64 protein-coding genes, 1 tRNA gene and 1 pseudogene (1 of these 66 running past the window's edge) are annotated in these 52034 nt (G+C 73.5%); 40 read left to right on the forward strand and 26 right to left on the reverse strand.

All coding sequences use genetic code 11. The features are described 5' to 3' along the window. Positions 1–98: 98 nt before the first annotated feature. Positions 99–1439, reverse strand: coding sequence for an ABC transporter substrate-binding protein (locus ACLQ2U_RS18590; protein WP_425751940.1), 1341 nt, complete (start codon positions 1437–1439; stop codon positions 99–101). 273 nt (positions 1440–1712) lie between these two features. Between ACLQ2U_RS18590 and ACLQ2U_RS18595 the strand changes: the two genes are divergently transcribed. Next, positions 1713–2486, forward strand: a complete 774-nt coding sequence (locus ACLQ2U_RS18595) for a peptidoglycan DD-metalloendopeptidase family protein (RefSeq protein ID WP_425751941.1) — start codon at positions 1713–1715, stop codon at positions 2484–2486. Positions 2487–2675: 189 nt separating this feature from the next. Here the strand turns inward: ACLQ2U_RS18595 and ACLQ2U_RS18600 are convergent, their stop codons facing one another. The 4 genes and pseudogenes from ACLQ2U_RS18600 to ACLQ2U_RS18615 form a co-directional block, all read right to left on the reverse strand. Continuing rightward, complete coding sequence (locus ACLQ2U_RS18600; protein ID WP_425751942.1) at positions 2676–2819, reverse strand: GPGG-motif small membrane protein; 144 nt, start codon at positions 2817–2819, stop codon at positions 2676–2678. Beyond that, positions 2810–3584, reverse strand: a pseudogene (locus ACLQ2U_RS18605) (metallophosphoesterase family protein). The gene ACLQ2U_RS18600 and the pseudogene ACLQ2U_RS18605 overlap by 10 nt, the downstream one beginning before the upstream one ends. A 13-nt stretch (positions 3585–3597) precedes the next feature. Then, on the reverse strand, positions 3598–3867 hold the full coding sequence (locus tag ACLQ2U_RS18610; RefSeq protein ID WP_425751943.1) for a hypothetical protein: 270 nt from the start codon (positions 3865–3867) through the stop codon (positions 3598–3600). Continuing rightward, entirely contained in the window at positions 3864–4469 is a 606-nt protein-coding gene (locus tag ACLQ2U_RS18615) for a nucleotidyltransferase (protein ID WP_425751944.1), read from the reverse strand. The genes ACLQ2U_RS18610 and ACLQ2U_RS18615 overlap by 4 nt, the downstream gene beginning before the upstream one ends. 160 nt (positions 4470–4629) lie before the next feature. On the opposite strand from ACLQ2U_RS18615, the gene ACLQ2U_RS18620 reads away from it, so the two are divergent. After that, complete coding sequence (locus tag ACLQ2U_RS18620) at positions 4630–5355, forward strand: dTMP kinase (protein WP_425751945.1); 726 nt, start codon at positions 4630–4632, stop codon at positions 5353–5355. Here ACLQ2U_RS18620 and ACLQ2U_RS18625 read toward each other — a convergent pair. Beyond that, the gene (locus tag ACLQ2U_RS18625) at positions 5340–6032 is read right to left on the reverse strand and encodes an SDR family NAD(P)-dependent oxidoreductase (protein ID WP_425751946.1); all 693 of its coding nucleotides are present in this window, start codon (positions 6030–6032) and stop codon (positions 5340–5342) included. The two genes, ACLQ2U_RS18620 and ACLQ2U_RS18625, sit on opposite strands and share 16 nt — an antisense overlap. Before the next feature lie 160 nt (positions 6033–6192). Between ACLQ2U_RS18625 and ACLQ2U_RS18630 the strand changes: the two genes are divergently transcribed. The 3 genes from ACLQ2U_RS18630 (at position 6193) to ACLQ2U_RS18640 (ending at position 9485) form a co-directional block, all read left to right on the forward strand. Continuing rightward, positions 6193–7107 carry a MurR/RpiR family transcriptional regulator gene (locus tag ACLQ2U_RS18630; protein ID WP_425751947.1) on the forward strand — a complete coding sequence of 305 codons (915 nt, stop codon included), beginning with the start codon at positions 6193–6195 and terminating at the stop codon, positions 7105–7107. Further along, on the forward strand, positions 7104–8051 hold the full coding sequence (gene murQ / locus ACLQ2U_RS18635) for an N-acetylmuramic acid 6-phosphate etherase (RefSeq protein ID WP_425751948.1): 948 nt from the start codon (positions 7104–7106) through the stop codon (positions 8049–8051). Before ACLQ2U_RS18630 ends, murQ begins: the two co-directional genes overlap by 4 nt. Before the next feature lie 444 nt (positions 8052–8495). Beyond that, positions 8496–9485 (forward strand): sigma-70 family RNA polymerase sigma factor, encoded by a 990-nt coding sequence (locus tag ACLQ2U_RS18640; protein WP_425751949.1) that lies wholly within the window; start codon positions 8496–8498, stop codon positions 9483–9485. A 69-nt stretch (positions 9486–9554) separates the two neighbouring features. On the opposite strand, the gene ACLQ2U_RS18645 is transcribed toward ACLQ2U_RS18640, so the two are convergent. Continuing rightward, entirely contained in the window at positions 9555–10541 is a 987-nt protein-coding gene (locus ACLQ2U_RS18645; protein ID WP_425751950.1) for an NlpC/P60 family protein, read from the reverse strand. Between the two features lie 494 nt (positions 10542–11035). Between ACLQ2U_RS18645 and ACLQ2U_RS18650 the strand changes: the two genes are divergently transcribed. After that, a complete protein-coding gene (locus ACLQ2U_RS18650; RefSeq protein ID WP_425751952.1) occupies positions 11036–11548 on the forward strand; it encodes a DUF6232 family protein in 513 nt (170 codons plus the stop codon). A 4-nt stretch (positions 11549–11552) separates the two neighbouring features. On the opposite strand, the gene ACLQ2U_RS18655 is transcribed toward ACLQ2U_RS18650, so the two are convergent. Then, complete coding sequence (locus ACLQ2U_RS18655) at positions 11553–11879, reverse strand: DUF3817 domain-containing protein (protein WP_425751953.1); 327 nt, start codon at positions 11877–11879, stop codon at positions 11553–11555. A gap of 25 nt (positions 11880–11904) precedes the next feature. Then, complete coding sequence (locus ACLQ2U_RS18660) at positions 11905–12327, reverse strand: hypothetical protein (protein ID WP_425751954.1); 423 nt, start codon at positions 12325–12327, stop codon at positions 11905–11907. A 130-nt stretch (positions 12328–12457) separates the two neighbouring features. On the opposite strand from ACLQ2U_RS18660, the gene ACLQ2U_RS18665 reads away from it, so the two are divergent. The 3 genes from ACLQ2U_RS18665 to ACLQ2U_RS18675 are packed head-to-tail and all read left to right on the forward strand — an operon-like array spanning position 12458 to position 13689. Then, the gene (locus tag ACLQ2U_RS18665) at positions 12458–12778 is read left to right on the forward strand and encodes a DUF6158 family protein (RefSeq protein WP_425751955.1); all 321 of its coding nucleotides are present in this window, start codon (positions 12458–12460) and stop codon (positions 12776–12778) included. Beyond that, positions 12778–13104, forward strand: coding sequence for a hypothetical protein (locus ACLQ2U_RS18670; RefSeq protein ID WP_425751956.1), 327 nt, complete (start codon positions 12778–12780; stop codon positions 13102–13104). Before ACLQ2U_RS18665 ends, ACLQ2U_RS18670 begins: the two co-directional genes overlap by 1 nt. Positions 13105–13146: 42 nt before the next feature. Beyond that, positions 13147–13689 carry a DUF1360 domain-containing protein gene (locus ACLQ2U_RS18675; protein ID WP_425751957.1) on the forward strand — a complete coding sequence of 181 codons (543 nt, stop codon included), beginning with the start codon at positions 13147–13149 and terminating at the stop codon, positions 13687–13689. Between the two features lie 56 nt (positions 13690–13745). Here the strand turns inward: ACLQ2U_RS18675 and ACLQ2U_RS18680 are convergent, their stop codons facing one another. Genes ACLQ2U_RS18680 through ACLQ2U_RS18690 form a run of 3 tightly spaced genes read right to left on the reverse strand, consistent with a single transcriptional unit; the run spans position 13746 to position 15346 of the window. After that, positions 13746–13958, reverse strand: coding sequence for a hypothetical protein (locus ACLQ2U_RS18680; RefSeq protein WP_425751958.1), 213 nt, complete (start codon positions 13956–13958; stop codon positions 13746–13748). Positions 13959–13997: 39 nt separating this feature from the next. Further along, positions 13998–14231: a hypothetical protein gene (locus ACLQ2U_RS18685; RefSeq protein ID WP_425752056.1), complete on the reverse strand. Its 234-nt coding sequence runs from the start codon at positions 14229–14231 to the stop codon at positions 13998–14000. 29 nt (positions 14232–14260) lie between these two features. After that, positions 14261–15346 (reverse strand): 3-deoxy-7-phosphoheptulonate synthase, encoded by a 1086-nt coding sequence (locus ACLQ2U_RS18690; protein WP_425751959.1) that lies wholly within the window; start codon positions 15344–15346, stop codon positions 14261–14263. Positions 15347–15636: 290 nt separating this feature from the next. On the opposite strand from ACLQ2U_RS18690, the gene ACLQ2U_RS18695 reads away from it, so the two are divergent. The 7 genes from ACLQ2U_RS18695 (at position 15637) to ACLQ2U_RS18725 (ending at position 21755) form a co-directional block, all read left to right on the forward strand. After that, on the forward strand, positions 15637–15849 hold the full coding sequence (locus ACLQ2U_RS18695) for a hypothetical protein (RefSeq protein ID WP_425751960.1): 213 nt from the start codon (positions 15637–15639) through the stop codon (positions 15847–15849). A 249-nt stretch (positions 15850–16098) separates the two neighbouring features. Continuing rightward, positions 16099–17391, forward strand: coding sequence for a M16 family metallopeptidase (locus ACLQ2U_RS18700; protein WP_425751961.1), 1293 nt, complete (start codon positions 16099–16101; stop codon positions 17389–17391). Next, positions 17388–18734 carry a M16 family metallopeptidase gene (locus ACLQ2U_RS18705; RefSeq protein WP_425751962.1) on the forward strand — a complete coding sequence of 449 codons (1347 nt, stop codon included), beginning with the start codon at positions 17388–17390 and terminating at the stop codon, positions 18732–18734. The genes ACLQ2U_RS18700 and ACLQ2U_RS18705 overlap by 4 nt, the downstream gene beginning before the upstream one ends. A 72-nt stretch (positions 18735–18806) precedes the next feature. Continuing rightward, positions 18807–19832 (forward strand): aspartate-semialdehyde dehydrogenase, encoded by a 1026-nt coding sequence (locus ACLQ2U_RS18710; RefSeq protein ID WP_425751963.1) that lies wholly within the window; start codon positions 18807–18809, stop codon positions 19830–19832. Positions 19833–19971: 139 nt separating this feature from the next. Beyond that, positions 19972–20412, forward strand: coding sequence for a PPOX class F420-dependent oxidoreductase (locus ACLQ2U_RS18715; RefSeq protein ID WP_425751964.1), 441 nt, complete (start codon positions 19972–19974; stop codon positions 20410–20412). Between the two features lie 162 nt (positions 20413–20574). Beyond that, positions 20575–21264: a TMEM175 family protein gene (locus tag ACLQ2U_RS18720; RefSeq protein WP_425751965.1), complete on the forward strand. Its 690-nt coding sequence runs from the start codon at positions 20575–20577 to the stop codon at positions 21262–21264. A 74-nt stretch (positions 21265–21338) separates the two neighbouring features. Next, complete coding sequence (locus ACLQ2U_RS18725) at positions 21339–21755, forward strand: CBS domain-containing protein (RefSeq protein WP_425751966.1); 417 nt, start codon at positions 21339–21341, stop codon at positions 21753–21755. Between the two features lie 96 nt (positions 21756–21851). Here ACLQ2U_RS18725 and ACLQ2U_RS18730 read toward each other — a convergent pair whose 3' ends face one another. Continuing rightward, positions 21852–22991, reverse strand: coding sequence for a DNA glycosylase AlkZ-like family protein (locus ACLQ2U_RS18730; RefSeq protein ID WP_425751967.1), 1140 nt, complete (start codon positions 22989–22991; stop codon positions 21852–21854). 151 nt (positions 22992–23142) lie between these two features. Between ACLQ2U_RS18730 and ACLQ2U_RS18735 the strand changes: the two genes are divergently transcribed. Continuing rightward, positions 23143–23514, forward strand: coding sequence for an SCP2 sterol-binding domain-containing protein (locus tag ACLQ2U_RS18735; protein ID WP_425752057.1), 372 nt, complete (start codon positions 23143–23145; stop codon positions 23512–23514). After that, a complete protein-coding gene (locus ACLQ2U_RS18740) occupies positions 23514–25574 on the forward strand; it encodes a glycogen debranching N-terminal domain-containing protein (RefSeq protein WP_425751968.1) in 2061 nt (686 codons plus the stop codon). The genes ACLQ2U_RS18735 and ACLQ2U_RS18740 overlap by 1 nt, the downstream gene beginning before the upstream one ends. Positions 25575–25601: 27 nt before the next feature. Here the strand turns inward: ACLQ2U_RS18740 and ACLQ2U_RS18745 are convergent, their stop codons facing one another. Beyond that, entirely contained in the window at positions 25602–25964 is a 363-nt protein-coding gene (locus ACLQ2U_RS18745; RefSeq protein WP_425751969.1) for a VOC family protein, read from the reverse strand. Between the two features lie 53 nt (positions 25965–26017). Further along, positions 26018–26665 carry an alpha/beta hydrolase gene (locus tag ACLQ2U_RS18750; RefSeq protein ID WP_425751970.1) on the reverse strand — a complete coding sequence of 216 codons (648 nt, stop codon included), beginning with the start codon at positions 26663–26665 and terminating at the stop codon, positions 26018–26020. Between the two features lie 134 nt (positions 26666–26799). Here ACLQ2U_RS18750 and ACLQ2U_RS18755 point away from each other — a divergent pair, with 134 nt between their 5' ends. The 3 genes from ACLQ2U_RS18755 to ACLQ2U_RS18765 all read left to right on the forward strand — a co-directional run bounded on the left by ACLQ2U_RS18755 (position 26800) and on the right by ACLQ2U_RS18765 (position 29224). Then, positions 26800–27549, forward strand: coding sequence for a lysophospholipid acyltransferase family protein (locus ACLQ2U_RS18755; RefSeq protein WP_425751971.1), 750 nt, complete (start codon positions 26800–26802; stop codon positions 27547–27549). 114 nt (positions 27550–27663) lie between these two features. Continuing rightward, positions 27664–28272, forward strand: coding sequence for an isochorismatase family protein (locus ACLQ2U_RS18760; RefSeq protein ID WP_425751972.1), 609 nt, complete (start codon positions 27664–27666; stop codon positions 28270–28272). A gap of 4 nt (positions 28273–28276) precedes the next feature. Further along, complete coding sequence (locus ACLQ2U_RS18765) at positions 28277–29224, forward strand: GlxA family transcriptional regulator (protein ID WP_425751973.1); 948 nt, start codon at positions 28277–28279, stop codon at positions 29222–29224. On the opposite strand, the gene ACLQ2U_RS18770 is transcribed toward ACLQ2U_RS18765, so the two are convergent. After that, positions 29179–29391, reverse strand: coding sequence for a hypothetical protein (locus ACLQ2U_RS18770; protein WP_425751974.1), 213 nt, complete (start codon positions 29389–29391; stop codon positions 29179–29181). The two genes, ACLQ2U_RS18765 and ACLQ2U_RS18770, sit on opposite strands and share 46 nt — an antisense overlap. Before the next feature lie 214 nt (positions 29392–29605). Between ACLQ2U_RS18770 and ACLQ2U_RS18775 the strand changes: the two genes are divergently transcribed. Further along, on the forward strand, positions 29606–30136 hold the full coding sequence (locus ACLQ2U_RS18775) for a hypothetical protein (RefSeq protein WP_425751975.1): 531 nt from the start codon (positions 29606–29608) through the stop codon (positions 30134–30136). A 292-nt stretch (positions 30137–30428) separates the two neighbouring features. Here the strand turns inward: ACLQ2U_RS18775 and ACLQ2U_RS18780 are convergent, their stop codons facing one another. After that, the gene (locus tag ACLQ2U_RS18780; RefSeq protein ID WP_425751976.1) at positions 30429–30989 is read right to left on the reverse strand and encodes a DUF4240 domain-containing protein; all 561 of its coding nucleotides are present in this window, start codon (positions 30987–30989) and stop codon (positions 30429–30431) included. A 77-nt stretch (positions 30990–31066) separates the two neighbouring features. Here ACLQ2U_RS18780 and ACLQ2U_RS18785 point away from each other — a divergent pair, with 77 nt between their 5' ends. The 3 genes from ACLQ2U_RS18785 to ACLQ2U_RS18795 all read left to right on the forward strand — a co-directional run bounded on the left by ACLQ2U_RS18785 (position 31067) and on the right by ACLQ2U_RS18795 (position 33281). Then, positions 31067–31696 carry a DUF899 domain-containing protein gene (locus ACLQ2U_RS18785; protein WP_425751977.1) on the forward strand — a complete coding sequence of 210 codons (630 nt, stop codon included), beginning with the start codon at positions 31067–31069 and terminating at the stop codon, positions 31694–31696. 152 nt (positions 31697–31848) lie between these two features. Beyond that, positions 31849–32301 carry a hypothetical protein gene (locus ACLQ2U_RS18790; RefSeq protein ID WP_425751978.1) on the forward strand — a complete coding sequence of 151 codons (453 nt, stop codon included), beginning with the start codon at positions 31849–31851 and terminating at the stop codon, positions 32299–32301. Between the two features lie 80 nt (positions 32302–32381). After that, positions 32382–33281 carry an aminoglycoside phosphotransferase family protein gene (locus ACLQ2U_RS18795; RefSeq protein WP_425751979.1) on the forward strand — a complete coding sequence of 300 codons (900 nt, stop codon included), beginning with the start codon at positions 32382–32384 and terminating at the stop codon, positions 33279–33281. A 7-nt stretch (positions 33282–33288) separates the two neighbouring features. On the opposite strand, the gene ACLQ2U_RS18800 is transcribed toward ACLQ2U_RS18795, so the two are convergent. Continuing rightward, positions 33289–33447 carry a hypothetical protein gene (locus ACLQ2U_RS18800; RefSeq protein ID WP_425751980.1) on the reverse strand — a complete coding sequence of 53 codons (159 nt, stop codon included), beginning with the start codon at positions 33445–33447 and terminating at the stop codon, positions 33289–33291. A gap of 289 nt (positions 33448–33736) precedes the next feature. Between ACLQ2U_RS18800 and ACLQ2U_RS18805 the strand changes: the two genes are divergently transcribed. After that, positions 33737–33973, forward strand: a complete 237-nt coding sequence (locus ACLQ2U_RS18805; RefSeq protein WP_425751981.1) for a hypothetical protein — start codon at positions 33737–33739, stop codon at positions 33971–33973. Positions 33974–34312: 339 nt separating this feature from the next. Here the strand turns inward: ACLQ2U_RS18805 and ACLQ2U_RS18810 are convergent, their stop codons facing one another. Both ACLQ2U_RS18810 and ACLQ2U_RS18815 read right to left on the reverse strand, forming a co-directional pair. Further along, a complete protein-coding gene (locus ACLQ2U_RS18810) occupies positions 34313–34648 on the reverse strand; it encodes a hypothetical protein (RefSeq protein WP_425751982.1) in 336 nt (111 codons plus the stop codon). Between the two features lie 170 nt (positions 34649–34818). Continuing rightward, positions 34819–35058 carry a GntR family transcriptional regulator gene (locus tag ACLQ2U_RS18815; RefSeq protein WP_425751983.1) on the reverse strand — a complete coding sequence of 80 codons (240 nt, stop codon included), beginning with the start codon at positions 35056–35058 and terminating at the stop codon, positions 34819–34821. Positions 35059–35409: 351 nt separating this feature from the next. Here ACLQ2U_RS18815 and ACLQ2U_RS18820 point away from each other — a divergent pair, with 351 nt between their 5' ends. The 3 genes from ACLQ2U_RS18820 (at position 35410) to ACLQ2U_RS18830 (ending at position 36868) form a co-directional block, all read left to right on the forward strand. Next, a complete protein-coding gene (locus ACLQ2U_RS18820) occupies positions 35410–35589 on the forward strand; it encodes a hypothetical protein (RefSeq protein WP_425751984.1) in 180 nt (59 codons plus the stop codon). 601 nt (positions 35590–36190) lie between these two features. Continuing rightward, positions 36191–36631, forward strand: a complete 441-nt coding sequence (locus ACLQ2U_RS18825) for a hypothetical protein (protein ID WP_425751985.1) — start codon at positions 36191–36193, stop codon at positions 36629–36631. A 60-nt stretch (positions 36632–36691) separates the two neighbouring features. Further along, the gene (locus tag ACLQ2U_RS18830; protein WP_425752058.1) at positions 36692–36868 is read left to right on the forward strand and encodes a tyrosine-type recombinase/integrase; all 177 of its coding nucleotides are present in this window, start codon (positions 36692–36694) and stop codon (positions 36866–36868) included. 72 nt (positions 36869–36940) lie between these two features. Here the strand turns inward: ACLQ2U_RS18830 and ACLQ2U_RS18835 are convergent. Further along, positions 36941–37016: transfer RNA gene (locus tag ACLQ2U_RS18835), tRNA-Arg, on the reverse strand. Between the two features lie 162 nt (positions 37017–37178). Between ACLQ2U_RS18835 and ACLQ2U_RS18840 the strand changes: the two genes are divergently transcribed. Beyond that, the gene (locus tag ACLQ2U_RS18840) at positions 37179–37850 is read left to right on the forward strand and encodes a hypothetical protein (protein WP_425751986.1); all 672 of its coding nucleotides are present in this window, start codon (positions 37179–37181) and stop codon (positions 37848–37850) included. 13 nt (positions 37851–37863) lie between these two features. Here the strand turns inward: ACLQ2U_RS18840 and ACLQ2U_RS18845 are convergent, their stop codons facing one another. Both ACLQ2U_RS18845 and ACLQ2U_RS18850 read right to left on the reverse strand, forming a co-directional pair. After that, positions 37864–38913 carry an alpha/beta hydrolase gene (locus tag ACLQ2U_RS18845; RefSeq protein ID WP_425751987.1) on the reverse strand — a complete coding sequence of 350 codons (1050 nt, stop codon included), beginning with the start codon at positions 38911–38913 and terminating at the stop codon, positions 37864–37866. A 94-nt stretch (positions 38914–39007) separates the two neighbouring features. Next, positions 39008–39430: an HPF/RaiA family ribosome-associated protein gene (locus ACLQ2U_RS18850; protein ID WP_425751988.1), complete on the reverse strand. Its 423-nt coding sequence runs from the start codon at positions 39428–39430 to the stop codon at positions 39008–39010. A gap of 357 nt (positions 39431–39787) precedes the next feature. Between ACLQ2U_RS18850 and ssb the strand changes: the two genes are divergently transcribed. The 3 genes from ssb (at position 39788) to ACLQ2U_RS18865 (ending at position 43300) form a co-directional block, all read left to right on the forward strand. Further along, complete coding sequence (ssb, locus tag ACLQ2U_RS18855) at positions 39788–40522, forward strand: single-stranded DNA-binding protein (RefSeq protein WP_425751989.1); 735 nt, start codon at positions 39788–39790, stop codon at positions 40520–40522. 217 nt (positions 40523–40739) lie between these two features. Further along, a complete protein-coding gene (locus ACLQ2U_RS18860) occupies positions 40740–41759 on the forward strand; it encodes a cobalamin biosynthesis protein (protein WP_425751990.1) in 1020 nt (339 codons plus the stop codon). After that, positions 41756–43300 (forward strand): cobyric acid synthase, encoded by a 1545-nt coding sequence (locus ACLQ2U_RS18865; RefSeq protein ID WP_425751991.1) that lies wholly within the window; start codon positions 41756–41758, stop codon positions 43298–43300. Before ACLQ2U_RS18860 ends, ACLQ2U_RS18865 begins: the two co-directional genes overlap by 4 nt. 72 nt (positions 43301–43372) lie before the next feature. On the opposite strand, the gene ACLQ2U_RS18870 is transcribed toward ACLQ2U_RS18865, so the two are convergent. Beyond that, entirely contained in the window at positions 43373–43774 is a 402-nt protein-coding gene (locus ACLQ2U_RS18870; protein ID WP_425752059.1) for a rhodanese-like domain-containing protein, read from the reverse strand. 113 nt (positions 43775–43887) lie between these two features. On the opposite strand from ACLQ2U_RS18870, the gene ACLQ2U_RS18875 reads away from it, so the two are divergent. From ACLQ2U_RS18875 to ACLQ2U_RS18895, 5 genes are all read left to right on the forward strand, one after another. Further along, the gene (locus ACLQ2U_RS18875) at positions 43888–44511 is read left to right on the forward strand and encodes a uridine kinase family protein (RefSeq protein ID WP_425751992.1); all 624 of its coding nucleotides are present in this window, start codon (positions 43888–43890) and stop codon (positions 44509–44511) included. A 100-nt stretch (positions 44512–44611) separates the two neighbouring features. Further along, positions 44612–45751, forward strand: a complete 1140-nt coding sequence (locus ACLQ2U_RS18880; protein WP_425751993.1) for a M48 family metallopeptidase — start codon at positions 44612–44614, stop codon at positions 45749–45751. A 36-nt stretch (positions 45752–45787) separates the two neighbouring features. After that, positions 45788–47140, forward strand: a complete 1353-nt coding sequence (locus ACLQ2U_RS18885; RefSeq protein ID WP_425752060.1) for a dipeptidase — start codon at positions 45788–45790, stop codon at positions 47138–47140. 77 nt (positions 47141–47217) lie between these two features. Then, entirely contained in the window at positions 47218–47424 is a 207-nt protein-coding gene (locus tag ACLQ2U_RS18890; RefSeq protein WP_425751994.1) for a hypothetical protein, read from the forward strand. A 209-nt stretch (positions 47425–47633) separates the two neighbouring features. Further along, positions 47634–49217, forward strand: a complete 1584-nt coding sequence (locus tag ACLQ2U_RS18895; RefSeq protein WP_425751995.1) for an ATP-dependent DNA ligase — start codon at positions 47634–47636, stop codon at positions 49215–49217. A 45-nt stretch (positions 49218–49262) separates the two neighbouring features. On the opposite strand, the gene ACLQ2U_RS18900 is transcribed toward ACLQ2U_RS18895, so the two are convergent. Next, complete coding sequence (locus tag ACLQ2U_RS18900; protein WP_425751996.1) at positions 49263–49385, reverse strand: hypothetical protein; 123 nt, start codon at positions 49383–49385, stop codon at positions 49263–49265. Positions 49386–49492: 107 nt separating this feature from the next. After that, on the reverse strand, positions 49493–50311 hold the full coding sequence (locus ACLQ2U_RS18905) for an SURF1 family protein (RefSeq protein ID WP_425751997.1): 819 nt from the start codon (positions 50309–50311) through the stop codon (positions 49493–49495). A 167-nt stretch (positions 50312–50478) separates the two neighbouring features. Here ACLQ2U_RS18905 and ACLQ2U_RS18910 point away from each other — a divergent pair, with 167 nt between their 5' ends. After that, the gene (locus tag ACLQ2U_RS18910; protein ID WP_425751998.1) at positions 50479–51855 is read left to right on the forward strand and encodes a cobyrinate a,c-diamide synthase; all 1377 of its coding nucleotides are present in this window, start codon (positions 50479–50481) and stop codon (positions 51853–51855) included. Continuing rightward, positions 51852–52034 carry the 5' portion of a GNAT family N-acetyltransferase gene (locus tag ACLQ2U_RS18915; RefSeq protein ID WP_425751999.1) on the forward strand. Its footprint extends 387 nt past the window's final position, so 183 of the gene's 570 nt are visible here — the first part of the coding sequence; the start codon lies at positions 51852–51854; the stop codon falls past the right edge of the window. Before ACLQ2U_RS18910 ends, ACLQ2U_RS18915 begins: the two co-directional genes overlap by 4 nt.

The raw sequence follows: 52034 nt of genomic DNA on the forward strand, positions 1-52034 counted from the left end.
TTTTCACCCCCCCGTCACCCCCCCCCCGGGGGGGGGGGCGGGGGGGGGGGGGGGGGGGGGGGGGGGCGCCCCCCCCCCCCCCCCACCACCGCCTCAGATCACTTCCAGCTGCCCTCGATGCCGTTCAGCACGGTCGCGGTGTCCTTGCCGTTGATCCAGTCGGCCATGCCCTTCCAGAAGGTGCCCGCGCCGACGGCGGCCGGCATCAGGTCGGAACCGTCGAAGCGGAAGACGCCGCTCTTGTCCTGCAGGATCTGGACGGAGAGCTTGTCGATCGGGCTGGCGACGTTGGCGATGTCCAGCTTGTTGTTCGCCGTGACCCAGTTGCCGAGCTTCGCGCGGCTGTTGACGTACTCGCCGGAGGCGAGGTAGGTCTGCACCGCCTGGACCTCGGGACGGTCGGCGTAGGCGACGACGAACTCGCCGGCACCCAGCACGGGCTTGCCCTTGGCCGGGTCGATGGCCGGGAAGTAGAAGGCGAACGCGTCGCCGTCCTCGGCCACCTTGGTGCCGTCGGGGAACTGGTTGGCGTAGAACGACGCCTGCCGGTGCATGGCGCACTTGCCGGTGGTGATCGGCAGGCCGGCCTCACCGAAGGCGGTGGTGCCGATGCTCTTCACGCCGCCGAAGCCGCCGTTCATGTACTTCTCGCTCTTGAGGATGGTGCCGGCCCGGTCGACCGCCTCAACCACCCGCGGGTCGTTGAACGGGATGGCGTGGGTGGTCCACTGGTCGTAGACCTCGGGGCCCTGCGTCCGCAGCAGCACGTCCTCGATCCAGTCGGTGGCCGGCCAGCCGGTGGCGTCACCGGACTCGATGCCGGCGCACCACGGCTTGGTGCCGCTCGCCGCGATCGTGTCGCTGAGCTTGATCAGGTCGTCCCAGGTGGTGGGGACCTGCCAGCCCTTCTCCTTGAAGGTCTTCGGCGAGTACCAGACGAAGGACTTCACGTTGGCGCCGAGCGGCACGCCGTAGAGGGTGCCGTTGACGGTGCCGTACTTCAGCCAGTCGGCCGGCAGGTTCTGCTCCGCCATGGCCTTGGTGTCGGCCCCGAGGGACTTCAGCTTGCCGGCGTCGGCGAACCGCTTGACCAGACCCGGCTGGGGCACGAACGCCAGGTCGGGCGCGTTGCCACCGTCGACCCGGACGGGGAGCTGCGCCTCGAACTCGGCGTTGCCCTCATAGTCGATCTTGATGCCGGTGCAGTCGGTGAACTGCTTCCAGGACTGCTCCAGCAGGTCGGCCTCCGCGTCCCGGATCGACGCGTAAATGGAGACCTTCTTGCCGTCCTGGCCCTGGTACTTCTCGTATGCGGCGCACTCCGGGGAGCTCGCCTTGCCGCTCTTCTTGTCGTCGCCGGTGCCGCAGGCGGTGGCGCCGAGCGCCAGCCCCAGCACGCCGGCGATCGCGAGAGCCTGGCGTGACTTGGCAAACGCCATGCCGTTCTCCTTCCTTGCCGGCGCGTCACGGGTGGGGGCCCAGCGCCGGTCCGATGGTCGTTCCCACATGTAAGCGCTTGCATCCCGTCCGGTCCACCCCCTACCGGACACGGCCCGGTAACAATCCCGAAACCCGCCCACCGGCCGTGGGTGCGCTCCCATGAGCCGTTGGGAGTCGGCGGCCCGATCGGGGCCCCGGACGCTTCCCATCGACGGAGGTTCCTGCCACTCTGAACGGCAGGAATTGAAGAATTTCAACATTGGAGGTGCTGGATGCGTAGACGGTGGTGGAGCCTGCTGGCGGCCGCCCTGCTCACCGCGGGGACCCTGCTCCCGGCGAGCCCGGCGATGGCCGCGCCGACCTTCAAGGTGCCGTTCCCCTGCGGCCAGTCCTGGTCCGGCCAGACCCGGTCCGACCACAGCCCGGCGTACGCGATCGACTTCAACCGGACGGACGACCTCGGCGACCCGGTGGTGGCCAGCGCCCCCGGCACCGTCGACCGGGTCACCGACCTCGGCGGCACCAGCTACGGCAGGTACGTCCGGATCGACCACGGTGGCGGCTACACGACCTACTACGCCCACCTCAACGGCTTCAACGTCTCGGTCGGCCAGACCGTGGGTTACGGCAAGGTGATCGGCTGGGTCGGCAGCACCGGTGGCTCCACCGGGCCGCACCTGCACTACGAGCAGCGGGTCAACGGCAACGACATCCAGGTCCGGTTCAACGGGTCGCTCGCCCTCTACTGGGGCACGAAGACCTACAGCAGCGACAACGCCTGCTCCGGCACCACCGGGTCGGGCACGGTGAACACGGCCGGCGCCAACCTCACCGTCCGCTCCGGGCCGGGCACCGGCTACGCCGCGGTCGGCTCGGTCGCCGACGGCACCAGGGTCACCATCTACTGCCAGACCAGCGGCACCACGGTCACCGGCACCTACGGCACCAGCTCGATCTGGGACCGGATCGGCACTGGTCGATACATCGCCGACGCCTACGTGTACACCGGCCACGACAGCTGGATACCCAACGTCCCGCGCTGCTGAGGCACGGGGGCACGGGGCAGGGGCGCCGGTGTCCGGGGCCCCTGCCCGTGGCGGGTCAGCCGCGCGAGCGGCAGACCGCTGCGGACAGCACGGCGCCGAGGTCATCGGTGCCGGGGGTCTCCTGTCTGGGAGGACGGAGATCCCGGAACCGACGACCCCGGCGGGTCATGGGTGGATACGAAGCGGGCATCAACCAGAGAAGACGCCGAAACCCGGGCCGACCACCAGGCCGACCACGATGAGGACGACGCCCCACAGGATCTGCCGGCGGAAGAGGGCCAGGACGCCGGCGACAATAAGTACCAATGCGAGAATCCAGAGAATCAGCTCCATGGCGGCTGAATACCCGAGCCACCGCTCCAGGAAACCTGGTTCTCAGTCGATGTGATCTCCCAGGTGGAAGACGCTGTAGGCCTGCTTGATCACGGGGTGGGCGACGTTGCGGACCCGTACCCCGCCCGGGGTCGTGCCCCGCTCGGTGCCGGCATGCGCGTGCCCGTGCAGGGCCAGCGCGGTCGGTGCCGAGTCGATCGCCTGACCCAGCTGGTACGACCCGAGGAACGGGTAGATCTCCAGCGGCTCCCCGGCGAGCGTGTCCGGTACGGGGGAGTAGTGGGTCAGCGCGACCAGCACGTCACAGTCGAGCCCGCGCAGCGCCTTCCCCAGCGTCTCGGCGCTCTCGTTGGTGGTCCGGACGAAGGCCTTCATCTCCGGCTCGCCGAAGTCGCTGGCGCACCGGCCGGCGAAGCCGCCGCCGAAACCCTTGACCCCGGCCACGCCGAGCCGGCCGCCGGCCCACTCCAGCACCGTCCCGGTCCCCTCCAGCACGGTGATCCCCGCGTCCTCCAGCACCTTGACCACCTGCGGCGCCTGGTCGCACTGGTGGTCGTGGTTGCCGAGCACGGTGATCACCGGCACGCCCAGCCCACCGAACTCCTGCGCCACGCAGCGCGCCTCCGACTCGGTGCCGTGCCGGGTCAGGTCGCCGGCGAGCAGCAGCACGTCGGCGCAGTCGGGCAGTTCCTCCAGGGCCGGCCGGAACCGGCCGACCACGTCCTCGTCCAGGTGCACGTCGCCGACGGCGGCGATCCGGATCATCGTCGGGTCCTCCTCACGGCAACTCCTCCGCCTGGGTCGGCGCCTGCGCGCGGATCACTCCGATGTCGCTGGTGATCGCCACGTCGGGGAAGCGTTCGGCGACCCGACGCAGGATCTCCTCCCGTCGGTGCGGGCTCTCCACCTCGCCGTAGAGGACCAGGCCGCGCTCCCGGCGGACCACGGTGATCCCCTGTTCGGCGACGTCCGGGTCCTCGGCGAGCAGCCGGTGGATCTCCGCCTCGACGTACTCGTCGGGCGGGCCGGCGGCGCCATACTCCGTCACGGTGTCTCCTTCCCTTCGGGGGTGTGGGCGTACGGCACGGGCATGCCCGCGTACGGGACCACGTCCAGCCGGTCCAGCAGCACCAGGAACGCCTCGGCGTACGGCGAGTGCTCCGTCTCCTTCCGTACCCGTTCCCAGTCGATCTGTTCCCGCAGCGACCGGGCCAGCGGCAGGCCGCGGGCGAAGTCGCAGTAGTGCTGGGAGAAGCTGAGCAGCTTGTGCACCATCAGCCGGGTGGCCGACAGCACCGGCATGTGGATCGCGTCCACCGGGCGGACCACCGTGTCGTCGAAGGTCTCCGGGGTCACCGGGGTCTCGATCGGCCGGTGGATCAGGTCCACCATCCGCCCCTCGTCGTAGACCTTGACCAGCCAGTCCTCCGGTGGGCGCTCGCCGGTGAAGCCCTCGGCCACCAGCGCCTCCAGCGCCCGATCGACGTCCTCCTCGCGGAGCAGGAAGTCCACGTCGTGCTCGCTGGAGTGGCCGCCGTGCGCGTAGACGGCGAAGCTGCCGCCGAGTGCGAAGGGGATGTCGTTCTGCTTGAGCACGGCGGCGACCCGCTTGAGGGTGTGCAACAGGCTCTCGTCCCCGCGCTCGGCCATCTGGTTCTCCCGTCATGAAGGTGGACAGGCGGTAGGAAATGACTTTGCGTACCCGGTAGGTCCGTCACCCACACCTCGGCGCCGCCGGGCGGGCCGGCACCGAGACCACCAAACGGACATATCCCCTCGCGGTGAGCGCGGGTCGGATAACCTGTGCAGGATGGTCAGAGCACAGCGGGCGACCGGCGGCAGGGCCCGACTGCGCCGCGTGGCCCTGATCGGCATCGACGGCTCGGGCAAGACCACCCAGGCGCACCGGCTCGCCGACGCCCTCACCGCGGCCGGTTGCCCGGCCACCTACCACCGCAACGCCGGCGGTCGACGCTGGCTCGGCCGGCTCGCCAACCGCCTCGGCCGCCCGGACGCGCAGCGCCTGGTGGGCCGCGACGGGCTGCTCGCCGTGGAGTCGGTGCTGCGCTGGCTGGCCATCGCGGCCGCGCTGCTCAGCTGCCTGATGACCGGTCGCATCGCCGTGATGGACCGCTACGCCGCCTGCCAGTACGCCAGCATCCGGGCGCACGGCGGGCACCGCTGGGAGCGGCTGGCCCGGGCCGGCTACCGGGTCTTCCCGCCGCCGCAGGTCACCTTTCTGCTCGCCGTCGACCCGGCCGAGGCGTACCGGCGGATCGAGCGGCGCGGCGACGACCACGAGACGATGGGCTGGCTGACCGCCGCTGACATCGCGTACCGGTCGCTGCCCGAGTACCCCACCTTCGTGCTGGTCGACGCGGGCGGTCCGCCGGACGAGGTGTCCCGCCGGATCCGGGCGCACCTGGCCGGCTGGCTTTCACCCGCCGCCGAGCCACCGGCCGCCGAGCCTCTGGTCGACGAACCCCCGGCCGGCGGGCCGCCCCTGGAGCTGCTGCCGGTTCAGGCCCTGCCGTAGACCGGGACGGACGCCCCGCTGGTCGGCGCGGACTCATCGGAGGCGAGGAAGCGGACCACCGGGGCGATCTCCGCCGGGGTGACCCAGCGGCGGTGGTCGGCGCCCGGCTGGGCGGCCCGGTTCGCCGGGGTGTCGATGACGCTCGGCAGCACGGTGTTGCAGCGCACCCCGGATGCCCGGTACTCGACCGCGACCGCGTTGGCGAAGGCGAGCACCGCCGCCTTGGCGGTGGCGTAGCCGGCGGCGCCCGGGAAGGGGGCGAGCGCGGCCCGGGCCGACACGCAGACCACTGCGCCACCGCCGGCCGCCATCAGGTGCGGCAGCGCCGCCTGGGTGACCAGGTAGGTGGGGCGCAGGTTGATCGTCAGCATCCGCTCGAACTCCTCGACCGGCGTCTCGTGCACCCGGCCGCCGCTGGCGTACCCGCCGACCAGGTTGACCACGGCCCGCAGCGGCGCCGCCGGGTCGCCGGCGGCGACCTCGACGGCGCGGGCCACGCCCGCCGGGTCCATGAGGTCCGCGGTCAGCCGGACCGGGCCCGGGCCCGCCGGCCGCGTCGCGGGCCCGCCCTCCCGCTGGGGTACGACGACCCGCCAGCCCGCCTCGGCGAAGGCGGCGGTGACCGCCCCGCCCAACCCGCCGGTGCCACCGGTGACCAGCACACTGCGTTCCGCCATGCGCCACACCGTAGCCTGGTCGATTCGACCTGGCCGGACGAGGCGGGTCGGGCTGCGGGAATGGCAGTCTGTGCGGGGGCGGGACCGGTGCGGGGGATACTTCTGTGAGATGGGCGCGGTCATGGTTGACGCTCGGGTCGTATGAAAGTAAGTTTCATCCGTGGTGAAGAGTCCGAAGATTTCTGCGGGTCACGAGACCGGTGGGCTGATCGTCCACATCAGTGGCCTGCTCCCGTCGCTGTCGCCCGCCGAGCAGCGGGTGGCCCGGCTGGTCGTCGCCAACCCGGCCGACGCCGCCCGGCGGACCATCACCGACCTCGCCACCGCCGCCGAGACATCGGAGGCCACCGTCATCCGGTTCTGCCGGTCGGTCGGCATGGACGGCTACCCGCAGCTGCGGATCCGGCTCGCCGCCGAGGCCGCCCGGCGGGTCGAGCCGCCGGACGCCCGGGTGGTGGGCGGTGACATCCCGCCCGGCGCCGACCTGGCGCAGATCATCGCCACCATCGCGTTCAACGACGCCCGGGCGGTCGAGGAGACCGCCGAGCAGCTCGACCCGGCCGTCTGCGAGCAGGTGGTGGAGGCCATCGTCGCCGCCGGTCGGATCGACGTCTACGGCGCCGGGGCCAGTGGCTTCGTCGCCTCCGACTTCCAGCAGAAGCTGCACCGCATCGGCCGCACCGCGTTCTACTTCCCGGACGTGCACACCGCGCTGACCTCGGCCGCGCTGCTCGGCAAGGGCGACGTCGCGGTGGGCATCTCGCACACCGGCACCACCTCCGACGTGATCGAGGTGCTCGAACAGGCACGGGCCCGGGGCGCCGCGACCGTGGCGCTGACCAACTTCCCCCGCTCGCCGATCACCGAGGTGGCCGACTTCGTGCTCACCACGGCCGCCCGCGAGACGACGTACCGCTCCGGCGCGATGGCCAGCAGGCTGGCCCAGCTCACCGTGGTCGACTGCCTCTTCGTCGGGGTGGCCGCCCGGAACCGGGCGCGCGCCCGTAAGGCACTGGAGGCGACCGCCGAGGCGGTGCGGTCCCACCGGGTCGGCTCCGGCCGGAGGCGCTCGTGACCGCCGGCAAGGTGGAGCCGGAGGGGGTGGCCGTGGTGCGGGCGGTGGTCCGGGTGGGCGCGCCGACGGAGCGGCGCAACCCGCACAGCGTCGACCTCGACCTGATGTCGACCCGCGACGTGCTCACCGTGATCAACGACGCCGACCGGCGGGTGCCGGCCGCGGTCGCCGAGGTCCTTGACGAGATCGCCGTCGCCGTCGACCTGGCCGTGACGGTGCTGCGCGGCGGGCACCGGGTGCACTACTTCGGGGCCGGCACCTCCGGGCGGCTCGGCGTGATCGACGCCGCCGAGCTGGCGCCGACGTTCAACTCCCCGCGGGACTGGTTCTGTGCCCACCTCGCCGGTGGCCCGGACGCGATGTGGCGCGCCGTCGAGGACGCCGAGGACGACGACCTCGGCGGCGCCGCCGAGGCCGCCCGCTGCGTACGTCCCGGCGACCTGGTCGTCGGGCTGGCGGCCAGCGGTCGCACCCCGTACGTCCTGGGGGCACTCGCCACCGCGCGGGCGCAGGGCGCCTCGACGGTGCTGCTCTGCGCGAACCCGGAGGCGGTGGCCGCATCGTCGGTCGACGTGTTCATCGGGGTGGACACCGGACCCGAGGTGGTGACCGGGTCGACCCGGATGAAGGCGGGCACCGCGCAGAAGCTGGTGCTGAACACCTTCTCCACGGCGGTGATGGTGCGGCTCGGCCGCGTCTACTCCAACCTGATGATCGACATGGTGGCGACCAACGCCAAGCTCCGGGGCCGGATGATCTCCATCCTGATGGAGGCCACCGGCTGCTCCGAGGAAATCTCCCGGCGGGCCCTGCACGAGGCCGACGGCGACCTGAAGACCGCGCTGGTCTCGCTGCTCTCCGGGGCCGGCGTCAGCGCCGCGCGGGCCGCGCTGGCCCGCTCCGCCCACCAGGTCCGCGGCGCGCTCGCCCTGCTCGCCTCCTGATCCCCGCCCGCGCGGGTCCCCCGCTCGGGGTGACGCGGAACACGCTCCGGACGGGACGTGCGCCACGCCCCGGATTGTTGTCCAGGGCGTGGGGTAATCCAGATTCCATGGATGAACCGACCGGCCGACCGGTGCGTATCCAGCAGTGACCAGGATCGCAGCCGGACGGTGACGAGGGTCGCTGTGTTCTTGGAGCGCGCAATGATGCGATGCCCCGGGAGCGGACGACGATACCCCGTCCCACCAGCCCGTTCGTGGTGCCCATCGGCGAGCCGCCAGACGGGGTGCTGACAGCAAACGTGGACCGGGCTTACAGCTGATACTCAGGCATTCGTGACACTTTCGACTCACGACATGGAATCCCCGACACGTCTCATCTGTTGTGCAGGTGTCAGCGCCGGCGGAAACAGCGGGAGTTACGGGGGAGGGCTGATGGACGTGGGGATGGCAAGGAACCGGGCAACCGGCGCGAGCGAGGGGACCGTGGGCAACGTGGACAAGAAGATTGGCATGCGAACCGACGAGGTTGCCGAGGAGCGCGACCTGGTCGGCGTCTACCTTCACGAGATCTCCCGGACGCCACTGCTGGACGCCGCCAAGGAGGTCGATCTCTCCAAGGCGATCGAGGCCGGCCTCTACGCCGAGCACCTGCTCGGCGAGGACCGCGTACCCGCCGGCGTCGACCGGGACGACCTGGAGCGTCTGGTCGTCGAGGGCGAGCGGGCCAAGGACCTCTTCATCCGGGCCAACCTGCGGCTGGTCGTCTCCATCGCCCGCCGCTACGTGCGGTCCGGGATGCCCATGCTGGACCTGATCCAGGAGGGCAACACCGGTCTGGTGCGCGCCGTCGAGAAGTTCGACTACGAGCGCGGCTACAAGTTCTCCACCTACGCCACCTGGTGGATCCGCCAGGCCATCAGCCGGGCGATCGCCCAGCAGGAGCGCACGGTGCGTCTGCCCGTGCACCTGGTGGAGGACGTCAACCGGATGCGCAACATGGCCCGGCAGCTCACCCGTGAGCTGGGCAGCGACCCGGAGCCGGAGCAGATCGCGAACGCCCTCGGCGTCACCGTCGAGCGGGTCAACGAGCTGGTCCGCTGGTCGCAGGACACCGTCTCGCTGGACACCCCGATCGGCGACGACGGCGACACCAAGCTCGGCGACCTGGTCGCCGACAGCGACGCCCCCTCGCCGGAGGACATCGTCCTCACCGGCCTGGAGCGGCAGCGCATCGAGGGTCTGCTCAACCACCTCGACGACCGGTCCGCCGGCATCATGCGGGCCCGGTACGGGCTGGAGGACGGGCGGGAGCACTCGCTGACCGAGGTCGCGTCGCGCTTCTCGCTCTCCCGGGAGCGGATCCGCCAGCTGGAGATCCAGGCGCTCGGCCGGCTCCGCGAGCTGGCCCGGGCCGAGGGGCTCCAGGCGGCCTGACCTGGTAGTAATGACGGCGAACGGCCGGCGTCCGATAGGGGGACGCCGGCCGTTCGCCGGGTCGGTGGGTCAGCCGACCCGGCCGTAGCCGGCGATGCTCATCATGTTCATGTCCCGCTTGAGCACGTTGCGACCGGCGCTCGGCGCGTCGATCACCTGCCCGCTGCCGACGTAGAGGGCGACGTGCCCCAGCCCTGAGTAGAAGACCAGGTCGCCCGGGCGCAGCGCGCTGCGGCTGACCCGCGACGTGGCGTTCCACTGCATCGCCGCGTTGTGCGGCAGCGACTTGCCGGCCGCCCGCCAGGCGGCGAGGGTCAGGCCCGAGCAGTCGTACCCGTCCGGGCCGTCACCGCCCCAGACGTACGGCTTGCCGATCGCCCCGTACGCGTACCGCACCGCCGTCCCGGCGGCGCCGGAGACCGCTGGCGCGGCGGTGCTGGCAGGGGAGGCAGCGGACGACGCCGGTCGGGGCGCGGGCGCCTCGGTGGCCCGCCCGTAAGCCTCCCGGCGCAGGTCGTACAGCTTCGCCAGGTCCTGCTCGATCTTCTTTTTGGTCGCCGTGATCGTGCGCGACTGGGCGTTCTGCCGGGCGAGCGTCGCGTCCAGCCGGGCCTTCTCGTCGAGCAGCTTCCGCTGGTTCGTGGTGAACCCGGCGATCCGCTCCTGGCGCTGCCGGGTGACCTGGTCGATCGTGCTGAGCTTGTCCATCAGCGAACCGGAGCCCGGTTCGAGCAGTGCCTCGGCGGTCCGGAGGCCACCCGTCTTGTACGCGGTGGCGGCCAGCTTGGCGACGTCGGCACGGCTCTGCGTGGTCTGCGCCTCGAGCGGGCCGATCTTCGCGTGCAGCCGGGCCGCGGTCTGTTTGTTGGTCTTGATCTCCTCGTTGAGCTTGTTGTAGGACTCGACCACCCGTTCCAGCTCGGTCGAGGACTTCTCTATCCGCGCCGTCAGCTCGCCGACGGACGGCTCGGCCCGGGCCACCCCCGTGGGGGCGACGAGCAGGGCTGACAGTCCGGCGATCACGAGCGTGCGCAGCAGCATCCGTGAGGACGACAAGAGCGGATGACTCCTCTTCCACGGGTCACCGGAGGATGCTGACGCCTCCGACGACACCGGCCCGGGGCCGTCCGGATGGACGGCGGCCGACCGTGCCGGCCCGCCCAACCTAGCCTGTGACGGGAGTCGACCGCAGTGGAAGCAGGGGCGAATGTTGGCAAAGAGGCAGGAATTGCCATTGCGTGCAGTGACACACCGTCACACGCCTGGTGCCACGGCAATCGGCGTTCGGGGTTGAATCGGGTGATCGGTCCGGTGAGTCTGATTCGTCGTTCCCGGCGGATACCGGGGCGGATCGCGGGATAACAGACGGACAAATCCGGAATGGGAGCTGGTTGTCGGCGTGGCCGGCAGCTCGGCCGGACCGAACGGCCCGGAAATGACGCGGCGGGGCTGGCGGGGCGGCAACAGAATGGAGTCCGGAGCCGGGATTCCCGCCCTGTGCGGGCACGTCGCGGTGGGAGCGTCCGGCCCCGCGGCCCTGGGAGGACGCCGTGCAGACAGACCGTTCCGCCACCCGCCCGCCGCCCGCCTCGCGCGGGACCACGCTGCTCTACGCCCGACCCGGGATCGTGGTGACCACCGAGCGGTTCACGGTCGGCCGGAACACCTTCGCGGTCGCCGACCTGACCCACGTGTGGACCGCGCGCGGGCCGCACGACCGGCTGGCGGTCCGCGCCGTCGTGGTCACCGCCGTCATGATCGGGGGCACGGGCGTCCTGCTCGGGTTCACCGGCGGGCTGGAACGGCTCACCGCCGGGGCGTACCTGACGCTGGGGGTGGTCTCGCTGCTGCCGGTGCTGCTGGTGCTCGCCGGAGACTGGTGGCGTCCGCCGGCGTACGAGCTGCGGGGGCACTGCCACGGCGCCGAGGTGCTGCTGTTCAGCAGCGACGACGCGGACCAGTTCACGCAGGTGGCCGAGGCGCTGACCCGAGCCAGGGAGCTGTCCCGGCCGGACGACCAGGACCCGCTGGCCGGTTCCGGCTACTGGCGACCGCGCAGCTGACCGGTCAGAGGGCGACCGGTTCCGGGGTGCGCGGCCGCTGGGCGGTGAGTTCCCGGGTGACCTTGCGCTCGGCGACGAACGACACGAACGGCACCGTGCCGGCGAGCATCACCAGCAGCATCCGCTTCAGCGGCCAGTTCACCCGGCGGCCCAGGTCGAACGTGGCGGCCAGGTAGAGCATGTAGAGCCAGCCGTGCGCGGTGCCCACGACGGCCACCACGACCGGCTCGTCGAACGCGTACTTCATCGGCATGCCGATCAGCACCAGCACGGCCAGCGCCACGCCCACGATCCAGGCGATCACGCGGTACCGGGTAAGGGCTCCGCCCACCGTCGTCCGTCCTTCCGCACCGGCCTCAGCCGGGATAGTCACCGGGCCGGGCGCCCGGGTTGGCGTTCAACCATGTCAGGTAGCGGTTGTACTCGGCCAGGTCGGCGTCGTCGGCCACCTCGGGCGCGGCCGGCACCCGGGCCACCCGCACCGGGCGGCGTACCCCGGGGGTCGCCACGACGTCACCGACCGTGACCGCCTCCGCCGGCCCGTCGGCGGCGTCGCCCGCGGGGGCCGACGGTGCACGCAGCGTGTGCCGCATCTCACGCCACCAGACGAAGACCACGAAGCCGGCGAAGATCGGCCACTCCACCGCGTACGCCCAGCTGAGCGTGTTGCCCGAGGCGGCCCGGCTGATCTGCCACCAGCCCAGCCCCAGGAACCCCACGACCAGCACGACCATGGCCACGTGGCGGGCGATCCACCCCGGTGTCCAGAGCCGCTTCATGCCATCGAGGGTACCGGGGTGGCCGGGCGTCTCCGACGCGGTGTCGTAGTCGTGCCGTGTTCGAGGGTTTGGTGACACCCGGTGTGGGCATCCGTCTAGACGCCAGCCCAAACGAGACCAGGGGGGCGACATGACCGAATCAGTACGCCAGTCCGGTGACGCCAGCCCGGAGCAGCGGGTGCCCGAGTGGGACGGCGACCACGTCCACGACACCCGCGCGTCCGGCGCCGACCTCGACGGCGAGTTTCTCGGGGTGGACCCGGCAGAGCTGGGCGACGAGGACCTGATCCGCGAGATGCAGAGCCTGCACCGGACCCGGCTGGACACGCTGCGCCACGCGGCCGACTCCGCGCTCGCCAACCACCTGCGGCGCACGGCCGAGTTGGAGACCGAGTACCTGGCCCGGCATCCCGGCCGCGAGGTCGACCCGAGCCGGCTGCGGGACGCCTGATGGGGACGCGGGCCGAGCGCGGGATGTCCGCCCCGCCCGAGGTGGTGTTCAACACCGCCACCGACCCGGACCGGGCGTCCGCCTGGCTGCCCGAGCCGCTGCGCCGGGACGGCGGGGAACGCCCGCAGGCCAGCGCCGCGCAGCTGCGGGCCCGGTGGAGCAGCGACTCCGCCCCGGGCTGGTCGGCCGAGATCCAGGTGGAGCCGATGGATGCCGGCGGCTCCCGGGTGCGGCTGGACCTCTCCGGCGCTGACGCCGACGGACTCGCCGACGAGACCCTGGCCAACCTCGAACGCGAGGTCGACGACAACCTGACCGCTGGTTGAGCACCCCCGCCGACCGGCCGTGACGAGAACCGAGGAGACCGGGTGACCGAGGGTGGCCTGAAGCAGAAGGTGGCGCGGCTGCGCCAGGCGTACGCGCCGCACGAGCACCGGCCGCTGGGCGGCTACCTGGCGGCGATGGGCACCTACGCCGGGGTGACCGCGTCCATCGCCGGGCTGGTGCGGGCGACCGGGTGCCCGGTGCCGGAGCGGCCCGCCCCCGCCGACGTCGTGCTGCTCTCCATCGCGACGCACAAGCTGAGCCGGCTGCTCTCGAAGGAGGCGGTGACCAGCCCGCTGCGGGCCCCGTTCACCCGGTACGACCACCCGATCGGCAGCGGCGAGGTGATGGAGCAGGTCCGGGACTCCGGCAGCGCCACGAAGCACGCCATCGGCGAGCTGCTCAGCTGCCCGTTCTGCCTCGCCGTCTGGGTGGCCACCGGGCTCACCGGTGGTCTGGTGCTGGCCCCCCGGCTGACCCGGCTGGTGGCCACCGCGCTGACCGCGGTGGCCGCGTCCGACTTCCTCCAGATGGGGTACGCGGTCGCGCAGCGGGCCGCCGAGGGCGGGCACCACGACGAGAAGTGACCCGTACGCGAAGAAGGGGGCCGGCGGCGCGCCGGCCCCCTTCTCGTCGTCCCCGGTCAGGTCGGGGTGGTGCCGTGGTCCTCGCCGGCCCAGCCGCGCGCCGCCTCCGGCTCCCGTTCGTCCTCGTCGGCGCCGGTGACCACGTCCCGGTCGACCGCGGTGCGGTCGTGCTCGTCGGCGAAGTCCGGCTCGGGGAAGGTGTCCAGCCCTTTCGGGGGCTGGCCCAGGGCCGGCACCGACTCGTCCTCGTGCTTCTCGTGGTGACTCATCGCGCCGTCCTCTCGTCCGTCGGTCCGCCGGTGGGCCGGTCAGGCCACCGACCCACCCAGCAGGTCCGCCGCCTCGTCCACCGCGTACTCGCCCTGGGGGAGCGCGGCGATCCGGGAGAGCAGCTCCGCCGGGAGCTCGGCGGCGACCGCCCGGCGGTAGATGTCGGCCTGACTGATCCGTTCCTGGCCGTGGTAGATGTCGTCGAGCAGCTCGTCGAGCTGCCGGGTGTCCGGCTGGTCGGTCACTGGTACGTCGTCGGTCACCCCGGTCAGCTACCCCGGCCCGAAACGGTCAAACCACCTCAGGCGGGGGTGGGCAGGGTGGCCCGGCGGGCGCGGACGGCCTGCGCCAGGTGGTCGAGGACCTCGGCAGTGGTGTCCCAGCCGATGCAGGCGTCGGTGACCGAGCGGCCGTACGTCAGCTCCCGGGTCGGGTCCAGGTCCTGGCGGCCGTCGAGCAGGAAGCTCTCCAGCATGATGCCGACGATGCCGCGCTGCCCGGCGGCGAGCTGGGCGGCCACGTCGGCCGCCACCTTCGGCTGGTTGCGGTGGTCCTTGCCACTGTTGGCGTGGCTGGCGTCGACCACCAGGCGCTCGGGCAGCCCGGCGGCCCGGAGCAGGTCCAGCGCGCCGGCCACCGACCCGGCGTCGTAGTTCGGCCGGCCCCCGCCGCCGCGCAGCACCAGGTGCCCGTCGGCGTTGCCCCGGGTGTGCATGATCGCCGGGGTGCCGGAGACGTCGATGCCGGGGAAGACGTGCGGTACCCCGGCCGCCCGGATCGCGTCCACCGCGGTGGAGATGCTGCCGTCGGGTCGGTTCTTCATGCCGATCGGCATGGACAGGCCGGAGGCGAGCTGCCGGTGCACCTGGCTCTCCACCGTGCGGGCCCCGATCGCGCCCCAGGCGACCGTGTCCGCGATGTACTGCGGGGTGATCGGGTCGAGGAACTCGCAGCCCACCGGCAGGCCGAGGCGGAGCACGTCGAGCAGGAGCGCGCGGGCGGTGCGCAGGCCGGCGTTCACGTCGCCGGAGCCGTCCAGCGCCGGGTCGTTGATCAGGCCCTTCCAGCCCACCGTCGAGCGCGGCTTCTCGAAGTAGACCCGCATCACCACCAGCAGGTCGTCGGCGTGCCGCGCGGCGGCCTCGCGCAGCCGGTGGGCGTAGTCCAGCGCGGCGGCCGGGTCGTGCACCGAGCACGGGCCGACCACCACCAGCAGGCGGTTGTCGGCGCGGTCCAGCACTCGCGCGGTGGCGCGCCGGCCGGCCAGCACGGTCGAGGCGAGCGGGGCGTCCAGCGGCAGATCGTGCAGGAGCAGGGCCGGGGTGGTCAACGGCACGACACGGTCGATCCGCTGATCGATGACCGCGCCGTTCTCCGGGGTCGTCACGGTGGACTTTCCTTCCGCCGACCGTGCCCGGGGCCGGTACCCGGGTCGAGCCGGCTGCTCGTACGCAGAACGGCAGGAGCTTCAGCTCCTGCCCGGCCGGCTCGAAACGTGGTGACGTCAGCTCATGGTGAGGTCACCGGCCGCGGAGCCGGCTGCCTAAACCATCGATACGAGCGCGTCACGCCAGCCAGCGTACCCGACCGGACGGGGAAGGCTCACTCGTCGTCCGGAAAGCCTCGCCCCACGAGTGGCCCGTTCCGCTGTGCCGTGACCGGGGTAAGTGGCTCGGCATGAGTCACGAACAGAGCGACCAGGAGCGGGTCGAGTCCCGTGCCGACCTGCTGCCCGAGGAGGCCGCGGTGGGCAGCGACGACCCGCAGGCCCAGGCCGACGCCATCCTCGCCGAGTCGGACATCCGGGAGGACCGGGACGTCGCCCCGGACACGGTGCTGGAGCACCGGACGTCCGATCAGACCGTGACCCCGATCGAGCCCCCCGACTGACCGGCCGCGCCCCGGGCCGGCGGGAACCGGAGTAGGTCTGCTCGCGCAGCCAGGCGAGCGGACCCTCCGCCAGCACGTCCGGCCAGCTGCCCGGGGTGGGCGCCCCGTTGGAGAGCCGCACGGTCGCCGGCGGCCGGCTCGGCAGGTCCAGCAGGTCGACCCCGGTGGGCGGCCCGCCCACCGGCCCGCCCGTCCCACCGACCGGCGACACGTCACCTTTGAACCCCGGAGATCAGATAGCGTCGGGTCATGCCCGACAGCGGTTACCCCTGGCCCATCGAGACGACCCGACTGGACAACGGCCTGCGCGTGGTGGTGAGTGAGGACCGCACCGCGCCGGCGGTCGCGGTCAACCTCTGGTACGACGTGGGCTCCCGGCACGAGCCGGACGGGCAGACCGGGTTCGCCCACCTCTTCGAGCACCTGATGTTCGAGGGCTCGGTCAACGTGGCCAAGACCGAGCACATGAAGCTCATCCAGGGCTCGGGCGGCTCGCTCAACGCCACCACCAACCCGGACCGGACCAACTACTTCGAGACGGTGCCGGCCGAGCACCTGGAGCTGGCGCTCTGGCTGGAGGCCGACCGGATGGGCGGCCTGGTGCCCGCGCTGACCCAGGAGACGCTGGACAACCAGCGTGACGTGGTCAAGAACGAGCGGCGGCAGCGTTACGAGAACGTCCCGTACGGTGACGCCTGGCTGCGGCTGCTGCCCCTGCTCTACCCGCCGAGGCACCCGTACCACCACGCGACGATCGGCTCGATGGCCGACCTGAACGCCGCCGCCCTGGCCACCTTCCAGGCGTTCCACACCACGTACTACGCACCGAACAACGCGGTGCTCACCGTGGTCGGCGACGCCGCCGCGGCCGACGTCTTCGCGCTGGCCGACAAGTACTTCGGCGCGATCCCCGCGCGCGTGGACATCCCCGCCGCGCCGGACGGCCGGACCGTCCCGGCCACCGGCCGGGCGGTCGTCGAGACGGTCACCGCCGACGTGCCCGCGCCCCGGGTGTACGTCGCGCACCGCACCCACCCGTTCGGCACCCCCGGGTACGACGTGCTGACCGTGCTCGCCACCGTGCTCGGCAGCGGCCGGGGCAGCCGTCTCTACCAGCGGCTCGCCGACGGCGAACGGCTCGCCCAGCCGGACCTGGTCGGGGCGTACGGGGTGGACCTGGCGCACGCCCCGGCGCCGCTTATCGTCACCGCCACCGCCCGCCCCGGGGTGACCCTCGAGCGGCTCGCCACCGGGGTCGCCGAGGTGGTCGACGAGCTGGCCACCGTGCCGGTGACCCACGCCGAGCTGGACCGCGCCAAGGCGCTGCTCAGCACCGCCTGGTGGCGGCAGATGTCCAGCGTGGAGGGTCGGGCCGACACCCTCGGCCGGTACGCCACCCAGTTCGGCGACCCGGCGAAGGCCGCCGAGCGGCTGCCCGCCTGGCTCGCGGTGAGCGCCGAGCAGATCGCCGAGCTGGCCGCCGCGGTGCTCGGCGCCGGTGACCGGGTGACCCTGACCTACCTGCCGGAGGAGACCTCATGACGCTGATCACCGACCGTCCCGGGCCGGGCGCCGCCCGCCCGTACCGGTTCCCGACGGTGGTCCGGCGGGATGTCGCCGGCGGCCGGGTGGTCGCCGCGCACCTGCCGGGGCAGAACCTCGCCGTCGCGTTGCTGCTGCTCGACGCGGGCGCCGGCCGGGAGGCGGTGGGCAAGGAGGGGCTCGGCGCGGTGCTGGCCAAGGCCCTGGAGGAGGGCACCGCGCAGCGGGACGCCACCGCGTACGCCCTCGCCGTCGAGGGGCTCGGCACCGAGCTGGCGACCGGGCTGGACTGGGACTCGTTCCAGGTCAGCGTGCAGGTGCCGGTGGACCGGCTGGGCGCGGCGGTGGAACTGCTCGCCGAGGCCGTCCGGACCCCCCGGCTCGACCCGGACGACGTGCGCCGGGTCCGCGACGACGAGGCCACCGCGCTGCGGATGGACTGGGCCAACCCCGGTCCGCGAGCCGACGCGGTGCTCCGCGCCGACCTGTTCGGTGTGGACAACCGCTGGGGCCGTCCGATGTACGGCGACCCGGACTCGGTGGCCGGGCTGGACGTCGAGGACGTCACCGTCTTCCACTCCGAGTGGTTCATCCGCCCCGGCACGCTGATCGTCGCCGGGGACCTGGACCGGCTCGACTTGGACGCCCTCGGCGCGGCGGCGTTCGCCGGCACCGGCGGCGGCCCGGTCGACCGGGGCGCCCCGCTCGAGGTGCCACTGCCGGCCGGGCGGCGGGTCATCCTGGTGGACCGGCCCGGCTCGGTGCAGTCGACGCTGCGGCTCGGGCATCCGTCGCCGCACCGCGCCCACCCGGATCACGTGCCGATGGCGCTCGCCGGCACGGTGCTCGGCGGGGCGTTCACCTCCCGGCTCAACCACCTGATCCGCGAGGTGCACGGCTACACGTACGGCATCCGCGGCGACTTCGCCTCGTCCCGCCGGTTCGGCCGGTTCGCGGTCAGCTCCGGGGTGCAGACCGCGGTGACCGCGCCGGCCCTGGTCGAGGCGGTCGGGGAGATCACCCGTACCCGGGTCGGCGGGGTGACCGAGGACGAGCTGGCGGTGGCCCGCTTCTGGCGGGCCGGCCAGCTCTCGGTCGAACTGCAGAGCCCGCGGGCGATCGCGTCCGCGCTGACCACGCTGGTCGTGCACGACCTGCCGGACGACTACCACGCCCGGCTGCGCGAGTCGCTGCTCGCCGCCGACGTGGAGCAGGTCTCCGCCGCCGCGGCCGCGCACCTGCACCCCGAGTCGCTGACCCTGGTGGTGGAGGGCGACGCGGCGCTGATCCGGGACGAACTCACCGCGGCCGGGCTCGGCGAGGTGACCGACGCCACGCCCTGATCCGGGCCGATCCGGCCCGGGCGGTGGGAAAGCCTTCCCGCCCGGGCCGCCGGTGTGGGTAGCCTCGCGGTCATGAGGATCGGCATTGTGGGGGCCACCGGCCAGGTCGGTGGCGTCATGCGGCAGGTGTTGGCGGAGCGCGAGTTCCCGGCGGAGCAGGTGCGGTTGTTCGCCTCCGCCCGGTCGGCGGGACGCACCCTGCCCTGGCGGGACGGCGAGGTGACGGTCGAGGACGCGGCCACCGCCGACTACTCGGGGCTGGACATCGTGCTCTTCTCCGCGGGCAAGGGCACCGCGAAGGAGCTCGCCCCCCGGGTCGCCGCCGCCGGTGCCGTGGTGATCGACAACTCCTCGGCGTTCCGGATGGACCCGCAGGTGCCGCTGGTCGTCGCCGAGGTCAACCCGCACGCCGCGGCCGACCGCCCGAAGGGCATCATCGCCAACCCGAACTGCACCACGATGGCCGCGATGCCGGTGCTGCGCCCGCTGCACTCCGAGGCGGAGCTGGTCAGCCTGGTCGTCTCGACGTACCAGGCGGTCTCCGGTGCCGGCCTGGCCGGCGTGGCCGAGCTGGACGAGCAGGTCCGCAAGGTCGCCGAGGACGCGGCCGCGCTGGCCTTCGACGGGGCGGCCGTGCAGTTCCCCGCGCCGCGCTCGTTCGCCCGGCCGATCGCCTTCAACGTGCTGCCGCTCGCCGGGTCGATCGTCGACGACGGCTCGTTCGAGACCGACGAGGAGCAGAAGCTCCGCAACGAGAGCCGCAAGATCCTGGAGATCCCGGGGCTGAAGGTCTCCGGCACCTGCGTCCGCGTGCCCGTCTTCACCGGCCACTCGCTGCAGATCAACGCCCGGTTCGCCCGGCCGGTCACCCCGCAGCGGGCCCGCGAGCTGCTCGGCGGCGCGCCCGGCGTGGCCCTGTCCGACGTGCCGACCCCGCTGGAGGCGGCCGGGCAGGACCCGACCTACGTCGGCCGGATCCGCGTCGACGAGACGGTCGAGCACGGGCTGGCCCTGTTCTGCTCCAACGACAACCTGCGCAAGGGCGCCGCGCTCAACGCGGTGCAGCTCGCCGAGCTGGTCGCCGCCGAGCGCCGCTGAGCCGGGGCGCCCCGCCCCGCCGCCCACGGCCGCTCGGGGTGCAGCCGCTCCGGCGGCGGGTCGGGCGGGTCGGGTCATGCCAGCCGGACATCGGTGCGGTGGGATGGAGTCCTGACGACCAGTCGACGCGGAGGACACCATGGCGGACGAGAAGACCCGGCAGGCCCTGACCGACCTCATCGCCGGGCGGTGGCTGGGCGTGCTGGCCACCATCAAGCGGGACGGGCGGCCGCAGCTGTCCAACGTGGTCTACTCCTTCGACCAGGAGAGCGGGCTGATCCGCGTCTCGGTGACCGACCGGCGGGCCAAGACCGCCAACCTGCGCCGCGATCCCCGCGCCAGCTTCCACGTCAGCAGCGACGACGGGTGGGCGTACGTGGTGGCGGAGGCGCGGGCGGAGTTGAGCCCGGTCGCCCAGCGGCCGGACGACCCGACGGTGGAGGAACTCGTCGGGCTCTACCGGGCGGTGCAGGGCGAGCACCCCGACTGGGACGACTTCCGGGCCGCGATGGTCGCCGAGGGCAGGCTGGTGCTGCGGCTGCACGTCGAGCGGGTCTACGGCATGCCGCCGCGCGGCTGACCGCGCCCCGTCCACCGGCCGGGGACCGCGTCGGCTGGTCCGCAACCCCGGCCAGGCAGCCGCGCTGCCGGCCCGCTCAGGGCCGGTGTGACGGCGTTGCGCGGGTATACCGCCCTGCCGCCCGTCGCCGCGGACCCGGCGCGGCGGCGGAAGGGGGAGCGGATGGACGCCGAGCGGGAACGACCGGAACCGGCCGAGCAGCAGGAGGAGGCGGCGCTGCGCTCGGACACCGGCCGCGCGGTCGGGTTCAGCGACGCGGTCTTCGCCATCATCATCACGCTGCTGGTACTCGACCTGCGTACCCCGGAGGTGCCGCCGGGTGGGCTGCTGCACGCCCTGCTCGACCAGTGGCCGGTCTACCTGGCGTACGTCACGTCGTACCTGTACGTCGCGGTGAACTGGCTCAACCACAAGGGCACCTTCCACCGGATCCGCTGCACCGACCGGGGACTGCACTGGTTCAACCTCGGGGTGCTCTTCAGCGTGGCCCTGCTGCCGTTCGTCACCGCGGTGGTATCCCGCGCGGTCCAGAGCGGCGACCGGTTCGACGAACGGGTCGCGGTCGCGCTCTACGGGCTGGTCGGGGTGGTGCTGTCGGCGGCCTGGCTCGGCCTCTACCACCACCTCAACCGGCATCGTGACCTGCTCCAGGCGCACACCTCGCCCCGGTTCTTCGCCGTGGAGCGGCTGCGCGCCGTGCTCGGCATCGTGCTGTACGCCGCCGCCGGCATGGTCGGCTGGCTGGTCTCGGTGCCGGTGGCGCTGGTGGTCTTCCTGCTGCTGCCGCTCTTCTACGGCCTGTCCAGCAACGGCTTCTACGACCTGCGCCGGCGGGTGCGCCGGCACCGCTGACCGCGCCCCCGGCGCGCGTTACCCCGCCGGGACGGCGGGTAGACGGGCCGTGCCGACACCGAGAGGGGAGCACCATGACAACGGTCGGAGAATTCATGACGACCCGGTTGGTGACGATGGACGGCAACGACACGCTCACCGCGGCGGCGCAGGAGATGCGGGACAGCGCGATCGGCGACGTGGTGGTGACCGATGGTGACAACGTCGTCGGCATCGTCACGGACCGGGACATCACGGTCCGGGGGGTCGCCGAGGGCATGGACCCGCACACCACCCGGCTCAGCAAGATCACCAGCAAGCACGTCATCACGGTCAGCCAGTACGACGACGCGGTCGCCGCGGCCGACCTGATGCGCACGTACGCCGTACGCCGGTTGCCGGTGATCGACGACGGCCGGTTGGTCGGCCTGGTCTCGATGGGCGACCTCGCGGTCGAGCGTGAACCGCAGTCGGTGCTCGCGGACATCAGCGCCGACGAACCCAACAACTGACCTGTCCGCCGCGGGCTGCGACGCCGGCTCCCCTCCGTGTGGGCCGGCGTTCGGCTGCCCGGGTCGTCATGGGCGGATCTGGGCCTGCTTCCCAGGTCAGGCGGGCTCGAACTGGACGGTCACCTCGGAGGCGCGACGGGCCGCCCGCACCGTCTCCGCCTCGGCTTCGACCTCGTGCGTGACCCGCTTCGGAAGCTTGGTGAAGGGGGTGACCGTGAGGTCGAGGCGGCCCTTGGCGGCCTGCTTGGCGCGCCAGGTGCCCGCCACCTCGCCGTCGGCCAGCACCACCCCGGGGTTGCCGATCATCCGCCAGAGCTGCGCCTGGTGGGCCTTTTCCGGGACCAGGACGTCGCGGTCGCGGGCCTGGAGGAACGGGTCGCCCGGTGGCAGCCGGACGCCGTCGACCGGCGCCGCGCCGCGCAGCGCGTCGAGCCGGTCGGTCGGCAGCCACGCCCTGCGGCCGTCGACGCGTACCTCGGTCAGCTGGTCCGTCGGCCAGATCGCGCGCAGCTCGGTGACCGAGGTGCCCAGGAAGCCCGCCACGTCGCCGGGCGTGGCCGGGCCCAGCAGCCTGAGGTACGCCAGCACCAGCGCGTCCGTGCCCGCCGCCCGCTCGGGCGGCGCCGGGCGCGGCGCCGCCCGCTCGGGCGGCGCCGGGCGCGGCGCCAGCGGCGCCAGCCGGGCGGCCCGGCCGGCCACCTCCAGCCGTACGCCACCGGCCAGCCCGGCCTGCTGGAAGAGCGCACCGGAGACGTGCCGGGCGGCGCAGGCCCGGCATTCGTAGTTCAGCTCGTCGGGGATCCGGTCGCTGACCGCGCGACTCACCTCGCCCCGGGCCATCGGGGCGGTGACCACCTCGCGGAATGCGGCGGCGGCGGCGCGGAAGGCGGCCAGACCGAGCTTCGCCCCGTCGCGGATCTGCCCGGGCAGGCGGCGGGTCGCGTCGGCGTCGCTCAGCGGCCAGAGCGCGGCGGCCAGCGCCGGCAGCTCGGCCCGGCGGTGCAGGTGCGGCGCCCCCCGGGTGGACCACACCAGCTCCAGCCGGTCGTCGTCGAGGTCGGTGACCCCGCGCGCGGCCAGCGCCTGCCGGGCCGAGCCGTACGGCGTGTCCTGCACGCCGAGGTCGAGCACCGCCAGGCCGGCCGGGCGCGGCCGGCCCGGTCGGTGGAGCTGCTGGGCGACCGCCCGGTGGGCGAGCACCCGTCCCCGGTCGACCTGCGGAGTACCGCCCGCCATGTCCCCTCCCGTCGTCGCCCGTTTCGGCAGGCTACTGCGCCGGTACGACGCTCGGGGCGCGCCGGCTCACCCGATCCGGGCGAGATTGACCGCCTGCCGGGCGGGGACCCCCGTCCGGTACGTCGCCAATGCCGCGGGGGGAGAAGACCCGATTGTGGACGCGACCACGACATTCTTCGAGGACCTCAACCGGCGGGGCTACGAGCCGCTGCTGGACAAGACGTCCGGGACGCTGCGCTTCGATCTGCACGAGGGGGCGCAGACCACGCACTGGCTGGTCCAGATCGACCGGGGCCGGCTGAAGGTCAATCAGGAGGACCGGGAGGCCGACACCGTGATCGGGACCAGTCCGAAGTTGTTCGAGGATCTCGCCGCCGGCCGGGAAAACGGCCTGGCGGCGCTGCTGCGCGGGGACATGACGGTGACGGGCAATCCCCGGCTGGTGGTCCAGGTGGAGCGGCTCTTTCCCGGCCCGCCCGACGCCCACGGGCCGCGCCGACTCTTCCGCCGGGAGGTGCGCTGATGGCGCAGACCAACACGATCCGGATCCTGGACGGCAACACCTTCGTCGTCTCCGAGGACACCGGCGACATCGAGGCGACGCCGAGCGAGCCGACCGGGCTCTTCTCCATCGACACCCGGTTCCTGTCCCGGTGGGTGCTCACCGTCAACGGTGAGCGGCTCAACGCCCTCTCCTACGACGACCTCCAGTACTACGAGGCGCGCTTCTTCCTGGTGCCGGGGATGGCCACCCACTACATCGACGCGAAGCTGTCGATCATCCGGGAGCGTGCGGTGGGTGGGAGCTTCCGCGAGCAGGTGACCATCCTCAACCATGACGAGAAGCCGGTCGACCTGGAGATCCGGATGGACGCCGGCTCCGACTTCGCCGACCTGTTCCAGGTCAAGGACGAGATCCTCAACAAGAAGGGGGAGATCTACGCCGAGGTGGAGGAGAACCGGCTCCGGCTGGGCTACCGCCGGGGCAACTTCAAGCGCGAAACGGTGATCACGTCGTCCCGGCCGGCCCGGTACGACAAGAACGGGTTCGCGTACACGGTGCACCTGGAGCCGAACGAGCAGTGGATAGCCGACATCGAGGTGCTGACCGTCGCGGTCGGCCCGGGTGGCCGGGACCTGCGGATGGGGGTGCGGGCGCACGGCACCGAACGGCTGGCCCTCCAGCACGACCTGGAGGAGTGGGTCGCCAAGGCGCCTAAGGTCAACAGCCAGCACGGTCAGATCGCCTCCACGTACCGGCGCAGCCTGATCGACCTGGCGGCGCTGCGGTTCTCGCCGCTGTCGCTCGGCGGGCCGGCCCTGCCCGCCGCCGGCCTGCCCTGGTTCATGACCATGTTCGGCCGGGACAGCATCCTGACCTGTCTGCAGGTGCTGCCCTTCGCGCCGGACATGTCCAAGACCACGCTGCGCATCCTGGCCGCCCTGCAGGGCACCCGGTTCGACGACTTCCGGGACGAGGACCCGGGCCGGATCCTGCACGAGATGCGGTACGGCGAGACGGCCGCGTTCGAGGAACAGCCGCACTCGCCGTACTACGGCTCCGTCGACGCCACCCCGCTCTTCCTGGTCCTGCTCGACGAGTACGAGAAGTGGAGCGGCGACGTCGCCCTGGTCCGCGAGCTGGAGCGGGAGTGCCGGGCCGCGTTGAAGTGGATGGACGACTACGCCGACCTGGTCGGCAACGGCTACATCTGGTACGAGCGGCGCAACACCGACACCGGCCTGGAGAACCAGTGCTGGAAGGACTCCTGGGACTCGATCTCGTACCGCGACGGCACGCTGCCGCCGTTCCCCCGGGCCACCTGCGAGGTGCAGGGCTACGCGTACGACGCGAAGCGGCGCGCCGCCCGGCTGGCCCGGGAGTTCTGGGACGACCCGGGGTTCGCCGATCAGTTGGAGCGGGAGGCGGCGCAGCTGAAGGAGCGGTTCAACCGGGACTGGTGGGTGGAGGACGGCGGGTACTACGCCCTCGCCCTGGACCCGGACGGCCGCCAGTGCGACACGCTCAGCTCCAACATCGGGCACCTGCTCTGGAGCGGCATCGTGGAGCACGACCGGGCCGACCAGGTCGCCCGCCACCTGGTCGGGCCGCGGCTCTTCACCGGCTGGGGCGTACGCACCCTCGCCGAGGGTGAGGCGCGGTACAACCCGATCGGCTACCACAACGGCACGATCTGGCCCTTCGACAATTCCTTCATCGCCTGGGGGCTGCGCCGGTACGGCTTCGCGGAGGAGGCCGCCACCATCGCCAACGGCATCCTGGACGCGGCGACCTTCTTCCACGGTCGGCTGCCGGAGGCGTTCGGCGGCTATCCCCGGGAGCTGACCAAGTTCCCGGTGGAGTACCCGACCGCGTGCAGCCCGCAGGCCTGGTCCACCGGCACGCCGCTGCTGCTGCTACGGACCATGCTCGGCCTCGAGCCGCACGAGGGGCACCTGGCGGTGGAGCCGGTGCTGCCGGTCGGGATGGGCCGGATCGAGGTGCTCGACATCCCCGGCCGCTGGGGTCGGGTGGACGCCTTCGCCCGCGGCCGGCTCGACCTGCACAAGCTGGGCGAGTGACCCACGCGCTCGCTTCCCCCACCGGGCTCAGGGCTGGTGGGGGAGCAGGCAGAACTCGTTGCCCTCGGGGTCGGCGAAGACGGTCCAGCCGGGCAGCTCCCGGACCACCGTGGCGCCGGCCTCCAGCACGGCGGCCCGCTCCTCGGCGTCGCCGACCAGGTCGAGGTGGATCCGGCCCGGTCCGGGCAGCTCCTCCGCCGGGGAGATCCACACGTCCGGCCGGTGCCGGTGCGGATCGCGCAGCAGGACCGCCTCGCCCGGGGCGAGCGAGCGGTCGGCGAGCTTCGCCTCGTCCTCCGGCACCACCGGCAGGCCGGTGACCAGGCTCCAGAACGGCGCCAGCAGGTACGGGTCACGGCAGTGGATGACGATGGCGTGCAGCTCCGGCATGCCCCGACGGTAGCCCGCCGGTCGGCCGTCCGACCGGACGATGTCGCAGCTGCTCAGCCGGGCGGCAGGACGGTGTCGAGGAACGCGGCGGTGGCGGCCAGGACGTCCGGCCGGTCCAGCGGAAGGGCGTGCCCGCCGTGGGTGATCCAGGTGTGGGCGGGATGCCCGGCGGCGAGCAGCGCGCCGGCGAGCGCGACCGACTGGGCGACCGGCACGGCCCGGTCGTCGCCGCCGTGCACCAGCAGCACCGGCACCCGGTTGCCGAGGTGGCTGGCCACGGTCGAGTCGACGGTGGCCGGGTCCCCCGCTGCCGGACGGTGACCCAGCAGGCCGGCCCACGGGTCGTCGTCGGCCCGCAACCGGCGCCACTCCCCGGCCAGCGGATCGCTCGCCGCCCAGTACGCCAACCCGGCGGCCACGTCGTCGGGCCGGTCGACGCCGCGCAGCGTCAGGTGCAGGGCCAGGGTGCCGCCGGCCGAGTCGCCGCCCACCAGCAGCGGCAGCCCGCCGGCCGCGGCCCGGGCCGCCCGCGCCGCCCGCCGTACGTCGTCGAGCTGCGCCGGCCAGCGCGCCTCGTCGACGAAGCGGTAGGTGGCCGGCACGACCCGCAGCCCGAGCCGGGCCAGCGCCGAGCCGTCCTCCTCCGAGCGCCCCCGCCATCCGCCGCCGTGGATCCACAGCAGTACCCCGCGTTCCGTCATCCCGCCATTCTGGCCCCGGCCGACCGGTGCCCGCGAGACCGCTCTGCCAGCGGCAGAAGCCCCGTCCGGGGCGCCGGCCGGTCGCGGCTTTGCGCCCCTACGGTCCCGTAACCTACGCGGGGTAAAGTCGGCGGATGCCGGAACTCCTGTACCCGCCCGTGATCGCCGCCGCCAAGACGATGTTCCGGGTCCTCGACCTGCGCCTGACCGTCGAGGGCAGCCACCACGTCCCCCGTACCGGCGGGGCGGTGCTGGCCAGCAACCACGTCAGCTACCTCGACTTCATCTTCTGCGGCTACGGCGCGCACAAGTCCCGCCGGCTGGTCCGCTTCATGGCCAAGCACGAGGTCTTCGCCCACCGCGTCTCCGGCCCGCTGATGCGCGGCATGCGGCACATCCCGGTGGACCGTCGGGCCGGCGCCGGCTCGTACAGCTCGGCGGTGGGGGCGTTGCGGCGCGGTGAGGTGGTCGGCGTCTTCCCCGAGGCCACGATCAGCCGCTCGTTCACGGTCAAGGAGCTCAAGAGCGGCGCGGCCCGGATGGCCCTGGACGCGGCGGTGCCGCTGCTGCCGGTGGCGGTCTGGGGTACCCAGCGGCTCTGGACCAAGGGTCGGCCGAAGACCCTGACCCGCAGGCACACCCCGATCACCATTCTGATCGGCGAGCCGATCGACCCGGCCGACTTCCCGGACACCAACGCGATGACCGGGGAGCTGAAGAGCCGGCTCACCGCGCTGGTCGACCGGGCCCAGCGGGAGTACCCGGACAAGCCGGCCGGCCCGGAGGACGCCTGGTGGCAGCCGGGCCACCTGGGCGGCACCGCGCCGACCCCGGAGGAGGCCGCCGAGCTGGACCGGCGCGGCCGCCGTACCTCCGCCTCCTGACCGTCCCCGGCCGCCGGACCGGCCCGACCAGGGCCGGGGCGGTGACCGGATCGTTCCGCATCTGGGCATGATGGTGTCTGCCGTCCCGGCGTCCACCCGGCCAGGATCTACACCATGAGCAGAGCAGCACTCGTCGTGATCGACGTCCAGGAGTCCTTCCGTCAGCGCCCGATCTGGGCCTACGCCTCGCACCCCGACATCGTCGGCCAGGTCGGCCGGCTGGTCGACGCGGCGCGGGGCCGCGGTGACCTGGTGGTCTGGGTCCTGCACGCCGAGCCCGGCAGCGGCGGCGTCTTCGACCCGGCGCTCGGCCACGTCCGGCCGATCGACGGGCTGTCCCCGGTCGACGGGGAGCCGATCCTGGTCAAGACGTCGCACAACGCCTTCACCACCACCAACCTGCAGCAGATCCTCACCCTGGCCGGCATCCGCGACCTCACCGTCTGCGGCATCCGCACCGAGCAGTGCGTGGAGACCACCACCCGGGTCGGCTGCGACCTGGGCTACCAGATGACCTTCGTGACCGACGCGACGGTCACCTTCCCGACCCCGCACCGGGACCTACCGGCCACCGCCACCCTGGCAGAGATCCTGGCCGACCCGCGGACCCTCTCCGCCGACGAGATGATCGCCCGGACCGAGTACGCGCTGGCCGGGCGCTTCGCCACCATCCGGACCGTCGACGAGGTAACCGGCGCGGTGCCGGCCGGCGCGCGGGGCTGACCCCATGGCCCGGGTCGTCTTCCTGCTGGTCCCGCAGCTGCACCTGCTGGACCTGGCCGGCCCGGCGCAGGTCTTCTCCACCGCCGCCGACAACGGATACGACTACCGCCTGCACTACGTCGCCGAGCGGGCCACCGTGCCGACCGTGCAGGGCGTACCGCTGGGTGCCGTGACCGAGTGGCCGGAGCTGGACGCGGACGACCTGGTGGTCGTACCCGGATGGCGGCCGAGCGCGCACGGCCCGGCGGGGCCGGTCGGTCGGGACGACCTGCGGCGGCTGGCAGACCACCACGCCCGTGGCGGCACGGTGGCCAGCGTCTGCGCCGGCGCGTTCGCGCTCGGCCGGGCCGGCCTGCTGGACGGACGGCGCTGCACCACCCACCACGAGGTGCAGGACGACCTGGCCCGGATCTTCCCCGCCGCCCGGGTGGTCCGCGACGTGCTGCACGTGGTGGACGACCGGGTGGTCACCTCGGCCGGCATCGCCAGCGGTATCGACGTGGCGCTGCACCTGGTGGCCACCCGGCACGGCCCGGCCGCGGCCGCCCGGATCGCCGGCACGCTGGTCGTCTACGCCCGGCGCAACGGCCACGAGCAGCAGGCCAGCGCGATGATGCGGTACCGCTCGCACCTCTCCGACGCGGCCCACCGGGTGCAGGACCTGATCGACAGCCGGTTCTCCGAGCCGCTGCCGCTGGCCGACCTGGCCGCCGCTGGCGGCGTCGCCGAACGCACCCTGACCCGGCTGTTCCGCCAGGCCACCGGGCTCACCCCGCTCGGCTACCAGCAACTGCTCCGGGTCGAGCGGGCCGAGCACCTGATCGGGCACGGCGCCACCGTCGAGTCCGCCGCCCGGGCGGTCGGCTTCACCGACGCCCGGATGCTGCGCCGGCTGCGGGCCCGGGCTCAGCCGCCGACCGCGTCCCGCGCCGAGGTCTCCGGCGTCCGGTAGTAGTCGTCCCGGGAGAGGAACTCCACCGGCAGGGAGCCGGGCAGCGTGCCCCGCGCCTCGCCGGTCAGCGGCGCGACGGTGGCCCGCCGGGTCAGCACGTGCCGCTCCGGCCGGGCGAGTTCCTGCTGATCACCCTCGGTATGCGGCGCGTCGCTGAGCGATTTCACCCGCCCGACGCGCGGAGCCGTCAGCCGGCCGGGCGGACCGCGACGGCGAGCAGGTCCGCCGGGGCCGGAGCCGTCCGCGCCGGTGTCGTGAGCCCGGCCGGACGGTCGGTGTGACATCTCCGGGGGGTGCGGCGCTGAGGGCACGGAAGGCTGTTGAGCGGAAGGCGCCCCGCTCAGCGGTCCCTCATCTCACCCCCCACAACCGGAGATGTCGATGATTGAAACTGCCCTGGCGAAACTCGTCACCCTCAAGGTCGGTGCCACGGTGCTCGCCGTGACCGCCACCGGCGGGGTGGCACTCGCCGCCGCGAACGGCGCCCTGCCCAACCCGCTGGCCTCGGCGAGCGCCACGCCGTCGGCGCACGCGACCGGCGCCCCTGCCGACAAGGGGAAGAAGGCCGGGGAGTCCGCCGCTCCGGGCGCGAAGGGCACGCCCTCGCCGTCGCTGGTCGGTCTCTGCCGGGCGTACACCGCCAAGGTCGGCGACAACCCCGGCAAGGCGCTGGAGAACCCCGCCTTCACCGTGCTGATCACCACCGCCGGTGGCATCGACAAGGTGGCCGCGTACTGCGACACCCTGCTGGCGGCGGAGAAGGGCAAGCCGTCGACCCGGCCGTCGACCCGCCCCTCGGTGGTCCCGAGCCGGTCGGCCGGCAAGCCGGACGCCCGCCCGACGCCGGAGGCCTCGCGCACCGGGGCGCCCGGCGGCGACCACCGGCCGACGGGCACGCCGACCGCGCGCTGAGTTCCGACGCCGGGCGGGACACCCCCCATTCCCCCGCCCCGGCGTCGGCCCGGCCGCGGCGTACGGACGGCACCCCCCAGCCGTCCGAACGCCGCGAGCCACCCCCCGCCCCTTCAAGGGCGCGCCAGGGCGGCGGCCGTTCCCCCCGGCCGCCGCCCTGCCAGGCTCTCCGGCTCTCCACCCGGCCGGTCGGTCAGCCGGCGTGCCGCCGGAGCCAGTCCAGCGGCGAAGTAGGCGAGAGCGTGTGGCCGTCCGGCAGCTCGAGGTCGGTCTCGGTCACCATGGGCCGAGCCTAGGCTTCGCCGGCGGAGTCGGCCTCCGCCCAGCCGGCCTCGTTGCCCCCGGTCTCCCGGCAGATGCCCGAGCCGGTCTCCGGCCACTCGCCGAAGCGCTCCTCGTGCAGGTGGGCGAAGAAGTAGCACATCTCCTCGCAGTCGGCGTCCAGCACCGCCATCGCCGGGTCGGCGCGCACGGCCTCGTAGTACTCCCGGCCGAGGGCGACGATCCAGCCCCGGGCGTAGAGGAAGCCGTCGTCGGAGCCGTCGGTCACGTCGTGGACGTCGGCCCGGTCGAGGTCGTGCAGCTTCCGCTCCAGCACCCGGTCCAGGTCGGTCAGTTCCCGCGCGGAGAGGCCGACGCAGAGCTCACGCAGGTGCCCCAGGAGCGGATCGAGCCAGGCGTCGACGGCGTACTCGTCGCCGTCGCCGTCCTCCTCGGGATCCCGCGCGATCAGCGCGCGGCGCAGCGCTGCCGCCTCCGCGCCGAGCCGTTCCCACCCCGAATCGACCAGGGCCCAGAACCGGGCCTCGTCCTGCGCCGTCGGCACCCGCGTCATCTCGCCCGTTCCGCTCATGGCCGCCGACGGTAACGGGAAGGTCCGACAGCATCGCCGCAGGGAAATGTGTCGGTGGGTGGGGGCATGATCGGCGCATGGAGAAACCACCGATCGTGGCTGCCGACGAATGGCAGCAGGCCCGGGACGAGCTCCTCAAGGCCGAGAAGGAGGCCACCCGCGCGCTGGACGCGCTCGCCGCGCGCCGTCGCCGGCTGCCGATGGTCCGGTTCGACAACGTTTACGCCTTCGCGTCGCCGACCGGCACCCGGACGCTGCTCGACCTCTTCGAGGGCCGCGACGAGCTCGTCGTCTACCAGTTCATGGACGTCGGGCCGGACGCGTTCTGCCCCGGCTGCACCGCCTTCACCGACAACGTGCCGGCCGGCGGGCTGGCCGCGCTCGCCGCCAACGGGGTCAGCTGGGCGACCGTGTCGAACATGCCGCTTGCCCAGATCGAGGCGTACAAGGCCCGCAAGGGCTGGACGCTGCCGTTCGTCTCCTCGCACGGCACGTCCTTCACGGAGGACTGCGGCGCCGGTCGCGGCTTCTTGCTCAGCGTGTTCCTGCGCGACGGCGACGAGGTCTACCGGACCTACTCGACCACCGCCCGGGGCGTGGACCGCCTGCTCTTCGTCAACAGCGTCCTCGACCTGACCCCGTACGGGCGGCAGGAGGACTGGGAGGACTCCCCGCCCGGCTGGCCCCAGCGCCCGACGTACGGCTGAGCGCGAGGGCGGGCGCCCGCCTCCGGCCGGTAACGCCGGAGGCGGGCCGGACGCTGCTGGGGTGGCAGGGCGAGGCCCCGGCGGGCGTCGCCGATTCGCGATCGGTCGGCCCGCTGCGGGCGACCGGGACGGGCGGGGGACCGATGAGGCGGATGCTGGCGCTCCTGGCGATCCTGGTGCTGAGCAGCGGCTGCACCCTGGGTGAGATCCTCGCCGACCACGGCGACGCGGTCGATCTCCAACCGGAGGCCCTCGTCGGCACCTGGCAGAGCGGTCACCGCCGGACGATCGGGTTCCGGGAGGACGGCACCTTCGTGGCGACCGACCTGCCGGTGGAGGCCTTCGACGACTTCCTCCTCACCGACCCGTTCCAGGGCCGGCTCGACGGCTCCGGCCGGTGGACGATCACCCCGCCGGCCAAGGAGGGCCTCAGCTCGGCGCTGACCCTGTCCTTCGACCGGTTCGCCGAGGAACCGGCGTCCATCGGCGGCGTGAAGCTGGCCGTGTTGGCCAACCATGGGGTCGTCTCCCTCACCCTGTCCTATGTGGGCAATGGTGGAAACAGCTGGACCAGCTACGTGAAGTGCACGACCGACTGCCCGTAGCGAGAGGCGGCCTCGGCGCCGTCCGGCGCCCGCGCCGAATTCGATTGCCGCGGTGACGGCGCTCGCCGAGGATGACCCGGATGGACGCGATCAGGATGCATGCCGACGAGGTCGACACGGACGTGGAACTCGTCCGTCGCCTGCTGGCGGCACAGTTCCCACACTGGGCCGACCTGCCGATCCGTCCGGTGCCGTCGTACGGGACCGACCACGACATCTACCGGCTCGGCGCGCACCTGGTGGCGCGGCTGCCGCGGATCGGATGGGCCACCCGGCAGGCGGCCAGGGAGGCGGAGTGGTTGCCGAAGCTGGCGCCGCACCTGCCACTCGCGCTTCCCGTCCCGGTGGCGATGGGGCGTCCCGCCGAGGGCTACCCCTTCGACTGGTCGGTGTGCGAGTGGTTGCCCGGCCACGACGCCAGCCGCGGCATCGACGACCTGGACCGCGCGGCCGTGGACCTCGCCGCGTTCGTGACCGCGTTGCGGCGGATCGACACCACCGGCGCCTTCCCGCGCGCTCCCCGGTCCCGGGGCGCGGCGCTCGCGGAGCTGGACGACGGCGTCCGGCGGTCGGTCGCGCAGCTCGGCGACCGGATCGACGGCCAGGCCGCCCTCCGCTCCTGGCAGGAGTCGCTCGACGCGCCCGCCTGGGACGGCCCGGATGTCTGGCTGCACGGCGACCTGCTGCCGGGCAACCTGCTCGTCGTCGACGGCCGCCTCTCCGCGGTCATCGACTTCGGTGGCCTCAACGTCGGGGACCCCGCGTGCGACCTGCAGCCCGCGTGGAATGTGTTCGCCGGCGACAGCCGCCGTCGGTTCCGTACCGAACTGGACGTCGACGAGGCGTCCTGGTTGCGCGGTCGAGGTTGGGCGCTGTGCCAGGCGGTGGCGGCGCTGCCCTACTACTGGCACACGAATCCGGGCATGGTCCGGCAGGCCTCGCACGCGCTGGCGCAGGTCCTCGCCGACACGTCCCGCTGACTGGTCATCACGGCGGTGGCCCCGACCGGTCCTGTCCGAGGACGTCCTTCCAGAAGGCGACGGTGGCCGCCGGCTCTCCGTGCCGGTCCGGTGCCGGTCCACCGAACTCCGAGTGGATGTAGTCCTCGAGGTCGTACCCGTAGTAGATGATGTCGGTCTGGTGCATCGACAGGACAGGATGCCCCATACGACCCGCGGCCCGCGGGCAGGAACCGGTGACCGAACACGGGCACCATCTGCGGCACCGCACGCAGGTGCGGCTCGGCCGCCGCCACCGCGTCGCGGCGGTTGGCCGGTCGCTCGCCCCAGCTCTCGTGCCAGTAGCCGTTGTGCTCGACGTCGAAGAGCACGCCGTGCATCGGCCACCCCAGCCTGTCTCGGAGGGTGGCGCTGTCCCCGTTGCGCCAGTCGGGCCAGGAGGGGCCGGTCGGCAGCCCGGCGGCCAGGAACGCGCGGTGGTCGTCGGCGAACTGGAAGCCGAACGTCCGCTCCACCCGGTCGAACTCCGTCCCGGTCAGACCGCGCATGATCGGGACGTGCCCCAGCACCGCCAGCCGGCGTGCCGCCCGCGCGCCGAGGGCCGTACCTTCCTGGCTGGCCCCGTCAGCGGGCTGATCGCGTCGGACCTTGCGGAACCGGTCCAGAAAATCGCGCACGGTCGTCCCTCCGTGTTGCCGGGCCGCGAAGCGTAGCAAGCAGCACCGGTGTCGGCGCTCGCGTCGCCGGCGCTGCGTCAGGCGGCCTGCCGGCGATCCTGGAGACCAGCAAGCCCGCCAACGTCGAGGTGTACCGGCGCACCGGCTGGGAGGTGGTGGACACCATTGACAAGCCCTTGCCCACCTGGATCATGCAATGGTCGTCTCACTGACTCGGGTGTTCCCCTGCGGCAGCTGACGTCGCGCCTGGGACGTTCGCGCTCACGGTAGACGGCGGAGCGACGGCGCTGGTCAGAGCGTCCACCGTCAAGCAACGTCGGCGTTGGTTGCCGTCCTCGGCCGTACGGATGGTCCATCGCCCTCGACGGACACCTGCTACCCGTTGTCGACCACCCATTCGTGGCGACGCAGCTCGTCCAACACCTTGCGTGCGCGGAGAGCCCAGAAGATCACCATCTCCTGGTGGCCGCGTGCCTCGAACATGAAGCCATCGGCCAGCACCGGGATGTGACGGACGCGGGAGATCGATACGAGGTTCGTCTGGGTGAGCCGGAACTCTCCGAAGATGGAGGAGACCACGATCGCCTGCCCGGTGACGCGGAGCCGGGCGAATGGCCATGTCGCGCTCCGCTCGAACCGTGGGCTTCCCCACGTCCTTAACTGTTGGTCAACGTAGGCAACGCCGCCGCGCGTGATGAAGTCCCTGGGCACGCAGCGATCATCGCTGATGCTGGCAAGGTCGACCTCGACAGAGAAACGGTGAGCAGTACGGGCCTCGCGGCCACCGGTGAGTTGTTCCGCTCGCTTCCGAGCCGTTCGGCTCCCCGCTCCGGACGCTCGCTGGACTCTCGATCTTGGCTTGGGCTTACGGGGTAGGGGTATTACTGCTCAGGCTTTTCGGCGACGTAGGTGCCCCGCTGCGGCACCGTCATGACCAGTCCACGCTCCCGCAGGAGACGCACCGCCTGCCGCACCGTACCGCGAGCAACTCCGTACTCCTGCTGTAGTTGCGACTCGCTCGGGATCGGGCGGAGCGACTGAAGCTCGCCATCGGCGATGCGCTTCGCAACGAGATCGGCGACCTGGATGTACAGCGGTGTTGGCGACAACGGATCGACCATTGCCCAAGCCTCCTCGACGTCCTGAACGTCTAGACCTGCGGTACGTACCTAGACGTCTATAGACGTACAGGTCTACGGTCGGTAGTGACCCCAGAACCAAAAGGAGGGATAGATGTTGTGGAAGTGGCGTAAGACGGGCGTGGGGCTGGTGGCTGAGGCGGAGGAGCCCTGCCGATCTGACCGGCCCGGCAACCATCTACCAGAACCGCTCGGGAGCCCTCGGCCCCCAGGCGGTCGCCGAGGTCCAGGCTCGCCGGAACTCTGGTCACTACTGGGCGAACGAACCGACGATGGAGTACCAGCGCTCCCCGCTCCTCACTCGCGGGCAGGAGTACCGGGCGGGAGGCTGGCGTGCCTGAGGTCCCGTTCCCCGTCATCCTCGCCTCGTACTGCGTCGACTACCACGAGCGGAACGACTGCTCAGCGTGCACCCCAAGTGGATGCCCTCGGCTCGCGGATGCCGCGCTCATCCTCGACAAGTTCCGCGCGGAGCGGCTGGAGCGTCACCGCCTCCGCCGGGCGACCGGCTGACCCATCCCAGGAGCGCAGCCCCCGGTCCTCTCGCTACCGGGGGCTGCGCCGTGTTGGCCATATGTGCACTGCACTAGTCCGCGACCAGGGCTGACGCTAACTGCTTGCGCGCCGACCGCCGAGGTGATCACTGGCTAATCGACGGCTTAGCGGCGGCTTAAGTTGGCCATAGCCGGCGCCCGAGTGTCAGTGGGCGCCGATACTCTTCACCGCGCGGAAGGCCGGGGTCCGAAGGACTTCTGCACCCGGCCGCCCCAGGCGTGAACCGCCGAGGGCAACGACCCGGGCCTTCCGTCCAAACCTCGGGTCCGTGATCAGTACGGACCCGGTGCCCGGCGCCGCCCGTTCCCCCCACACAACGGGCGGCGCTCGGCGTTTACCCCATCCGCTTCGCCGCGTGCGCCTCGCCGCCGACTACGGCGTCTGCACCCGCCCCGTCTCCCTGCGCCGCACCGACCTCGACTCCGGCCACACAGAGGTGATCGACCTGCCCTGCGGCGCCACCCAGGAAGCAAAGTGCCCCGCTGCGTCAGGGTGTTCGCCGGACTGTTCAGCAGCACATCCCAGATCCCAGGTTGCCCGGTCTTCCTACCCTGCGGGTATGGCATACGAGCCGGTCATGGTGCCACCGAAGAACCCCCGTACGAGACGGACGGTGCTCGTCGGTGTCGTGCTCTCCCTCTGCTGCCTCGGTGGCGTCATCGGCGGCTTCGTGCTGCGGGACCTGGCCCAGGAGGCCAAAGGGCCGGCGCGTGACAGTGTGGACACCTTCGCCGGGGCGATGGTCGAGCGGGACTTCCCGACGGCCTACGGGCAACTCTGCAGCCAGCTGCGGAATCGGCAGGGCCAGGCCGACTTCGTCCGCCAGCAGTCCGGGCAGTTCACGTCCACCGGTTACGAGATCGTCGGCGTGAACGTCGTCAACATGAACGGCCGGGTCCACGGGGAGGCCAACGTGCGCTGGGTCCTGCCGAACGGCGCCAGCGGGACCCAGGTGCTCACCCTGGTCAAGGAAGACGGCGACTGGCGGGTCTGCGAGTGACGGCATCCCGGCCGTCCGCCCCGACCACGCGGCACAGCTTCGCGACCGTCCAGCGGCCGCCTGCACGACGTCCGGCACACGGCGGCGAGCATCCTGCTCGCGCAGGGCGTGCCCGCCAGGGTGGTCATGGAACTGCTCGGCCACTCGCAGATCGGGTTGACGCTGGGCACCTACTCGCATGTAGCACCGGAGCTGTCCCGCGCGGCGGCTGACGCTATCGGGGGTGCGCTCTGGTGAAACTGCAACGGCAACTGCAACGGGCTGCCGGTTCAGGACCGCTGTGGATCCGCTGTTTCCGCAGGTCAGGTATGGTGCGCCCGGCAGGATTCGAACCTGCGGCCTTGGGATTAGAAGTCCCCTGCTCTATCCGCTGAGCTACGGGCGCGCGGCGTACGTTGTCGCGCCAAGAGGGTACCGCCGACCCCGGTCCGCGCGGGGGAACGGGTCGCCCTCTCGACACCGATGATCAGCGTCGCACGCGCCCCGCCCGGAGGGCATCCGGGTTCCCGTCGGAAAGCGGCTCGGTCCGGCCCGTACCCTCGGGTTCGTGCTGCTGGAACCGGACGCCGAGAACGAGGTCGCCTACGAGCTGTGCCAGCTCCTCGGGCGCGCGATCCTGCCGGTCAGCGGGGCCGGTGCGTACGGCACGGCGTTCTTCCTCGGGCACCCGACGGGCGAGTACCTGCTCACCGCCGACGCCCTCACCCACGCCGAGGTCGGCGAGATCGGGCTGCGGGCGAGTGTCACCGAGCCGGCTGGCGTGGCCTCCGACGCGATGCTCCTGCCCGACTTCCCGCGGCTCTGGGCGCACCGGCCCGAGGTCGGTGCGGCGATCATGCCCACCAGTGACCTGCACGCGTACGCCGCCGAGCGGGGCTGGCGGTGGCGTACCCAGCCGGTGCCCGACGCGGTGGCCGTCCGGGCGGACGAGGTCGCCGGACTCGGCGCGGAGCCGATCTCGGCGATCGTGCTCGCCCTCGGCCTCTGCGAGGACGGGTCCCGGCCGCTGGAGGTGGCCGTCGAGCGCGCGGTCCGCGCGGACAACGGCCTGCGGATCACCGCCGCGCTGCCCGCCGGGTACGTCGGGGCACCCGTCTTCGGGGTACGGCCCGACGCGGCAGGGGAGGTCGGGCTGCGCTGCCTCGGCCTGGTGCTGCCCGGTGAGGGCGGCCATCCGCTGGCCACCCTCGACCGGATCGTCGCGGACCTGCCCGACTGAGCCCGGCGGAGCGTCAGCCGCCCTGCGAGGTCGCTCCCGCCGGCGCGTCCGCCTCCACCGGTCCGCGACCGGCAGGAATCACCGCGTCCGTCGTGGTGGGGGCGGTGTCCGTCGGACCGGCGCCGAGGAACGCCCCGGCCCACCGCCCGACCTCGGCGAAGACCTTGTCCCGTACGGCGGGGCCGGAGAGGGTCAGGTCGTGCATGCCGCCGTCGAAGCGGGCCAGGGTGACGTGCCGGCCGAGCCGGGGCGCCCAGCGGACCATGTGCTCCACGTCGAGCACGGCGTCGGCCAGCGCCGCCGAGTCGTGCCACTTCGTGCCCTTGAAGCTGCGGGTCGAACAGGCCAGCAGCACCGGCACCGGGATCTCCAGCCCGGCGCGCAGTTGCCGCTGGGCGGTGCGGATCGCGTTGAGCCAGCCGGCCCGGACCGGGAACCCGGCGAGCGGCTTCCAGGCCAGGTCGTACGTCCACTCGCCGCGATGGTCGGCGTGCAGGCTCTCGCCGTACACGGTGCCGAGGCCGAAGGGGATGACGCGGTGCGGCGCGCCGCGGCCCAGCCGGGAGACGGCGGCCGCGAGGGGTCGACGGACCAGCCAGGGGGCGTTGAGGTCGAAGAACGGGCTGTTCAGGAAGAGCCCGTCGACCAGGCTGGCGTCGCGGCGCGCCTGCGCCCAGAGCGAGACGATCAGACCACCGGTGGAGTGGCCCATGGCGAGCAGGGTGTCGTGCCCGTCATCATCCCGGATGATCTTCGCGGTGGCGTCCAGCTCGGGAAAGTAGTCGCTGATGTCGCGGCAGAAGTTCGGGGTCTGGTGCGGCAGCAGGCTGCGACCGTATTTGCGCAGGTCGAGCGCGTAGAAGTCCCAGCCCCGCTCGGCGAAGAAGTCGGCCACGTGGGTCTGGAAGAAGTAGTCGACGAAGCCGTGCACGTAGAGCACGGCCCGGCCGGTGGGCCGGTCGGCGCGCCGCCGGACCAGGGTGGCGACCACCGGCCCCTCGTCGTCGGTGCCCAGGTCGATCGTCTGCCGCTCGTACGGCGGCCCCAGCACGTCCTGTTCCACGACCGCGACGGTACGCCCGGAAGCTACCCGGCGGTAGCCCCCGGCCGTCCCCGTCCGGCACGCACCGCGCCGGACGGGGACGGCCGCTCTCCGCTCAGGCGGTGTCGGCGTCCACCCGGTCGAGGTCAGAGTCCGCGTCCGCGACCTGGTCCGGGCCGGGCTGGCCCATCTCCCGGACGTGCTTGTTGTGCCGCGGCTCCTGCCGGGTCTTGGCGTCGTTGAGCCGCCGGCGCAGGTCGTCCCGGGCGTCGTGGAGCGCCGCCCGCAGGTCCTCCTCGCTGGAGGTGGTGACGATCTTCTGCCGCCCGGCGATCCAGCACTCCAGGGTGACCTTCTGCCCGCGCGCCTCCCGGTCCTTGACCGACACCTCCAGCTCGGTGGCGTCGGCGTGGAAGGCGGCCAGCCGCGCGTCCAGGGTCGCGAACTGCTCGACGATCCAGTTCCGGTCGCCCTGGGAGAAGCCCGTGCCCACGCGCAGGCACTCGGCCACGGTCGCCGGGTTGGTCACCGCGCTCATCGCCGCACCCCCCGCTCGGTGCGGACGGAGCCGGTCGTACGGAGCGAGCTGAGAATCATCAGCGCTGACCTTTCTCGTCGGACGTCGTGCCGTGGTGGTTCTCGGTTGATCAACTCCATACCCAGTCGAGGTCGTCCCCATTCCGGGTGACCCCCGGCTTCCGATCCTGGTGAGCCCCCGGACGGCGTCCCAGGGCCGGCCGGCCCTAGCACACCGGGACCTTGATCAGGCCTTCGTCCACAGCCGATCCCGTCGTCCACAGGGCGGCGCCGCCCGGTCGCGGCCGGGCGTCCGCGCGGGCCAGTCTCGGCACGAGTCGGCTCGCCACGGCAGGCCCTGGACCCCTGGGAGGGGACGATGTTCGATACCTACGTCACGATCGTCGGCAACGTGCTGACGGCACCGGAGTGGCGGCGCACCACCCAGAGCAACACGCTGGTCGCCAACTTCAAGGTCGCCTCGACCGCCCGCCGGCTCGACCGGGACAGCGGCCGGTGGGTCGACGGCAATAGCCTCCGCGTCCGGGTGAACTGCTGGCGGAAGCTGGCCGAGGGGGTGGCCGCCTCGGTGATGGTCGGCGACCCGGTGGTGGTGGCCGGCCGGCTCTACACCCGGGACTGGACCGACGACGCCGGCAACCACCGGACCCTCTACGAGCTGGAGGCGGTCGCGGTGGGGCACGACCTGTCCCGGGGGCGGGCCCGGTTCCTGCGCAACAAGCCGAGCATGACCACCAGCAGCGTCGAGGACGCCGAGGCGGCCTCCCGGGTGCACGGTGAGCCGACCGAGGCGGTGCCGGACGAGCAGACCCCGACCACGCCGGGCGACCGGCCGTTCGACGAGGACTTCGAGTTCTCCGGCTTCACCGACCCGCGCGCCGGCCACGGCCTGCCCGGCACCGACGTCGAACCGGTGCCCGACCCGTTCGACGACGAGACCGACGACGGGGACGGGCCCGGCGACGACCTCGCCCCGCTGCCCGGTGACGGCGAGGAGCCGGGGGAGGCCGGCGAGCTGGATCCGGCGCCGGGGACCGTCCCGTCGTCCGGGCGGGGCCGGCGCGGTCGCGGTCGGGCGCCTGTGCCGGCCTGATCCGGGGCCGCGCCGGGTCGACCTGCGCGGGCGTGGGCCGGCGCAACGGGCCGGCCCCGGGCGCCGGGCGGGGCCGGGCGACGGGCGGCCCCGGGCGACGGGCCACTGCGGGTGACCGGGAGGGCCGCCGCGGGGCCTACGACCGGGGGCGGGGTGGCGACGGCGGACGTGGCCACCCCGCCGTACGGCTAGGCTGGCCGGCCGGAGGTGGTGAGCGGTGCGGCACTCGACCGCCGTGGCGAACGCGGCAGGGCTGCTGGCGGGGTACGCCCTGGACAGCCTGCTCGGCGACCCGCGCCGCTGGCACCCGGTGGCCGGGTTCGGCCGGGCGGCCGGTGCCCTGGAGCGACGGGTCTACCGCCCGGACCGGGCGGCGGGAGCCGTCTTCACCACCGTCGCGGTCGGCGTACCGGTGCTGCTCGGCGCGGCCGCCACCGTGGCCACCCGGCGCCATCCGGTGGCCCGCGCGGCGCTGATGGCGGCCGGCACCTGGACGGTGCTCGGCGGGCGCACGCTGCGGCACGAGGCCGGGGTGATGGGGAAGGCCCTGCGGCGCGGCGACCTGCCGGCGGCCCGCCTTCGGCTCGGTCACCTCTGCGGGCGGGACCCGTCCGCGCTGAACGAGGCCGAGTTGGCCCGGGCCACCGTCGAGTCGGTCGCCGAGAACACCTCCGACGCCGTGGTGGCGCCACTGCTCTGGGGCGGGCTCGCCGGGCTGCCCGGCCTGCTCGGGTACCGCGCGGCGAACACCCTCGACGCGATGGTGGGGCACCGCTCGCCGCGCTACGCCCGCTTCGGCACCCCGTCCGCCCGCCTCGACGACGTGCTCAACCTGGTGCCGGCGCGGCTGACCGGGCTGCTCACCATCGCCGTCGCCCCCGCCGTCCAGGGGGACCGGGCCCGGGCCTGGCGGGTCTGGCGACGGGACCGCAACGACCACCCCAGCCCGAACGCGGGCCAGTGCGAGGCGGCGATGGCCGGTGCCCTCGGCGTCCGGCTCGGCGGCCGCAACGTCTACTTCGGGCGCTCCGAGGTGCGGCCGTTCCTCGGCGACGGTCCCCGGCCCGAGGCGCGCCACCTGAAGCGGGCCGCCCGGGTCTCCGGCGCGGTCGGTCTCGCCGCCCTCGGGCTGGCGGCGGCCTGGCCGCTGACCGGGGGCCGGCTGGTCTCCACCGCCGGCCGGCGGGGAATCGGCGGTGCGACCCGGGCGCGGGCGGGTCGGGGGAGCGGGCGGTGAGCGGCGGGCTGCTGGTCGCGGGCACCACCTCCGACGCCGGCAAGAGCGTGCTCACCGCCGGCATCTGCCGGTGGCTGCACCGCCGGGGCGTCAAGGTGGCGCCGTTCAAGGCGCAGAACATGTCCAACAACTCCGCCGTGGTGGTCGGCGCCGACGGGCGGAGCGGCGAGATCGGCCGGGCCCAGGCGATGCAGTCCGCCGCCTGCGGGCTCGCCCCGGACCTGCGGTTCAACCCGGTGCTGCTCAAGCCGGGCAGTGACCTGGCCAGCCAGGTGGTGCTGCTCGGCGAGGCCGTCGACACGGTGACCGCGGGCAACTTCCGCCAGCTGCGGCCCCGGCTGGCGCAGACCGCGTACGCGGCGCTGGCCGAGCTGCGGGCGGCGTACGACGTGGTGATCTGCGAGGGCGCCGGCAGCCCCGCCGAGATCAACCTACGGGCCGGCGACTACGTCAACATGGGGCTGGCCCGGCACGCCGGCCTGCCCACCATCGTGGTCGGCGACATCGACCGGGGTGGGGTCTTCGCCTCGATGTTCGGCACGGTCGCCCTGCTCGACCCCGCCGACCAGGCACTCGTCGCCGGCTTCGTGATCAACAAGTTCCGGGGCGACCTGGGGCTGCTCCAGCCGGGGCTGGACATGCTGCACCGGGTCACCGGCCGACCCACCTACGGGGTGCTGCCCTGGCACCTCGACCTCTGGCTCGACGCCGAGGACTCCCTCGCCTACGGGCGGGTGCTCGGCCGACCCGCCGCGCCGCACGGCACCGACTGGCTCGACGTCGCCGTGGTCCGGCTGCCCCGGATCAGCAACGCCACCGACGTCGAGGCGCTCGCCACCGAGCCCGGCGTCCGGGTCCGGCTCACCGTCGAGCCCGCCGAGCTGGCCGCCGCCGACCTGGTCGTGCTGCCCGGCTCCAAGTCCACCGTCGCCGACCTGGCCTGGCTGCGGGAGACCGGCCTCGCCGACGCGGTCACCGCGCACGCCGCCGCCGGCCGGCCATTGCTCGGCATCTGCGGCGGTTTCCAGATGCTGGCCCGGGCCATCCACGACCCGGTGGAGAGCCGCCGGGGCAGCGTCCCCGGGCTCGGCCTGCTCCCCGTCGAGATCACCTTCGACCCGCGCAAGACGGTCCGGCAGGCCGCCGGCACGGCCGCCGACGGCGTCCCGGTGCGCGGCTACGAGATCCACCACGGCTACGTCTCCGCCATCGACCAGGCCCTGGCCCCGCTGCTCACCTACGCCGACGGAGCCGGCGAGGGGGCCCGGCTCGGCGCGGTGCAGGGCACCCACTGGCACGGCGCGTTCGAGTCCGACGAGTTCCGCCGCCGGTTCCTCACCGAGGTGGCCCGGGCGGCCGGCCGGCACGGCTTCACGGTCGCCCCGGACACCACCTTCGCCGCGGCCCGCGAGCGTTCCCTGGACCTGCTCGGCGACCTGGTGGAGGAGCATCTGGACACCGACGCGCTGTGGCGGCTGATCGAGAGCGGGCCTCCCGCCGACCTTCCGTTCATCCCGCCCGGCGCCCCGCCGGCGAACTGACCGTCCGGTGACCCGGCCGGCCCGCCGGCGAGCTGACCGTCCCCGCCGGCCCGGCCGGTCCGGCCAGACGGCTCAGAGTCGGACGTCGGCGGGCCCGTCGGAGAACGGCAGCCCCGCCTCCCGCCACGCGTCGACCCCGCCGATCATGTCGGTGGCGTTGCGCAGGCCCAGCGCCTGCAGGCTCGCCGCGGCCAGGCTGGAGCTGTAGCCGTGCCGGCACACCACCACGATCTCCCGGTCGTACCTGGTCGCCTCGGGGATGCGCCACTCGCTGGCCGGGTCCAGCCGCCACTCCAGCACCGTCCGCTCGATGACGATCGCGCCGGGCAGCTCGCCCTGCTCCCGGCGCTGCAGCTCGGTGCGGGTGTCGACCAGCAGCGCACCCGCCCGCACCGCCTCGACGGTCGCCTGCGGACTCAACCGGCGCAGCCCGGCACGGGCCTGCTCCAGCAGGGCGTCCACGCCCGGACTCATCACGTCATTGAGCACATCCAGATCATGCCGGTCACCATGGCCAGTCACGCGGTGAACGGCGGCTCCGGCGACCGGAACCAGGCTGACGGGGGACACCCGATAGCGTCGCTGGAATGACGGTGGCCGTGGTCGAGGCGTACGCGACGCTGGCCCGGCGGGTGCTGGCCGGGCCGGCGCGGTTGGGGCGTACCCGACTGGTGGCCGTCGACGGGCCGAGCGGCGGGGGGAAGAGCGTCTTCGCCGCGCGCCTCGCGGACGCCGTCGCCGGCCTCTCCGACGGCCGGCGGCCCCCGGTGGTGCACACCGACGACCTGCTCGACGGCTGGGACGACCAGCTCACTTTCTGGAACCGGCTGGAGGAGTGCGTGCTCGCCCCGCTGCGGGCCGGCCGGCCCGGGGCGTACCACCGCTACAGCTGGGTGCGGCGCGCCTTCCTGCCCCGGGCGGTGCCGGTGCCGGTGACGCCGGTGCTGCTGGTCGAGGGGGTGAGCGCGGCGCGGGCGCTGATCCGGCCCGAGCTGACCCTGGCGGTCTTCGTCACCGCACCGGAGCCGCTGCGGCTGACCCGGGCGCTGGACCGCGACGGCCCGGAGGTCCTGCCGGAGCTGCGCCGCTGGCACGCGGGGGAGCGGGCGCACTTCGCCGCGGACGCCACCGCCGCGCACGCCGACCTGGTGGTCGACGGCGCGCCAGCCCTGCCGCACGACGCCACGCGCTACTTCGTCCGCCGGGCCTGAGCGCGGCGCCGGCCCGACTCCCGGCCGTGCGGGGCATGGACGCCGGCCGACACCTGGGGCACGATGCGGGGACACCGGTACGGGGGAACGGGGAGCCCAGATGGCAGGAGCGGACGCGCCCGCGCGGCGCCGGATCACACTGACCGGCATCAGCTCGCGGGCCTGGGAGCATCCGGCCGACCGGGGCGCCCTGGTCGCGCTCCGCGAGCTGCGCGGCTTCGACGAGGTGGTCAAGGCGTTCTTCGGGATGTGGAACGAGCGCGCCTTCCGGCTGCAGTTCCTCGCCTCCGGCATCCGGGTCGACCACCGGCAGTACCCGGCGGTGCACCAGCGCTGGGCCGAGGCCGCCGCGGCGCTCGACGTGGCCGAGCTGCCCGAGCTGTACGTCACCCAGTCGCCGTGGCTCAGCGCCGAGGCGGTCGGGCTGGACCGGCCGTTCGTGGTGCTCAGCTCGGCCTGCGTGCAGCAGCTCGACGACGACGAGCTGCGCTGTCTGCTCGGCCACGAGCTGGGGCACGTGCTCAGCGGCCACGCCGTGCACAAGACCATCCTGATGATCCTCACCCGCTGGGCGGCCAACCTGAGCTGGCTGCCGGTCGGCGCGATCGCGCTGCGGGCGATCATCGCGGCGATGCTGGAGTGGTGGCGCAAGGCGGAACTCTCCGCCGACCGGGCCGGCCTGCTCGCCGGGCAGGATCCGGCTGCCGCGCTGCGGCTGCTGATGAAGCTTGCCGGCGGCGGCGACCTCACCCAGACCGACACGGCGGCCTTCCTCGAGCAGGCCGCCGAGTACGCCGGCGGCGGTGACCTGCGGGACAGCCTGCACAAGCTGCGGATGACCGCGTGGAGCACCCATCCGATGCCGGTGGCCCGGGCCGCCGAGCTGCGCCGGTGGATCGACTCGGGCGCGTACGGGCGGGTGCTGGCCGGGGACTACCCGCGCTGCGCCGACGACGCCACGACCACCGTCTCCGAGGAGATCAAGGCGGCGGCCGAGTCGTACCGGGAGGCGTTCGAGCGCTCGACGGACCCGCTGGTCGGGCTGCTGCGCCGGCTCGGCGACGGGGCCGCGGACGTCGGCGAGTGGGTGGGCGGCACGACCGGCCGGGCCCGCTCCTGGATGGGCGCGGCGGCCGAGTCCGCCGCCCGGGCCCGGCGGGCCGGCGCCGGCCGGCCGGCGGAGGGTCGCGCGGCCGGTCCGGCCGGCACCGACGCGGGCTCGGAGGATGTCGCGGGGTAAGGCCGGCATACGATGCCGGTCATGACCACACCGATCATGTCCGAGTCCGAGGTACGGGCCGCCGTCGAGCGGGAACTGCCCGGTGTCCGTGCCGACCTGGAACGCCTCGTCCGCATCCCCGGCATCGCCTTCGAGGGCTTCGACCACTCGCACGTGGAGCGCTCGGCCGAGGCGGTCGCCGAGCTGCTGCGCGGCTGTGGCCTCGACACGAAGGTGGTGCGCTCCGGCGGCCAGCCGGCGGTGATCGGGAAGAAGCCGGCGCCGCCCGGCGCCCCCACCGTGCTGTTGTACGCCCACCACGACGTGCAGCCGGTCGGCGACCTGTCGTTGTGGGAGTCCGACCCGTTCGAGCCGGTCGAGCGGGACGGCCGCCTCTACGGCCGGGGCGCCGCCGACGACAAGGCCGGCATCATGGCGCACGTCGCGGCGCTGCGGGCCTTCGGCGACCAGCTGCCGGTCGGCGTGGTCCTCTTCATCGAGGGTGAGGAGGAGTACGGCTCCGACTCGCTGGAGCGGCTGCTCGCCGAGCACCGCGAGGAGATCGCCTCCGACGTCATCGTGATCGCCGACTCCACCAACTGGGACATCGGCGTGCCGGCGCTGACCACCTCGCTGCGCGGCATCGTCAACTGCTTCGTCGAGGTGCGCACCCTGGACCACGCCGTGCACAGCGGCATGTTCGGCGGCGCGGTGCCGGACGCGCTGACCGCGCTGGTCCGGCTGCTGGCCACCCTGCACGACGACGCCGGTGACGTCGCCGTCGAGGGGCTGGTCGGCCGCGAGGGCGCCAGCGTCGACTACCCGGAGGACCGGTTCCGCACCGAGGCCGGCCTGGTCGCGGGCGCCGCCCTCTTCGGGACCGGCCGGATCACCGACCGGCTCTGGACCAAGCCGGCGCTCGCCGTCCTCGGCATCGACGCCCCGGCCACCGCCGAAGCGCCGAACGCGCTCGTGCCGGCAGCAAAGGCCAAGCTCAGCGTGCGGCTGGCGCCGGGCGACGACCGGACGCGCGCGTACGATGCGCTCCGCACCCACCTGGAGAAGCACGCGCCGTGGGGCGCCCAGGTGACGGTCACCTTCGAGCACGACGGTGACCCGTGCGTCATCGACGCCTCGGGCCCGATGTTCGACGCGGCCCGCGCCGCGTTCCGTACCGCCTGGGACGGCACCGACCCGGTGGACATCGGCGTCGGCGGCTCGATCCCGTTCATTGCCACCTTCCAGGAGATGTTCCCGCAGGCGGCGGTCCTGGTGACCGGCGTGGAGGACCCGCACGCCCGGGCGCACGGCCCGAACGAGAGCCTGCACCTGGGGGAGTTCACCCGGGTCTGCCTGGCCGAGGCGCTGTTGCTGGCGAAGGTCGCCGAGGCGGCGGCGAGCCGGAGTTAGGCGGCGGAACCGTAACTTCGGGGCCGATGTCGGAGTTTGCGGTGTGTCGGGCGCAGGGGTGTTATAGCCTTTCGAACATGCGTACGAACGACGTGATGACGCGGCTCGAGGCCGCCGTGAGTGCTCTGGGGGACGTCGACGTCTCCGCGTGGCCCGAGGACACGCTCAAGGACCAGCTCGGCGAACTCTCGGCCGCGCTGGTCGCCCTCGACGGGGTGCTCTCCCGGGTCGCCGACGAGGTGCGCGCCCGGGGCCTGCGCATCGAGGAGCCCGTCTCCGCCTGACCGCTCGCCGCTGGTCCGGCCCCCGCCGGCCGGGCCTCGCTGGCCGGGCCGGCGGGGGCCGGGGCGCCGGTGGTCGATCCACTCCATGTCGCCGATGTGGCGGGCGACGGCGGGCGGCGACGGCCCTGCGGCGGGCGGCGACGGCCCTGCGGCGGGCCCGGGCACGGCAATGCCCGGGTGGTGTCGGGGGTGGCTGGCAGGATGGGGCCGTGCGGTTCCTCGACCTGGCAGCCACCTCCGCGGCCGTCGGCGCCACCAGCGGCCGGCGGGCCAAGGTGGAGCTGCTCGCCGGCGCGCTGCGGGCGCTCGACCCGGCCGAGGTGCCGGCCGGCTCCGGCTACCTCGCCGGTGAGCTGCGCCAGCGGCAGACCGGCATCGGCTGGGCCAGCCTGCGCGACCTGCCCGCCCCGGCCGCCGAGCCGACCCTGACCGTGGCCGGCGTCGAGGCGGCGGTCGACGAGATCGCCGCGGTGCGCGGGCCCGGCTCGCAGGCCCGTCGCAGGGAGCTGCTCGGCGCGCTCTTCGCCGCCGCCACCGCCGACGAGCAGCGGCTGCTGGTCGGCCTGTTCAGCGGCGAGCTGCGCCAGGGCGCCCAGGCGGGGCTGCTGGCCGACGCGATCGCCCGGGCGGCCGAGGTGCCGGTCGCAGCCGTCCGCCGGGCCCTGCTGCTCGCCGGCGACCTGCGCGCCGTGGCGGTGGCCGCGCTCTCCGGGGGCGCCGCCGCGCTGGCCGGCTTCGGGCTCCAGGTGGGGCGCCCGCTCGCGCCGATGCTGGCGCAGAGCGCCCCCTCGGTCGACGCCGCGCTCGAGGCCACCGGCACTCCCGCGGTGGTCGACGTCAAGCTGGACGGCATCCGGATCCAGGTGCACCGCTCCGGCGACGACATCGCCGTCTTCACCCGCAGTCTCGACGACATCACCACCCGGGTGCCCGAGGTGGTGGCCGCCGTGCGCGCGCTGCCCGCCCGGGAGTTGGTGCTCGACGGTGAGGCGATCGGGTTGGACGCCACCGGCCGGCCGCTGCCGTTCCAGCAGACCTCCAGCCGAGCCGCCCGCCGCACCACGCCGAGCACCACGGGCACGGTGCCGGTCGCCCCGGCCGTGCTCGCCGCCGCCGAGACCGCCGGCGAGACGGTGCTGACGCCGTACTTCTTCGACCTGCTGCACCTCGACGGCGTGGATCTGATCGACCGGCCCGGCCGGGAGCGGTGGGCCGCCCTGGCCGACGCGGTCGACGAGTCGTTGCTGGTCGGGCGGGTGGAGGTCGACGACCCGGAGCAGGCGGGCAGCGCCTTCGCCGCGGCGCTCGACGCCGGCCAGGAGGGGGTCGTGGTCAAGTCGCCGGACGCGCCCTACGACGCCGGTCGGCGCGGCGCGGCCTGGGTCAAGGTGAAGCCCCGGCACACCCTCGACCTGGTGGTGCTGGCGGTCGAGTGGGGCAGCGGCCGGCGCCAGGGCTGGCTCTCCAACCTGCACCTGGGCGCCCGCGACCCGCGCACCGGCGCGTTCGTCATGCTCGGCAAGACCTTCAAGGGCCTCACCGACGAGCTGTTGCGCTGGCAGACCGAACGCTTCCTCGGGCTCGCGGTCGAGCGCGGCGACTGGGTGGTGCGGGTCCGCCCCGAGCAGGTGGTCGAGATCGCGTTCGACGGGGTGCAGACCAGCTCCCGCTATCCCGGTGGGGTGACGCTGCGCTTCGCCCGGGTGGTGCGCTACCGCGACGACAAGACCGCCGCCGAGGCCGACACCATCGACATGGTCCGGGCCATCCACGCCGGGCGGGTCGCCGGCTGACCGCCCGGAGGGGCGGCACCAGCCGACGCCCCCGCCCGGGGTCGGTCAGGCCGTCGAGAGCGACCGGGCGTAGTTGACCTGGTTGTTGATCTGCTGCACCTGGCCCTGATGGACGACCGGGATGCGGGCCACGTACTGGTGCGCGCCGTTGGTCACCGTCACCTGCACCGTCCCGTGGTGCCTCGTCTCCTTGATCAGCAGGAAGAACAGGCTGAAGAAGGTCAGGCAGAAGAAGGTTCCGGTGGGCGGACAGGGGCTGACCCGGCCGCGCCGGATCAGGCCGGGGCGATCGGCTCCGCGGCCCGGTCCACCGGCCCCGTCGGTGCGTCCAGCCCGGCCGCCCGGCGGGCCTCGCGCCGCGCCACCCAGCCGTAGCCGAAGAGCGACATCGCGGCGAAGAGCCACCACTGGACGACGTAGCCGAAGTTCTGCCAGTTGTTCGCGTGCCCGATCGGCACCGCGCTGAACGCCGGGTCGTTCGCCGGGGTCTGCTCGTCGAGCAGCAGGTACGCCCCGTGCACCGGGTACGGCAGCTCGCGAGCCAGCTTGCCCACGGCGATCCGGCGGGCCTCCAGCCGGCCCTCACGCCGGTCGACGGCCCCGCCGCCGGTCTCGGTCGGGTGCACCCGGCCGACCACCGTCACCTCGCCGCTCGGCAGCGCCGGCACGTCGGGTACGGCCATCGCCCCGCCGCCCGGCGCGGGCGGGATCCAGCCCCGGTCGACCAGCACCGCCGTGCCGTCGGTCAGCACCAGCGGCGCGAGCACCTCGAAGCCGACCTTGCTGTCGACCGTCCGGCCGCGGACCAGCACGACGTTCGACGCGTCGTACCGGCCGGTGGCGGTGACCCGGCTCCACTCGGCCTGCTCGGCGGGGGCCGGGCCGGCCGAGCCCGCACCGCCGGTGGGCGCCGGCAGCGCGTCGCGCAGCGGCGCCGGCGTCCCCCGGTTGCCGGCGTCGATGCGTTCGTTGACCGCCGTCCGTTCGTGGTAGCGGGCCAGCTGCCAGTTGCCGAGCAGCACCATCACCGCGGCGGCGACCAGGGTCAGCGCGAGGATGCCCAGCCAGCGTGGCGTCAGCAGGAACCGGTACACGGCACGAGGCTACCCGTATGACCGGGACCACTGACCGCGACGGCCCGGGGAGCGGCAATCGGCCGCCGTCGTCCGTCGGTGCGGACGGGTATGGTCACGCGAGCGGATCGCCGTCCCGTTCCTCCCGGTCGGTCTGCCCGCCACCCGCCGCCAGCGAGGAGTCGATGATGACCGCCGTGCCGCGCCTCGTGCTCAGCGCGCCCTCCTCCGGTCACGGCACCAACGCCCTGTCGATCGGGCTGCTCGCCGCGCTGGCCGACCGGGGCCTGGACGTCGCCGGCTTCAAGATCGGCCCGGACCACGTCGATGCGGCGTACCTCGGTCTGGCCTCCGGACGGCCCGGCCGCAACCTGGACCCGCGGCTGGTCGGCGCCGAGCGGCTCGGGCCGCTCTTCGCGTACGGCGCCGAGGGTGCCGGCCTGGCCGTGGTGCAGGGCACCATGGGGCTCTACGACTCGGTGGCCGGCCGGCCCGAGGCGGAGTCCACCGCGGCCGTCGCCACCACCCTGCGCAGCCCGGTCGTGCTGGTGGTGGACGTGGCCGCGATGGGGCAGTCGGTGGCCGCCCTGGTGCACGGCTTCCGCTCGTACGACGAGCAGCTCTGGCTGGGCGGGGTGATCCTCACCCAGGTCGCCTCCCAGCGGCACGAGACGATGCTGCGCGAGGCGCTCGACGACGTCGACGTCCCGGTCTACGGCGCGCTGCGCAGGCACGAGCTGCCGCCGGTGCTGCCCGCCCGACGGCACGGCGTCGTGCCGGTGCTCCGCCGGGACGGTGAGGCGATCCGGGCGGTGCGCCGGCTGGGCGAGGCGGTCGCCGGCACCGTCGACCTGGACCGGCTGCTCGCGCTGGCCCGGTCCGCGCCGGCGCTGCCGGTCGAGCCCTGGTCCCCGGCGTCGGCCGCCCCGGTCGAAGAGGCGCCGCTGGTCGCGCTCGCCGGTGGCCCGGGGGGCAGCTACAGCTACGCCGAGACCGTCGAGCTGCTCCGCGCGGCCGGCGCCGAGGTGGTCACCGTTGACCCGCTGCGCGACGAGGCGCTGCCGGCCGGCGTCCGCGCGCTGGTCGTCGGCGCCGGCCTGCCCGAGTCGTACGCCCGGGACCTCTCCGCCAACCGCCGGCTCTGCATCGCGGTGGCCGAGCTGGCCCGCACCGGTCGTCCGGTGCTCGCCGAGGGCGCCGGCCTGCTCTGGCTGGCCCGGGAGCTGGACGGGCTGCCGATGTGCGGGGTTCTGGACGCGGTCGGCGCCAGCCGGGACGGCCTGGTGGTGGGCTACCGGGAAGCGACCGCGCTGAGCGACAGCGTGGTCGCCGGGACCGGCGCGGTGGCGGTGGGCTACAAGCAGCACGGCGCGGTGCTCACCCCGCGGGCCGGTCAGCGCCCGGCGTGGAGCTGGGACGGCGGCGCGCCGGAGGGCTTCGTCTGGCGGGGCGTGCACGCCTCCCAGCTCGGCCTGCACTGGGCCGCGCAGCCGGAGATCGCGGGCCGGCTGGTGACGGCGGCCGGGGTGGCCGCGGGCGCCGAGGGCGTGGGAGCGCCGGCGTGATCGGGCAGGTGGCGGTCCGCCGCTTCCCGGAGTTGACGGTCTCCACCCCGCGCACCGAGGTGCGCCCACTGGTGGCCACGGACGCCAGGGCGGTCGACGAGGTCTTCGCCGACCGGCAGACCCAGCGCTGGCTGCCGCTGGCCGCGTCGTCGGGGCAGATCGAGGGCCATGCCTGGTGT

Origin of the sequence: Micromonospora sp. DT47 (assembly GCF_049844475.1) — a bacterium.
Lineage (GTDB): Bacteria > Actinomycetota > Actinomycetes > Mycobacteriales > Micromonosporaceae > Micromonospora.

What these genes read in the sequence shown, in the direction of transcription:
- ACLQ2U_RS18730 (WP_425751967.1), bottom strand. Translation starts at nt 22,991, where the DNA reads ATGGCGGGCGGTACTCCGCAGGTCGACCGGGGACGGGTGCTCGCCCAC.
- ACLQ2U_RS18590 (WP_425751940.1), bottom strand. Translation starts at nt 1,439, where the DNA reads ATGGCGTTTGCCAAGTCACGCCAGGCTCTCGCGATCGCCGGCGTGCTG.
- ACLQ2U_RS18615 (WP_425751944.1), bottom strand. Translation starts at nt 4,469, where the DNA reads ATGGCCGAGCGCGGGGACGAGAGCCTGTTGCACACCCTCAAGCGGGTC.
- ACLQ2U_RS18720 (WP_425751965.1), top strand. Translation starts at nt 20,575, where the DNA reads ATGGACGCCGAGCGGGAACGACCGGAACCGGCCGAGCAGCAGGAGGAG.
- ACLQ2U_RS18665 (WP_425751955.1), top strand. Translation starts at nt 12,458, where the DNA reads ATGACCGAATCAGTACGCCAGTCCGGTGACGCCAGCCCGGAGCAGCGG.
- ACLQ2U_RS18745 (WP_425751969.1), bottom strand. Translation starts at nt 25,964, where the DNA reads ATGCCGGAGCTGCACGCCATCGTCATCCACTGCCGTGACCCGTACCTG.
- ACLQ2U_RS18815 (WP_425751983.1), bottom strand. Translation starts at nt 35,058, where the DNA reads ATGGTCGATCCGTTGTCGCCAACACCGCTGTACATCCAGGTCGCCGAT.
- ACLQ2U_RS18710 (WP_425751963.1), top strand. Translation starts at nt 18,807, where the DNA reads ATGAGGATCGGCATTGTGGGGGCCACCGGCCAGGTCGGTGGCGTCATG.
- ACLQ2U_RS18890 (WP_425751994.1), top strand. Translation starts at nt 47,218, where the DNA reads ATGCGTACGAACGACGTGATGACGCGGCTCGAGGCCGCCGTGAGTGCT.
- ACLQ2U_RS18660 (WP_425751954.1), bottom strand. Translation starts at nt 12,327, where the DNA reads ATGAAGCGGCTCTGGACACCGGGGTGGATCGCCCGCCACGTGGCCATG.
- ACLQ2U_RS18800 (WP_425751980.1), bottom strand. Translation starts at nt 33,447, where the DNA reads ATGCACCAGACCGACATCATCTACTACGGGTACGACCTCGAGGACTAC.
- ACLQ2U_RS18765 (WP_425751973.1), top strand. Translation starts at nt 28,277, where the DNA reads ATGGCCCGGGTCGTCTTCCTGCTGGTCCCGCAGCTGCACCTGCTGGAC.
- ACLQ2U_RS18700 (WP_425751961.1), top strand. Translation starts at nt 16,099, where the DNA reads ATGCCCGACAGCGGTTACCCCTGGCCCATCGAGACGACCCGACTGGAC.
- ACLQ2U_RS18795 (WP_425751979.1), top strand. Translation starts at nt 32,382, where the DNA reads ATGGACGCGATCAGGATGCATGCCGACGAGGTCGACACGGACGTGGAA.
- ACLQ2U_RS18910 (WP_425751998.1), top strand. Translation starts at nt 50,479, where the DNA reads ATGACCGCCGTGCCGCGCCTCGTGCTCAGCGCGCCCTCCTCCGGTCAC.
- ACLQ2U_RS18670 (WP_425751956.1), top strand. Translation starts at nt 12,778, where the DNA reads ATGGGGACGCGGGCCGAGCGCGGGATGTCCGCCCCGCCCGAGGTGGTG.
- ACLQ2U_RS18755 (WP_425751971.1), top strand. Translation starts at nt 26,800, where the DNA reads ATGCCGGAACTCCTGTACCCGCCCGTGATCGCCGCCGCCAAGACGATG.
- ACLQ2U_RS18695 (WP_425751960.1), top strand. Translation starts at nt 15,637, where the DNA reads ATGAGTCACGAACAGAGCGACCAGGAGCGGGTCGAGTCCCGTGCCGAC.
- ACLQ2U_RS18680 (WP_425751958.1), bottom strand. Translation starts at nt 13,958, where the DNA reads ATGAGTCACCACGAGAAGCACGAGGACGAGTCGGTGCCGGCCCTGGGC.
- ACLQ2U_RS18595 (WP_425751941.1), top strand. Translation starts at nt 1,713, where the DNA reads ATGCGTAGACGGTGGTGGAGCCTGCTGGCGGCCGCCCTGCTCACCGCG.
- ACLQ2U_RS18750 (WP_425751970.1), bottom strand. Translation starts at nt 26,665, where the DNA reads ATGACGGAACGCGGGGTACTGCTGTGGATCCACGGCGGCGGATGGCGG.
- ACLQ2U_RS18785 (WP_425751977.1), top strand. Translation starts at nt 31,067, where the DNA reads ATGGAGAAACCACCGATCGTGGCTGCCGACGAATGGCAGCAGGCCCGG.
- ACLQ2U_RS18640 (WP_425751949.1), top strand. Translation starts at nt 8,496, where the DNA reads ATGGCAAGGAACCGGGCAACCGGCGCGAGCGAGGGGACCGTGGGCAAC.
- ACLQ2U_RS18725 (WP_425751966.1), top strand. Translation starts at nt 21,339, where the DNA reads ATGACAACGGTCGGAGAATTCATGACGACCCGGTTGGTGACGATGGAC.
- ACLQ2U_RS18780 (WP_425751976.1), bottom strand. Translation starts at nt 30,989, where the DNA reads ATGAGCGGAACGGGCGAGATGACGCGGGTGCCGACGGCGCAGGACGAG.
- ACLQ2U_RS18825 (WP_425751985.1), top strand. Translation starts at nt 36,191, where the DNA reads ATGGCATACGAGCCGGTCATGGTGCCACCGAAGAACCCCCGTACGAGA.
- ACLQ2U_RS18620 (WP_425751945.1), top strand. Translation starts at nt 4,630, where the DNA reads ATGGTCAGAGCACAGCGGGCGACCGGCGGCAGGGCCCGACTGCGCCGC.
- ACLQ2U_RS18850 (WP_425751988.1), bottom strand. Translation starts at nt 39,430, where the DNA reads ATGAGCGCGGTGACCAACCCGGCGACCGTGGCCGAGTGCCTGCGCGTG.
- ACLQ2U_RS18790 (WP_425751978.1), top strand. Translation starts at nt 31,849, where the DNA reads ATGCTGGCGCTCCTGGCGATCCTGGTGCTGAGCAGCGGCTGCACCCTG.
- ACLQ2U_RS18715 (WP_425751964.1), top strand. Translation starts at nt 19,972, where the DNA reads ATGGCGGACGAGAAGACCCGGCAGGCCCTGACCGACCTCATCGCCGGG.
- ACLQ2U_RS18705 (WP_425751962.1), top strand. Translation starts at nt 17,388, where the DNA reads ATGACGCTGATCACCGACCGTCCCGGGCCGGGCGCCGCCCGCCCGTAC.
- ACLQ2U_RS18870 (WP_425752059.1), bottom strand. Translation starts at nt 43,774, where the DNA reads ATGAGTCCGGGCGTGGACGCCCTGCTGGAGCAGGCCCGTGCCGGGCTG.
- ACLQ2U_RS18875 (WP_425751992.1), top strand. Translation starts at nt 43,888, where the DNA reads ATGACGGTGGCCGTGGTCGAGGCGTACGCGACGCTGGCCCGGCGGGTG.
- ACLQ2U_RS18775 (WP_425751975.1), top strand. Translation starts at nt 29,606, where the DNA reads ATGATTGAAACTGCCCTGGCGAAACTCGTCACCCTCAAGGTCGGTGCC.
- ACLQ2U_RS18880 (WP_425751993.1), top strand. Translation starts at nt 44,612, where the DNA reads ATGGCAGGAGCGGACGCGCCCGCGCGGCGCCGGATCACACTGACCGGC.
- ACLQ2U_RS18760 (WP_425751972.1), top strand. Translation starts at nt 27,664, where the DNA reads ATGAGCAGAGCAGCACTCGTCGTGATCGACGTCCAGGAGTCCTTCCGT.
- ACLQ2U_RS18600 (WP_425751942.1), bottom strand. Translation starts at nt 2,819, where the DNA reads ATGGAGCTGATTCTCTGGATTCTCGCATTGGTACTTATTGTCGCCGGC.
- ACLQ2U_RS18625 (WP_425751946.1), bottom strand. Translation starts at nt 6,032, where the DNA reads ATGGCGGAACGCAGTGTGCTGGTCACCGGTGGCACCGGCGGGTTGGGC.
- ssb (WP_425751989.1), top strand. Translation starts at nt 39,788, where the DNA reads ATGTTCGATACCTACGTCACGATCGTCGGCAACGTGCTGACGGCACCG.
- ACLQ2U_RS18885 (WP_425752060.1), top strand. Translation starts at nt 45,788, where the DNA reads ATGTCCGAGTCCGAGGTACGGGCCGCCGTCGAGCGGGAACTGCCCGGT.
- ACLQ2U_RS18740 (WP_425751968.1), top strand. Translation starts at nt 23,514, where the DNA reads ATGGCGCAGACCAACACGATCCGGATCCTGGACGGCAACACCTTCGTC.